Raw genomic sequence first — 57,671 nt, 5'->3', positions numbered from 1 at the left:
CATTGTTTCGCGTTTTTTTTGGAAAAATCTGCCGATACTTAATTAAGCTCTGATCCGGTTAGAGTGAGGAGTAATCAACTTAGTATAATATGAGTTATCTACCAAACAGATTTTTTTGCTGAAAATACTGTGTTTGATGCTGTAGTTATCATAGACAACCCTGATAGGATAAATCTATTAAAATTTTTACCTAATAACGTAAGTTGCTAGTTAGTGTGTATAAACGGTATTAAAGAATACAATAAATGACTTTTTTAGTATTGCTAAGTACTATAATTTGAGACTTTGTACTTAAAATTAGGCACTTTTTGATAACTAGCAACTTGGGTTTATAGACTTTGTTTTGAAAAATACCAAATTACTTATAAAGAAAAGAGCTTACAGAGCTAGGAGTGTCACCTTATGTCTCAGTCTTACATAATAAAAGCAGAAATTCCCTCTGGGACGATGATTGATAATCGTTATATTATTCAAAAACTTTTGGGACAGGGGGGCTTAGGAAGAACATACTTGGCGTATGATACTCGTCGGTTTAACGAAGCATGCGTCCTGAAAGAATTTGCACCCACGGGTTCAGGGGAGAATGCTTTAGAAAAATGTCGCAATTTATTTAAAAGAGAAGCAAGAATTCTTCACCAGTTGGCACACCCTCAAATTCCTCGTTTCTTGGCTTGTTTTGAAGGAGATGGTCGGCTGTTTTTAGTACAAGAGTTTGTGGATGGTAAAACCTATTCATTTGTGTTGCGAGAACGGCAAGATTTGGAAGAAACTTTTTCGGAAATTGAAGTTATACAGTGGCTAAAAAGTTTGTTACCTGTATTGGGATATATTCATCAGCACAACATCATCCATCGAGATATTTCTCCTGACAACATCATGTTACCTGATGGCGAAAATTTACCAGTGCTGATTGATTTTGGTGTGGGAAAACAGATAGCTAACCTGAATGAAAACACCACTCCTGACCACATGAGTTTTGTTGGTAAAATGTCCCTTGTGGGGAAAGTGGGATATGCTCCTCGTGAGCAAATTAGCTTGGGGTTGTGTTCTCCCTCCAGTGATCTTTATGCCTTGGGCGTGACTGCAGTTGTCTTACTAACAGGTAGAGATCCATCTTTTCTTATGGATCAGTACTCTTTGGAGTGGAGATGGCGTTCTTACACCAAGGTCACCAATGATTTTGCCAGAGTACTTGAAAAATTGCTAGCAGATACACCAAAGCAGCGATACCAATCCTCAAAGGAAGTTCTCACAGATTTAGAACGTCTTGGACAGTTTCAAGTAATGGGATCATCAACTGTTCTTGATTTCCCTAGCACAGTTATAGAACAGAAATCTCAACCTACATTCACCACACGACAGCCACACTACCAATATCCACAGACTACAGCAAGTTCGGCTAGAAGTTCATATAGTCAGCAGCAATACCCTGTTATTGAGCCACAACCACAACCACAACCGGAACAATCTTCACTCAATCCAGCTTTCATACAACGCTGTCAGCAAGAACTAGCTTACTACATTGGACCAATAGCAAGTCTAGTTGTGGAAGAGATTCTAGAGCAAACTCCTCAAATTTCGCCTTACCAATTTATTGAATTTTTAGCCAGGGAAATTCCTGATGCATCAGCAGGTGTTGAATTTAGAAAACACCTATTTTCATGAGTGTTTCGGGGGAACCAACTCATCCAAGTGCCTTCTTTGAAAAGAGAAACTTTAAGAAGAACGCAGAACACAGAACGCAGTAATCAGAATATCTCCACGGATAGAATCCGGGGAATTTAAGTGCGAAAAACTTTCTTTTTCTCCACGGAGAAATCCGCTTTCTTGGAACCAGTTCTCACCGAACCAGAACTCTTAACTCATAACGAGAAAACGCGTTTAATATTCTGAGTTCTGAGTTCTGAGTTCTGAATTCTTTCTTGGTCAAAAATATAGTTGTGACTTATTTGAGTTGCAGCTTAATTTCCTGCTGTTCCTCCAGTATTTCCTCCATGAGTACGTCTAATTCTTTTCATTGCCATTTCTAAACTTAATTTCATCCGTTTAAAAGCTTTGGCAAGATTACCAATTTCATCATTAGAAATCTGATCAAAATCAACTTCTAAATGCCCTGTGCTAACTTCTTCCGCGACACGAGTTATCCGCTTGAGGGGAATAATAACCTGTCGATGCAAAAAGACATTCACTAAAAGAATAACCACTATAAAAACAGTAGATACAAGTCCTATTATCTTCAAAGAAGATTGATTAGCTTTTTCAATCACTTTACTCGCCGGTAGTGAAATAAATTGAGCCGCCACAATTTGATTCAACTGCCAATTAAATCCATTAACTGCACCGAAACGCTCAATCATAGTTTTTGGTGCGACTTCAGGCGTGCTATGACATGTCAGACAACTTTCTTTGCTAATGGTTAGCGGACGAGCAATATAAAATATATCGCCTCCCGGAACCGAGCGAAATCCCCTCACCTCTTTTAAATTTTTATCTTTTTGGAAACCCTCTAAAATTCCCGTCTCAAAACTGTCAGCCTTATCCCGAAGATTAGTGGGATTAGTTGCTGCTTCTTTATAAAATAAATCTCGATATTCTGGTTTTTTTCTGAAAATTTCAAAGATTTCTCGTGCTGAATATGCAGATACCACTTGTGGCAAAAACTTTTCTTCCAGTTTATCAGCAAGTTCTGGATAGATTTGGGTAAGTGTGTACTCACGAACAGAAGTCATTGTATCGATGAGTGTTAAAGCTCGTGAGGCAATTTCATTTTCAGCATTCTGTCTTAGCAAAGCAGAAAGAGCCAATCCACTAAAGCTTAGACCGACTACAAGAATGACCACTAGCAAAATTGTAAATTTTTGTCTCAATTTTAAGTTTTTTAACATCATTTTATATCATGTGAAGATAATACTACAATGAGCAAATAATTAAAGGCATGTCTTAACCATTATATGGACAGACTAAGCATAAATAACTGACAATGTAGATGAGTACAAAATAACTTTGTCGTATTCCGGATTACGTACACGAATTTGTCAAAAAATAGATGAATATCAATTTTTACTTCATGATTAAGTTCATGAATAAATCTTAGAAGTCATTTTTTGAAAAAATACTACATTGATCAAATTCCGGTTTTTCAAAAAAATATCTCCTAATTTAGAAAATAGAGCATAACAGCCTGAAACTAAAAATTTTAAAAAAATATTAAGATACTACTCATTTGCTAATAGCCTGTTTGTTAAGTTGAGTCCTAGACTGTTGACAGTGCCAGAATAAGACTAAGAGATAACTTAGTTCCAAATATACCTTACACGTTAAGCTTAGCGTGCAACTCCCGTGTAGGAGACACAAATTTAGAATTTCAAAATTTTCCCTTGAATCCTTACCCAGCTTTAATACCGTGCCAAAATAAATAGCATGGGGAGAGTTACTAATATAATGGTCTGGAATCCAGGACAGGCGTTGCTTGGGGGACGCTACATCATTGAAAGAAAATTAGGCGAAGGTGGAATTGGTATCACCTATCTCGTCGGAAATGAACGAAATGAACTGCGGGTCATTAAAACTCTAAGAGTTGACATCCTTAATGAGGATACCTGGAAACCGCATCAAAGCAAATTAAAGCAAGACTTCCGCGATGAAGCTGTTCGGCTTGCCTTGTGTCGCCATCCTCATATAGTGCAAATAGAAAATATTTTTGATGAAGGCGATTTGCCTTGCATGGTGATAGAGTACATCGATGGTGAAGACTTAGGCAACCGCCTTCGGCGAATGAAAGTCTTACCAGAAGCTGAAGCGCTTTTGTACATCCGGCAAATTGGCGATGCTTTAAAGGTGATTCACAGTAGAGGTTTGCTGCATAGGGATATCAAACCACGTAACATCATGCTTCGCGCGGGCAAATCAGAAGCTGTGCTGATTGATTTTGGTATTGCCAGAGAATTTATTCCCAATGTTATCCAAAGGCATACAGTGTATCGTACACCAGGTTTTGCCCCCCCAGAACAGTATGAATTGGAAGCACCACGGGGAGAATATATTGATGTCTATGCACTAGCTGCCACCTTGTATAGTTTAATCACTGGAGTGACACCAAGGAACGCTGATGACAGACGACATAACATTCCTCTAGAACCACCAAAACACTTCAATCGTAATATTAGTGACAAGGTCAATCAAGCTATCATCAGGGGGATGGATTTGCAACCCAGTCTCCGCCCGCAGTCCGTACAGGAGTGGGTGGATTTATTGGATGTTGAGATTCGCGAGGAACCGCCCACACAGGTAATCGTACACCGCCCAGTACTTCCGAATAATCAGTCTCCACCCCAAAATCAACAGCGAATCATACCATCTGTTGCCACTTCTGGAAACTGGCAATGCGTACATACCCTCGGAGGTCATTCCAGCATGGTTCTTGCTGTTGCTATCAGCTCAGATGGACAGGCGATCGCTAGTGCTAGCAATGATCATACAATTAAACTCTGGCAACTAGAAACTGGTAAACTTTTGCGTAGCCTTGGTGGTTGGTTTTCTGGTCATTCCAGCATTGTTCATACTGTCGCTTTTAGTCCCGATGGACAGTTAGTTGCTAGTGGAAGCTGGGATGAAACTATTAAGTTGTGGCAAGTCAGTAGAGGAAAAGAAATTCGTACATTAACCACTCATGGCAGCTGGATCAATTCTGTAGCCTTTAATCCAATACCTCTGAAATTTTCTTATCAACAAGAAGAAACTTACATGGGAAGGTGGATTTTAGCGAGTGGTGGCGCTGATAGCACTGTTAAGTTATGGATAGTAAGTACAGGCATAGAAATTAGCACTTTCACAGGTCATTCGGACTCAGTATGGTCAGTTGCTTTCAGTCCGGATGGAGAACTTCTAGCTAGTGGTAGCGCTGATAGTACAATCAAGCTTTGGCAAGTAAGTACAGGTAGAGAAATTCACACTTTTAGAGGTCATTCCTTCTTTGTTAATTTCGTTACCTTCAGCCCAGATGGGCGACTTTTGGTAAGTGCCAGTGCTGATGGCACTATTAAACTTTGGCAAGTCAGTACAGGGAAAAAAATTCACACTTTTACAGGTCATTCCGATGCGGTGTGTTCAGTCACTTTTAGCCCGAATGCACAGCTTCTTGTTAGCGGTAGTTGGGACAAAACTATTAAAATCTGGCAGATCAGGACAGGTAGTGAAATTTACACTCTTCATGGTCATTCTAATTACGTCAGATCTGTTACCTTTAGTCCAGATGGACAGACTATTGTAAGTGGTAGTGATGACGATACGATCAAAATTTGGCGATGCTATTCCTAATTTGGGTAATGCACTTACTATTAATGTATTGATTGTTGCTTAGAAAAATATCTGCTACTCAAGAAACTCATGAAACACATCAAACTTATAGTAGAAAAACATTCCGATGGTTATGTTGCTTATCCCCTTGGTATTAAAGGGGTTGTTGTTGGTCAGGGAGACAGTTATGAAGAAGCTTTAGCTGATGTGAAATCTGCTATTCGCTGCCATATTGAGATATTTGGTCAAGACGTTTTAGAAGAGGAATCACCTGTTTTAGAAGCCTTTGTCGCTGAAGCTGAGGTTTCCGTCTAATGGCTAAGTTTCCTGTAGATGCGTCCAAAGCCAGAGTTATTAAAACATTGGAATTACTTGGATTTAGCATTATCCGGGAAAGGGAGCATATTGTCATGGTACGACAAAATAATGATGGAACGCGAACTCCATTAACTATGCCTAACCACTCTTATATTAAGGGTTCAACGTTGAGATCCATATGTACTCAAGCAAGTATCTCGCGAGAGGAATTTTTAGCTGCCTATGAGCAAATGTAAAATTACCTTGACAGTAAACCATAACTTAATGCGGTTAAATTCTTCTAACTCTCTAGATAGACTCGATATTTTCCAAAAATTGAAACAATAATCAGGGTAACCTTAATTTTGGCAATCTATCTTAGCTGAGACGCTTTTACACAAAGCACACAGATCAGATGCTTGCCTGAGTTAGGAAATTAATTGTTATTGTGTTTTAATTTGGAATTGCATATGGGCTTTGGTATTGGAGATTTATTCTGGATTTTCCTCCTGCTTTCTTCCCTGCAACCCCTATGGCAGAAACGTCAGGTAGAATATCGGCGTATCCGCGCCCTACAGGAATTTCAGCAACAACGCAAAAGCCGAGTGATTTTGCTCATTCACCGCCAAGAGTCTATCAGCTTTTTGGGAATTCCTGTCTCGCGATATATCACCATCGAAGACTCAGAACAGATACTGCGGGCAATTCGGCTTACCCCGCCAGAGGTTCCCATTGACTTGATTTTACATACTCCTGGTGGTTTGGTTTTAGCAACAGAACAAATAGCGAGAGCATTAATTCGCCATCCTTCCAAAGTAACTGTCTTTGTCCCTCACTACGCCATGAGTGGTGGTACAATGCTTGCCTTAGCTTCTGATGAAATTGTCATGGATGCTAACGCTGTTCTTGGACCTGTTGATCCACAACTGGGTAATTTCCCTGCAGCTAGCATCTTGAAAGTTGTTGAACACAAACCTATTGGTGAAGTTGACGACCAGACTTTGATTATGGCTGATCTATCACGCAAAGCGATCGCGCAAGTGCAGCGCTTTGTACGAACCCTGCTGAAAGATACAGTACCTACACAGAAAGTGAAGCCAGAAAACATTGAGAGTATAATCGATGCCCTAACGACTGGGCGCGTGACTCACGACTACCCAATCACTGTTGAAGAAGCAACAGAAATGGGGCTACCCGTAACAGTCGGACTACCCAATGTTATTTACGATCTTATGGATTTGTATCCACAACCACAAGGCGGACGGCCCAGTGTACAGTATATTCCCATGCCCTACGATGACCGCCGCCCCATTTTACCAACTCCTAAAGGTAGACCATTAGAAGAACCTGGTCCAACTTAGATGAGTTAAGCCAAGTTATTATCTTGTCGGTGTTGGTGTAGGCGTTGCTGTCGGTGAGACTCCTGGTGTGGACGTAGGACTCCCTGTCGGCAACGCTTCTGGTGTAGAAGTAGGTGTAGCTGTGGGTAACGCCTCTGGTGTAGAAGTAGGCGTTGTGGTTGGTTTTGCTGTTGGCGTAGTTCTAGGTGTAGAAGTAGGGGTTTTAGTTGGTTTTGCTGTTGGTGTTGGCTGGGTAGTCGGTGAGGTTGTTGGTTTTCGTGGCTTTGTTGTTGGCGTGGATGTTGGTTCTTTCTTGATGTTCTTTGCTTGTTGGGTGAGTTTTTGCCTCAATGCTAAGTCAGCAATTCCTGTTTGTTGTAAACCCAGTTTTTTCTGATATAGCTTAACTGCTGCTTCTGTTTGAGAACCATAATATTGATTACTGGGCAACAGAGGATTGGGCTTAGCTACCAAGTTTAAATTAGCTTGCAAAGTTTCAACTATTTTTGCAGCAACATCTTGAGTTTTTGGTCCTACTATTCCATCAGCAGGTTTTAGTTTGTGCCCTTTTTGAAATTCTTGAATTGCGTTTTTAGTATCCGCTGTGGTCAAAGGTGCATCTGATACCTTGACGCTGTAACCTAGTCCCCGTAACACAGCGCGAAATTGCCGTGGGGTATAAGTTCGTGCAGCAAAAGCGACATCTGAAATTACTACACTAGCTGTGATCAAACAGGCAGTCGCAACGGTAATGTTTGATTTTCCAAACCCACACCACATAAGTAAAACTCCTCTTGGTCAAATCAACCGGATATTGACGTTGACAGATAGATGCATTTTAAGTTTCTGTAAAGTCTTTTGGTCGCTTTATTAATGATTATTGATAACTTAAAGTTATCGTACATGGATGTTAAGATTCATAAACTAATGTCATCTATCTTAGATATAGCAATCCGGAATCATCTGTGAGAGAATCTTGAAGTAAATTAAAGTGCTTTTTTGGCTAAGTATAAATTGCTCTAATGGCTAAAATACTTAAAATTTAGTAAAAAATACTGTAAAATTTTAACTTAGTTATCGATTTCTTACAGTATTTTATTAGAAATAATCTAAGCTCGCTATATAGGATTCCTCCACAGATTTTTGCGAAGCTTCGTTAGCGTGTATGTTAAGCGTTAAGCATTAAGCATTCCCTACTTCAACGAGTTCGTATGGCTCCGCCACGCAAGCTAACATAAACCAAACCGGATTCCTATAGATATATTGCTTGAAAGCAGCAGGTATAGGTAGACAAGACTTAAAACCACGTAATTTAGAGATGTTGTATCCAAAATCTGTACTTTACTTATTAAAAAGCCAATGACTAACGTGAAAACCTTAACAAAGCGAAACATATGGTTTGAGCGGTTGATGGCAATTATTGCCTCTGTTAATCTAGGGCTGGTTTTATTTGATTTAAGCTATATTCCTTGGCGAGATTTTTACAAAAGAAATCTCCCCATAATCACTCAGATATACGATCCACTTAAAGGGATTGAATCCCATCGAGATACAGAAAACTATTTGGACACAGTAGACGAACTTATAGAACAGGTCAGTCAAACAGGGTTGCAATCACCTCAGGTGGAAAAAAAACTTGAGGAACTTAGCCGTCTTAGTAGCGAGATGATTGATAGCAATCCGTTTGAAGCGGTGAATAAAAGTGGTACCTTGGAAAAAATCAAAAATCGGATGCGCGATCGCGTAGCCGTTAAATCTTCCAAGGAAGCCTTTTCTACATTCTGGAGTCAGGCTTATTTATCAAAAGGTGGTTGGAAGCAAGAAATTGATTTTTTCAACAACCAAATTCGCCGTTTAATTATTGTCAACTATTACCGAAATATTGGAGAAAATGGCGAATTCATTGATGATTTTTGGAGAATTGACTTACCATTTGTCATTTTATTTGGTGTGGAGTTATTAGCACGCAGCTTCTATATCAAACGTCAGTATCCTAGTTTGAGTTTTTTCAATGCGATTTTTACGCACTGGTATGATTTGTTTTTCTTACTACCATTTTGGCGCTGGTTGCGAATTATACCTGTTTCTATTCGCCTAGACCATGCACGAATGCTGAGTCTAAATCCAATACGTCAACAAATTCATCGAGGAGTCGTGGCGAATTTTGCCGAAGAACTGACAGAAATTGTTGTTATTCGGGTTATTAACCAAATTCAGGGATCAATTCAACGGGGTGAACTAAGGCGTTGGCTACCACAAAAAGAACAAACTCACTCCTACATAGATATCAATAATATTAATGAAGTAGAAGCAATTGGAGCCATTTTGGTAAAAACAATTCTTTACCAAGTACTGCCAAAAATTCAGCCTGAAATTATAGCGATTTTGCGGCACAACATTGAAAGCACTATTAAAGAAGTTCCGATTTATCACAACCTACAAATATTACCTGGACTGGATGCGATGCAAACTCAATTGAGTGAGCAACTCGCAACCCAAATCACAACGAACCTTTATAATGCAGTTGTCAGCGCAGCAGAAGATCCAGTTGGAGCAAAACTTTCTAGTCAACTTGTGCAAAGCTTTAGCGAAGCTTTGGGGACAGAAATCCAGAAAAAACAGGTTTTTTCAGAAATTCAGAACTTAGTTATTGACTTTTTAGAAGAAGTCAAGCTTAATTATGTCCAACGCTTGTCAAAAGAAGATATGTGGAAAATTATCGAGCAAACCAAGCAGCTACGAACACAGCCATCAGTTCAACCACTGGAAGATAAAAGCTCTACTATGCTGGTGCGTAGAGAAGGAAATTGATGTGAATTTGTAACAGCAGTGGAAAATAGACAAGGAGACAACAAGACAAGGGGAGGAATTTTCCTCTGTGGTACGACGTCTCATAATGCCTGATTTCAAATCAGCCAATCACGGGAAAATCCCACAAACCTTGCCATGAAAATCTGGCTTTCCCCTACACCCCTATTATTTTCAAGGCAGAAAGATTTTTCCTTACACCCTTACACCCTTATACCCATATTCAAGCGAGTTTTTGCTTCTCGCTCCCAAAAAAATACGCTAAACTTAGATAATCAGGCGAACCTGTTAGGTTCGCCCGAAGACTTCTTGGAAGATATCCCTATCGCAGGAAGTGGGTAATGACCCACTTTTTTTGTTGGAATAGCCGCATGACTCACCCTCTCGTTCCACAGATTATTGAATTGGCGACACCAGTGGCAGAAAAGCTGGGATTGGAAGTTGTTGGCGTGGTTTTTCACACCAATCAAAATCCACCGGTTTTACGCTTAGACATTCGCAATCCTCAACAGGACACTGGGTTAGATGACTGTGAGCGAATGAGTCGTGCCTTTGAAGCTACTTTAGATGTAGTGGAAATAATTCCAGATGCTTATGTATTGGAAGTATCCAGTCCTGGTATTTCGCGACAGCTGACAACCGACCGAGAATTTATTTCCTTCAAAGGATTTCCTGTTATTGTCCAGACTGCTCCATCCTATGAAGGACAGCAACAGTGGATTGGTCAGTTGATTCGCCGGGATGAGACAACAGTTTATTTAAATCAAAAAGGTCGTGTTGTTCAAATTCCTCGCTCCTCAATTACTAAGGTAGATCTCGATGAGGGCAGATAGAAAAACTATCAGCATTCAACAGTTGTGAGTACCGAAGTTTAGAGGAGCGACAGCGTCCCTTGTGAGGTTTATTGCTCAAAGCAAGCGGCGCTGCTGAGTCAGGTTTTAAACAATTCCACAAATCACTAACTCAGCAATTAGCACTGTTTTTCTGCTGACCATTTTTTGCATAGCTATATAAGGAGATTGTTTATGTCAATGGTAACTTTACCTGGATTAAAAGATTTAATCGAAAATATAAGTCGTGAGCGTAATTTACCTCGTGTTGCAGTTCAAGCAGCGATCAGAGAAGCATTACTCAAAGGTTACGAACGTTATCGTCGTGCTCAAAACTTAGAGCGAAGACAGTTCGATGAAGATTACTTTGAGAATTTTGATGTGCAACTAGACGTTGAAGATGAAGGCTTCCGCGTTGTTGCAACCAAAACTATCGTTGAAGCTGTGACCAACTCTGATCATGAAATTGCGCTTCAACAAGTTCAAGACATGGGAGGGGACGAAGCGCAATTAGGACAAGAAGTTGTGCTGGATGTTACCCCCGACCAAGGAGAATTTGGTCGCATGGCAGCAATGCAAACTAAGCAAGTCTTGGCGCAAAAACTGCGGGATCAACAACGCCAGATGGTGCAAGAGGAGTTCCAAGACTTAGAAGGAACGGTTCTACAAGCAAGAGTTCTGCGGTTTGAAAGACAATCGGTGATTATGGCTGTCAGCAGTGGTTTTGGTCAGCCAGAGGTGGATGCCGAATTGCCCAAGCGTGAACAATTACCTAATGATAATTATCGAGCAAATGCCACCTTTAAGGTCTATCTGAAAAAAGTTTCTCAAGGTCAGCAACGAGGACCTCAGTTACTAGTTTCACGTTCTGATGCAGGTTTGGTGGTTTATTTGTTCGCCAACGAAGTGCCAGAAATCGAAGATGAAGTCGTGCGGATTGTCGCTGTAGCGCGAGAGGCAAATCCACCTTCTCGTCATGTAGGACCTCGGACGAAAATTGCTGTTGATACTCTTGATCGTGATGTAGATCCAGTAGGTGCTTGTATTGGAGCGCGGGGATCACGAATTCAAGTTGTCGTCAACGAACTGCGCGGCGAAAAAATAGATGTGATTCGCTGGTCTCCAGATCCTGCTACCTATATTGCCAACGCTTTGAGTCCCGCACGGGTAGATGAGGTTCGTCTGATGGATCCAGAAACAAGACAAACTCATGTACTGGTGGCGGAAGACCAATTGAGTCTGGCGATCGGCAAGGAAGGACAAAATGTTCGTTTGGCGGCTCGTCTGACTGGTTGGAAAATTGATATTAAAGATAAAGCAAAGTATGACCACGCAGGAGAAGATGCCAAGTTTGCAGATGTGAGAGCAAAATACATACCAGAAGTAGATGACTCTGACGAGGAGGACTTAGAAGATAAAAATCAGGAAGAGTTTTTTGAGGATGAAATTTTTGACGAAAATGATGACGACTAAGAGTAAAGTTATCAGTAAACATCGTCCTGAGTAACGAACGAGCGCGCCTATGAAACCAAATTATCGGCGTTGTATTAGTTGTCGAAAAACAAGATTAAAACAAGAGTTCTGGCGAATTGTCCGCGTGTTTCCTTCAGGACAGGTACAATTAGATGAGGGCATGGGGCGTTCTGCCTATATTTGTCCGCAGCAGAACTGTCTTTTGGCAGCTCAGAAAAAAAATAGATTAGGGCGAGCCCTACGTGCATCAGTGCCAGAAGCACTGTACCACACATTATGGCAGCGTCTACAATAAAGGAATAACCAAAAACAAACTTAATCAAAACTACGTTGTGGCGGTAATTCCCAAAGAAATTGTGGTGACAGCCGAATTATTTGTGCTATCAACACAGTCTGTTTTATCGCTCATGTAGTGCCAAAATAGTAAAAGGGTGTCATTAGCGTAGCTCTTGGTTATCCAAAGGGGCGAAGCAAGACTCCTAATAAGTTTTACTCGATGTGTCGTGGAAGACTCAGAATCAACAAAACAAAACAGTACAGAATGGCAACCTGGTAGCGCCCAAGCGCAGTTCGGCGTCAACCATCAATCCTAGTGGGGATGCCAGCAATAAACCGAAACATCTCTCTTTCCTGAATGGAGGCACCGGCATTCATTAGCAGTGGCAACCTAACACAGTAATCGAAGGGTGGAGATGTCGCCAACCAGGCAACCATCCGCTAAAACTGTAAATTAAAGGGGAAGAGTGGATGAACAACGGCAAAGTTAGAATTTACGAATTATCAAAGGAATTGAATTTGGATAACAAAGAGCTATTAGCAATTTGCGACCAGCTCAATATTGCGGTCAAAAGCCATAGCAGCACAATTACAGAATCCGAAGCCCAACGCATTCGGGTTCAAGCAGAAAAAGTAGCTCAGACAAGTGTGACGCCGAGAATAGGAAATGGCATTAACAGCCATAGACCAAATTCACCACAAGATGGTGGACGTAACCGACCTGCTGCACCTAATAAACAACAAATTTTGGAGATTCGCAAACCTACAGTTTTGAAAAACCCCATCTCTAACGCCCCAGAGGCGTCGGTTGCTACCAATATAGTTGCTTCTGAAGTCAATCCTCCTTCACCCCCTAAGTCCATCGCTCCCCCTGTCTCACCCATGAAGCCGACGGCACCAATTCGATCTGTACCCCGGAATCAGTCTGAGACCACACCTGAACAACCAGCAGTGACAGACGCGGATAAAAGCATAGTACCCAATACAAACCAGCCGGTTGAAAAAGTAGCAGCCCAAAAACCGGAAAAAGCATCTGCACCAAGATCAAAACCGGAAAGACAGCCAAAACCACAACTGGCAGCCCCGCCCACCAGACCAGCTGGGGAGCAACCAAGCTCTCCAACAGACGCTGCCGAACCGAGTGTGAGCGAGAAACCGATTATAATTCTCAAACGCGATCGCGACCAAAAACGCGATGCATCCGTTGGTAGCCGACCTCTTGCAGGCGATGGCACACAGCGCCCACCTCAAAAACGCGATGCTCCCGAAGGCAGCCCAACCTTTGCGGGCGAACGCGACCAACTCAAGCAGCAAAGAGTCAATAAAACGGCAACAGGGGAAACAGCACAGGCTGCTTTGCCGCAAAAAACTGAAAAACCTGTGCGTTCTACTACCCCCTCACCAGTAAAACCTGAGCAAAGAGGAAATAGGCCTTCTGCACCTGTACAAGTCGGAGAGTCGCAACGACCCAGCAGACCAATAGTACGTCCTGCTGAACAACCAGGAGGTGCGCTACCAGTCGCTACGCCTCCAAAACCAATGCGAGTCTCACTGACAAAACCGCAGGTTGGGCAAGAAGATGAGGATGATGCACCAACAACGACTGAAGAGGTCATCGAACTAAAGCGCCCAACCCCGCCACGTCAAGTCAAAGGCGGTAAAAAGTGGCAGGAAGAAGAGATAGAGGAAATCAAAGAGTCTGCTAAGCCCGGAAAGGGAGCTGTTAAAGGCAAACGTGTCAAGCCAATAGTTGATGAGTTTGAAGACGAAGATCTCTTAGATGAAGAGGGACTGGAAATACCTGCCACTATCCAAGTCAGTCTCTCTATTGCCCGTCCACCGAAACCTAAGGCTTCCAAGCCGACACAAACAGCAGTACCCACGGCTGTTGCGCCAGTTGCGAAAGGGAAAAAACCTGCTTCCTCTCGTGACCAAAACCGTCGCCAAGAAACCGAACAAAAGCCGGATCGTCCAGAAATACTGGAAGTCACAGGTCCGATGACAGTGCAAGAACTGTCTGAGGCTTTGGTAGTGGCTGATACAGAAATTGTGAAAATTCTGTTCATGAAAGGCATGGCGGTGAGTATCACCCAAAATTTGGATATTCCCACAATTACACTGGTAGCCAACGAGTTGGAAATACCAGTTGAAACCGTCGAACCAGAAGCAGAAGCCCGCAAAGTCACGGAAATGATAGACGCGGCAGATCTGGAAAACCTGCATCGGCGTCCGCCAGTTGTGACAATTATGGGTCACGTAGACCACGGTAAAACTACCCTGCTTGACTCGATCCGCAAAACAAAAGTGGCATCTGGCGAAGCAGGAGGCATTACGCAGCATATCGGTGCTTACCACGTAGATGTAGAACATGATGGTAAAGAGCAGCAAGTGGTATTCCTTGATACCCCCGGTCACGAAGCCTTTACAGCTATGCGCGCGCGGGGAGCGCGAGTGACCGACATCGCTATTTTGGTGGTCGCTGCAGATGATGGCGTTCGTCCTCAGACCGTTGAAGCGATTAGCCATGCTAAAGCCGCTGAAGTTCCGATGATAGTAGCCATCAACAAAGTCGATAAACCAGAAGCACAACCTGATCGTGTTAAGCAAGAATTAACAGAATATGCTTTGGTGCCAGAAGAGTGGGGCGGTGACACGATTATGGTTCCTGTCAGCGCGATAAAGGGCGAAAATCTGGATACACTCCTAGAGATGATTCTCTTGGTAGCAGAAATAGAAGAACTTTCTGCTAACCCAGATCGACTTGCGAAAGGAACCGTTATTGAAGCTCACTTGGACAAAGCAAAGGGACCAGTTGCAACCTTGCTGATTCAAAACGGTAGTCTGCACATAGGCGATTTGTTAGTAGCTGGCTCAGCCTTCGGTAAAGTCCGAGCAATGGTGGATGACAGAGGTAGAAGAGTCGAAGCAGCGACTCCTTCCTTCGCCGTTGAAGTCCTGGGTTTAAGTGATGTACCAGCAGCAGGCGACGAGTTTGATGTCTTTAGCAACGAAAAACAAGCACGCTCAATTGCAGCCGGACGCGCTGAAAAACTCCGTCAATCGCGTCTGATGCAGGGACGTGTTACCCTGACCAGTATCTCGGCTCAGGCTCAGGAAGGCGAGTTGAAAGAACTCAACCTGATATTGAAAGGAGATGTCCAAGGTTCAGTGGAAGCTATTGTGGGATCGCTCAGGCAAATTCCGCAAAACGAGGTACAAATCCGCTTGTTGTTGTCAGCTGCTGGTGAAATTACCCAGACAGATATCGACTTAGCCGCAGCCAGTGGAGCAGTTATCGTTGGGTTCAACACTACTTACGCCAGTGGCGCAAGACAAGCTGCTGATGAAGCTGGTGTAGATGTACGGGAATACAACATCATCTACAAACTCATAGAAGACATCCAAGGAGCCTTGGAAGGTCTACTGGAGCCAGAGTTGGTGGAAGAACACTTGGGTCAAGCCGAAGTGCGTGCTGTCTTCCCCGTTGGTCGTGGTTCCGTTGCAGGTTGTTACGTCCAGTCTGGCAAACTCATGCGTAACTGCAAAGTGCGCGTGCGTCGTAACGGTAAGGTGATCAATAATGAAGCTCCTCTTGACTCGCTCAAGCGAATGAAAGAAGACGCCCGCGAAGTTAACGCAGGTTACGAATGCGGTGTCGGCATTGACAAATACAATGACTGGGCAGAAGGTGACATCATCGAAGCATTCCAGATGGTGACCAAGCGCCGCACTCTCTCATCTACTAGATAAGGAGTAGTTGACAGGTGACAGGTGACAGGTGACAGGTGACAGGTGAAGCGAAAAGTTTTATTTCCCTGCACTCTGTCTCCCTTCTATAGATCTGTACCCTCCGGGTTCGCCAGAGCCGGCACGAGGGATACCCTCCCGCAGCGCAGGACTCACCGCTCAATAAAATCTAGAGAAATTTAGAAATGTTCTCGTTCAGCAAGTAAGGGTCAAACCTTACAAACAGAAAATCTAGGCATGAAATATTTGTCTGTATTTTTTGGAACTATTAACTCGCGCTCGCCACTTACAGGCTTGATATAACAGTCTGGATAAGTTTATCAAAAGCAAAATTTTTCCAACAAACAAAACCTCCGCCACAGCTATCTTGTGACGGAGGTTTATCAGCTTAATCCAAAATCAAAAATTCAAAATTTTAGATTAAGAGAACCATTCTAAAACAGCTTCTTCCTTGGTATTGGTATTCCGAGATGGTGTCTCACGATTAAACTTCATCTGAATTGACCGTGTTTGTTCACCATCAGCAGCAACAGCCATAATTGGATAGTCAATCAAACCATCCTGGAAGGACATTTGGAAACGGAAGGTACCGTCTGGATTGAGTTTAATTGGACGACCGCCAATTGTGACAGTCGCATCAGGTTCTGTTGCACCATAAACAATCAACTCAGCATCAGCAATTAACCAGAACTTACGCGGACGCATTGGCACGTTACCAGAGAAGCCAGCGCCAGACATACCTACGCCAGACATGTTCAAACCAGAGGTAGTTGGAACTGCCCACATACCTACACCAGAGGGGAAGACGTAAGAGCTGATGGCTTGTTCTGGAGTGACGAAACCAGGAACCTGGTGCATGGAACCGAACACAGAACCTGCAACGCGCATGACTTCGGCAGATTCTGCCAAACCAAAGATTTGGTCGTAGATGGCATTACCGTTGGCAGCAGCACCAGGAATAGGAGTAGCAGTAGCAGTAGGAGCCACTTTCTTGGCGGGAGGAACCAGTTCATAAACAGTTTTCTCACGCAAATCTTCATCAAAATTCACGGTGATGAAGACATCTTCAATCCAGTCGGAAGGATAGACAGGAGGAACGTGGACGGGTGCAGAACGAGCTAATACTAACCAGCGACCATCAGCACAACGGTAACCAATGTCGATGACATAATCGCGATCGCTCACTGGAACTGGCAAATACCATTCCCGTGCAAGTTCATCACAGGGGTATTCTTGAATGCTGTGGGGGCTTTGGTACTCTAAATTGATGTCGGTGACATCATAAATACGCAGTGCCAGCTGTTGTCCCCCAAGACGGCGTAGTTCTTCTTTATGCTCCTTAGAAACATCCCAGTAGGTATAAGCCCACTGAGGGTCGCGAGGCATAAGAACAATACGGCTTTCTCCATAGCCTTGAGGCAGATCCGCTAGTCCTTCATCAACATCAGCGAGAGTACCGCCAGTACGATCAATTTGACCCAACTCAAATTTTGCTGCTTCCACGGTTTCCTGTGCCTCCATTGAACGAGATTGGGTGAGAGAAACTTTGCTGCGTTGAGCTTGTTGAACAGATTCCAATAGTTGCGATTTACGCATTCTACTGTAACGAGAGATGCTATATTCACTAGCTACTTTACGTAGTTGCCGCAATGTCATCTCTTCTAAAGGTGGGCGTTCTTTTGCCATAAGTTTGGCCTCCAGTAGTTTGAAAGGTTCATGATGTCCCCTGGTTATTAAATGGCTGATAAATAGCCGTAGACCTCCAGAAAAACTTCTTATTCCTGACTCCTGGTTCTGCCGAGTTTTGTGTTTTTTAATGTGTTTTTTAATTGCAAATCACTCCCTCTCGATTCCCTGTGATGCCAATGTGGCAGCATTTTCTTTTGGGGAGCAGAGGAGTCTTTGTTAATAAATATTAACTAATAATCCTGCGTTGGGATCAAGGGGGTTACAGACACATTTTTCAGCTTTTCACGTATTTATCAGCCTTTGGGGATCATAAAGTTATCATTCTATGACATTTTAGCTTGTTAAAAGCAGGTTATACATCTGATTAATCGTGATTATGTCAAAATTTGATGACATAATCTTTGACTCTGTACTAAGTTAGATTTGCTTCATCACTCGTACTGAAAAACTGCGGTGCCTAACGGGAGAGACCTCTGGGTATGTCCTATGTCTTATGTCCTCTGGACACGCTGCTTTCTATGCCGAAGGGTTGGGATCAACCTTTCAGCAAAGACTAAAATCCACAAAGGAATTATCGGGAGGAGTTGTTGAGTGAAATGTATGAAGACTTTCGTAAAAGGATAACAAAAGCTTATTCCTGACAACCAAAAATCTCTAGTGCTATCCAGAACCGGTAAAAATTACGATCTAAAAAATCATACCTATTTTGTTGAGAACTGACATATCCTGGATGCGCCATGAACCCTCTACGCGAACCAGTTGATATCTAACTCGTAATTTTTCTTTCCCAGATTTTTTCATCTGACCATTCGTATAATACTGTGTAGCTTCACTCACTGAAGCTTCTATCGCAGCGTGATACTGATCAGATGTATTTGCCTCTAAAGATTCAACCTTCACGCTATGTTCGTATTTTCGATACTGGTTATCAGTTTTTTCCTGTTGCGCCCATCGCTGCCATTTTGTCAAGGTTGAACCCATTAAAATATACTTCAAACCATCAATCTCGTGGTTAGGTCCAAAAGCTGCGGCTTTAGTGTCTAGCCAAGCCTGAATCATTTCCTCTGCTGTCGCTTCAGTGAGTTTTCCTAGTGGTAATTGTGGTTTACTGTTTTGGTCAGGAATTGAGACTAGGGGCTGATTTAGCTCAACTGATACCTGTTCTCCTTTCAACGAAGGTCCAGGGAAAAACAAATTTTTCAACAATCCGAAAGTTCCTGTGATCAAAAACCACAGCACCAATAGACTCACGGACGAAACAAACACAATCCGCACCAACCGCATTTGTGCTGGAGAAATACGGGCAAAAATTCGCTGAGGATAAGTAGAAGCAGCAGATACAGTGCGTTTGCGCTTTCTTTGGGTTTGTCCTTGAGGGGGTGCGGTGGGATGTTTGGATCGCCGATTCGAGTTGTGGTAAGTTCCTCTGGGAGTGGCGTCTATGCTGTTAACAGGTGCTACAGGTGCTACAGGTGCTACAGGTATTTCGGATTGTGAACTCCAAGTACTTGATGAAGAAGACGATGTTGTATAACTGGGTGAGGAAGAGGAAAAGGTTGATGTAGCTGGTGTTTCTGAATTGAGAGTATTTTGAGTTGCAAATTTCCCCTCAACCACTTTGGAATTATTTGGGGAATTATTGCGGCGACTCTCACGAGTGATTTGGTGTGTTTGGAAAGACTGTCTGTTGATTCCAGTTGCTGAATCTGTGGGTTCTACTTCTGTGGACAAAGCTTCTAAATAAGCTTGCACTTGTTGATTAGCAAAATAATCTTTCAAGGAAGCGGGCTTGTCTACCAAATCTCGAAAGTTTGGAAACACTTCATTTTCCAACCAGCGTTCCTCGTATAAACACAGTCCTGGTAAGAGGTCTGGAGAGTCTTGAGAACTTTCGCGAATAAAAGCTAGAGCCTCGTACTCCTGTGAGAGTTCTAATGCACGACTTGCTTCTTCTGTTTGCCCCAGCAGAAGCGCACACAGCGACTGTTCTAGATGGACATCTTGACGTCTACCCAGACGGAGCAACATTTGCTTGGCTTGACGAATTAATGCGGGTTGACGTTGAGCGAACCCGCGTGCGATCAAAGCATAGACTGCTAAATAGGTGGCGACTGCTGAGGGGCGCTTGCTTTCTACTTCAAACAGTTGGTGCTGCTCAGTAACTGTCAGGTAGTTACGCAGTTGCTGAATAAATCTCAGAAAATCATCTGTACTCAGACCAGATTTGTCGTTTCCTGTACCATCTATGCCACCACGCTCATCTAAAATCTCATGCAATAATTGCAACCCTTGTTTTCGTTCGGTAGTCTGTTCTTCAGGTAGGGCCAGTAATTCCAAAATACGATAGGGTCGCAATCTATACAAGTCAAACTGAATTTCAGAGCGAACGCTGGGGAATAACCCTTCATGTGCAAGAAATTCCTCTCCAGTTTCTAAGGAAATCGCGGCATTTTCGTAGTGAGCTTGCTGCCATGCCTCTCGACCAAGTTCTAAACAAGCCAGAGAAACCGTAAGTACAACATCTGGACGTTCACTAGAAAAAGGAACTTCCTCTATATTGTCTCTATCGCTTTGAATACTGCTTATACCATTTCTATTTACTAGGTGTGGACGACCCAGTTTTAGAACAAGTTCATATTCCCCAAGTTCCTGCAAAATCAATAAAGCACCAACGAATTCATCTTGGGAAATATCGATACTAAGGGCTTGAGAATCAAGCTCACCAATATGACCTTGGTTACGACTTTCAACAGCGACTCCCCCACCTTCAGTGCTATCAGAACCATAAGCATGAGCAAGATAAAGCTGGTCGTATGTTTTACGCTGTTTTGGATTAGACAGAACAATGTAAGCTTTTTCTATTAAGTTTTTTCGAGATGTAATTGCTGCTTGGGAATACTCACGGCGTGGCAATTGCACAACGCGATCGCCATATGCCTGCCGCAACTGTTCCTCACTTGCCGCCATTGGTGTCCCTAAAATTCTGTAGTAATCTAGCGGAATTCGCACGGCTCATTTCCCCTGCAGCACGATCAACATAATTTTCCTAAAGCATTCCAGGCTTGTAAAAAACTGCCATAACAATAACTTATTAATTTCAGACTACAAGTATGTTTTGTTACAACTTGGAGCGTGTTTTCACATTATTATGGTATAATCTTGTTATGGTATTAGTCTTTTGTCGATTTTGATAAGTATCCAATTTTTTAAGAATATTTCTATTCTTCTTAAGCTTTTCTAAATTCCAACCTTTTTGACAAACAAACAATTGACTATAGTATTTTGGATAACAGCATACATGATCGTCTCTTTGCAGGAATATTTTTTCCTTCTGTTTATGGGATATATGGCATGATGTTCCCTGCAATTGATTTTAGAGGATCCATTCCCACCACATGATGAGAAAAGCGCCACTTTTAAGGTTTGCTAGTATACAGCGACCTACAGCTTATCACAAATTCTTCTTTGAGTACAATAATCTACATAAAAATACTTAATTTCGGGAATAAGAGCCGAAATTGTTAATAAATATGCAGAAAGCTTGTTATTTTGGTAGCTAATCTATAAACCAAGGTTGGCATACTACCAATTGCTGTCGAACAAAATCAACGACAGCAGTTGAGGTGAATTTGATTATTGACTCCTTTAAACGCTATCTTTTTATTTAAGCTGCATGAGCGCAACTGATCTCAAATCGTAACTTTAAGTTTTACAACAGGAATACTTAGAAACAGATGGTTCAAGAACGCACATTACCCAAATTTGATGCGGCTACCGTACAAATAACCAAAGAAGAAGGATTGCTGTTGTACGAGGACATGGTACTAGGGCGCACCTTTGAAGACAAGTGTGCCGAAATGTACTACAGGGGCAAAATGTTTGGTTTTGTCCATTTATACAACGGTCAGGAAGCCGTATCTAGCGGTGTGATTAAGGGAGCGATGCGACCAGGTGAAGATTTCGTGTCCAGCACTTACCGCGACCACGTTCATGCTCTGAGCGCAGGAGTTCCTGCAAAAGAGGTGATGGCAGAGTTATTTGGTAAAGCCACAGGGTGCAGCAAAGGGCGTGGTGGCTCAATGCATATGTTCTCTAGCGAACATCGGATGCTAGGTGGTTATGCTTTTGTGGCTGAGGGTATCCCCGTTGCTGCTGGTGCAGCATTTCAAACGAAATACCGCCGCGAAGCGTTAGGCGATCAAAACGCTGACCAAGTGAGCGCTTGTTTTTTTGGTGATGGTGCTGCAAATAACGGTCAGTTTTTCGAGACGTTGAATATGGCAGCGCTGTGGAAACTACCGATTATCTTTGTTGTAGAAAATAACAAGTGGGCGATCGGCATGGCTCACGAACGGGCGACTTCCCAACCAGAGATTTATCGAAAAGCCAGTGTTTTTAACATGGCAGGTGTGGAAGTAGACGGTATGGATATCTTGGCGGTGCGAGCAGTCGCCCAGGAAGCCGTAGCCCGTGCGCGTGCTGGGGAAGGTCCTACCTTAATTGAAGCACTAACTTACCGTTTCCGAGGTCACTCTCTGGCTGATCCAGATGAACTACGAACCAAGCCTGAGAAAGAGTTTTGGTTTGCTCGTGATCCAATTAAGAAATTTGCTGCTTATCTGATTGAGCAAAACTTGGCTTCTAGTGAAGAACTTAAGTCAATAGATCGAGAAATCCAGCAAGAAATCGACGAAGCAGTGAAATTCGCTGAAAGTAGCCCCGAACCCAACGCCAGCGAGTTGTATCGCTTTGTGTTTGCGGAAGACGAATAAAAACTGCACCAGTCCGGAATATTGAAGTGGAAAGAAAAGACTCACCACTTGAATACTCCGGACTAAAAACCTGTTTGCAAACGGACTCCAATCATACCAATACAATGAGTAAACTCCACATTCAAACAAATCAGTCCCAGCTTGAGGTTGTACCAGAAAGAGGTGGCATTATCACAAGCTGGCGCGTACAAGGTCAAGAAATTCTTTATCTGGATCAGGAACGTTTTGCTAATCCTGAGTTGAGTGTTAGAGGTGGAATTCCAATTTTGTTTCCTATCTGCGGCAACTTACCTAATAACACTTACACTCTTAACAACAAGCAGTACACTCTCAAACAACACGGCTTTGCCCGTGATTTGCCTTGGAAATTTACAGATGATTACGTAACTTCAGAAACAGCCAGCTTGACTTTGGTCTTAAACAGTAACGAGCAAACACGCGCAGTTTATCCTTTTGACTTTCAAGTCGCTTTTACTTATCAAATACAGGGCAATACATTAGAAATCAGACAAAAGTACACTAATCTTTCCACTGAACCAATGCCTTTTTCTACAGGCTTTCATCCTTACTTTTTAACAGTGGATAAAAATCAACTCAAGGTTGAAATACCCTCGCAAGAGTACCAAGACCAAATCACCAAGGAAACTCACTCATTTAACGGTGATTTTGACTATAACCGCGATGAAATTGATGTCGCTTTTAAGCAACTAAGCGCTAAATCAGCTACAGTTACAGATTATGCCCGCAAGTTGAAATTAACGCTGGAATATGACGATACATATTCTACCCTCGTCTTTTGGACGGTTAAAGGCAAAGACTATTACTGCTTGGAACCCTGGAGCGCTGCTCGTAATGCTATCAACACAGGTGAACACCTGAGTGTGTTAGAACCAGAAGCTACCCATGCAGCAACTATACGCTTGATGGCAAATTTTTTCTAAACCCCTTTACAAATCTTTCTGAAGTTATGCTATGATTGATTAGGTTTTGCAAATTCAAAGAACGGGTCGCTAACTCAACGGTAGAGTACTCGGCTTTTAACCGATTAGTTCCGGGTTCGAATCCCGGGCGACCCATTTTACAATTCAAAGTTCAAAATATGGCTCAAGGGCACGCCAAAGGCGAACAAAATTCCAAATGAAAGGTAGCTAGAGTTGGGGATTTCAACCCCAACTGTAACTGAGACTCGCGGCTATATTTTGCTTCGTAACTCAACGTACAAAACTCACAGATTGGAATGATAGAGTAAGGTTGGTAGTGTCCACCTTACTTTGCTTAAAGTTTTTCGACATAAAGGACACAAGAGTAGTTATAATTTCCTATAAGCTTAAAATAATATTAAGAATAGCGTACCCATTACGCTTGTCTCACATCGACTAGCCGACAACCATATTAGGAGGACTACTTATGGCGCTCGTACCTTTGCGGCTGCTGTTGGATCACGCAGCAGAAAACGGTTACGGCATCCCTGCTTTCAACGTTAATAACTTGGAGCAGATTCAAGCTATTGTTCAGGCTGCCCAGGAAACAGATAGCCCCGTGATTTTACAAGCTTCTCGTGGCGCTCGTAAGTATGCTGGTGAAAACTTCCTGCGTCACCTAATTTTGGCAGCGGTAGAAACCTACCCCAATATTCCCATTACCATGCACCAAGATCATGGTAATGAACCTGCTACCTGCTATTCAGCAATTAAAAACGGCTTTACCAGCGTGATGATGGATGGTTCGCTGGAAGCTGATGCTAAGACTCCCGCTAGCTACGAGTACAACGTTGACACAACCCGCGAAGTTGTGAAAGTAGCTCATTCACTGGGTGTCAGCGTTGAAGGCGAACTAGGTTGCTTGGGTTCTCTGGAAACTGGTATGGGTGAAGCAGAAGATGGTCACGGTGCGGAAGGCGTTCTTTCCCACGACCAACTGCTGACTGACCCAGATCAAGCAGTGGACTTTGTGGAACAAACCCAAGTAGACGCTTTGGCAGTTGCGATCGGTACCAGCCACGGTGCTTACAAGTTTACCCGCAAGCCAACTGGGGAAATCTTGGCAATCAGCCGCATTGAAGAAATTCACCGCCGTTTGCCTAACACTCACTTGGTGATGCACGGTTCCTCCTCTGTACCCGAAGATTTACTCGCCCTGATTAACCAGTATGGCGGTGCTATTCCTGAAACCTACGGTGTACCTGTGGAAGAAATCCAAAAAGGTATCAAGTGCGGTGTGCGTAAGGTAAATATTGACACCGACAACCGTTTGGCTATTACCGCCGCTGTGCGTGAAGCTTTGGCTGCAAATCCCAAAGAATTTGACCCCCGTCACTTCCTCAAGCCTTCTATTAAATACATGCAGAAGGTTTGTGTTGATCGCTATCAGCAATTTGGTACTGCTGGTAATGGTAGCAAGATCAAGCAGATTTCACTCGAAGACTTTGCCGCTAGGTATGCTAAGGGCGAACTCAACGCTGTGATTAAGAAAGCTGCAGCTGTCTAAGTTTGAGAACAAATAAATAGGGATACAGCAATGCTGTGTCCCTATATTACAGAGGATTTATAAGCTGCTGAGACTTTGCCGGGTAATGTTTTGGTTCCCCGGTTTTTATTTTGAGGGAACAGGGAACAGGCAATAGGAAGACAAATATCAGTACATAAAATAAGCTGTTAGGCTTACAAATTGCACTATACAGAGTGAAGGGCGAAGGGAGTCAGAGAATGAGGCAAAGGATTTGACGGTTTTCTTCAAAGTAAAAAAATGCATTCTATAAGCGCAAGAGTACAAGGTTCAGAAACTGGGTGCGTCAAGAATTTAAGTTTTTCGCTGTTTTGTTTTATTTTGCACCAAAACACAGGGTGGGGTGTTCGTGGCTGGAGATCCTAAAAGTGCAACTGCATGAGGGACAGGACGAGGTTGGTAACGTACAAGAGATTCTCCTTGATAAACTAAAGAAGTACTTTGACCGGAATCAACCATCACAACATCTTGTAACCCAGCCTTAACCAGCGCCTTTCCCAAAGATATAGAGTCAACAGATTCTAGAGAAACGCCTACGGTGGCTTGTTTCTTCTTGTTAATGCCCCAAAAAGCCCGATAACGTGCTACATCGAAACCATACAACCCGTTAAAGCTGCTTGGTTCACGAGATTGACCATCTTTGACTAACCAAGCCGCCGCCACAAAAGCATCAGTCACTTCAGGCATTTCAGCTTGTATTCCTTCTAAAGTGTTGTGCTTGAGTGGATCGAAGGGAATGAAGCGCACTTCATGAGGACTAATCAATACCAGAGGACGTGCAGCAATTTTCTGGATGTCCCAAGTGCTACCAGGAATGAATTGTTTTGTCACCTGGCTGTATACTGGTCCAATCATCACATTAGAATTTAAGAGTTTCAGCGAGAAGAAACCTCCGTCTACAGCAGCAACAGCATTTGTATTACTTCTAGCTAAAATTTCCTTGACCGTATAACGACTATCAGCGTGGATAGTGATCGGTTTACCACCCGAAACTAGAATCAGAGGAATTTTATCAATCGTCATGTCAGTTTTTTGAACTGGGCTTGCAAAGTCAAAGCCTGTTTTCCAGCTTGGTAATTTGGCACCTCCCCAAGCTTGCTTGATCACGTCTTGTAGCCTAGATTGACCAAAGCGGGAAACTGCCAATAAACTGTCTGATGCACCAGCAAACCGTTCATCCACATCATTCATCGTCAGTGCTAGGTCATATCCTGCTGCTTGTACCAAACCTGCAACTTGCTCGTTATATTTTCCCGCAGGATAGGTGAAGTAGCGAATAGGAATTCCTAAGTTTGCCTCTAAAGTTGCCTTAGACTCAACAACTTCTTTTTGAATTTGTTCTGGTGGCAAAACTGTTAAATCAGCTGGGTGAGTGACGCTATGAGATGCAATTGTCACCAAGGGATTAGCCACCATCTCCTTGAGTTGTTCCCAACTGACATGAGTTCGACCAACATTGTTGCCAACACCTTTGGTGTAAATAGAAAATACAGCAGGATAACCGTATTTTTTCAGCAATGGATAAACATACTGATAATGTCCCCCGTAACCATCATCAAATGTCAAGACAACAGGTTTTTCTGGGAGTGGCATTCCTGTTTGCAAATGAGTCATCAGCTGGTCAAGACTAATGGGAGTGATGCCATTCTCTTTGAGGGTTTGGAAATGTTGTTCTAATTCTTCTGGGGTGACATCAAAAAAGACTTGTTTTTCTGGCAAAATGTCATGATACATGAGAATGGGCACTCTTGCCTGTTTTGCCACTTCGTTAATGTTGGGCCAGGAAGTCCGATTGAGGAAAGCATAAACATAAGGACCAACAGTTTCTACAATATTGTCTAATCCCCAATTAGGCTTGGTCATCCAACTAGATGCCAAAACAAAATTGCTCGCTACACGAGAAACTTGACTATTTAAACTAATATCATTGTTATTATTGTTACTACAAGCTTCTGTTGTGGGAGTATTATTAGGCTCAGCAGGTTTTGAAAAATGACGACGACGAGCAACAGCCAGTTGTGGTAAGAAGATTGAGACTGCAAGTAATCCACAAATAAGGGTATGAAATATACTTCGGGAACGGGAATTAAAAAATATGTAATTCAGAATAGGATTATTAGGAATGAGCTTCATACTTAATTTTTAGAATACCTGGGTTCTGTAAGGGCTGCGTTGGCGTCGGTTCGAGTAACGCTTACACTTTATTCCCTATTCGTTATAAAGATAAGAGATAAAAATATAAAGAAATATTAATAAAAATATAAGGACTGATTAAGCTTTAAGCTCAGTCAAGATCGAAACTTTTCTGTTGATTAGACTGATTTTGATGCCAGTGAAGTTCCTGGTTTATCCCTATGCGCCTATGCCCAGTGGGTACGGCCACGGCGATCGCCGAACGGCAAACGGCACCTTCCCCCATATAAAGGCACTTTCACACACAAATCATCGAATGACTCAAAACTCGATACCTCACCCTGCCCTGTGGGGCATCCCTCTCCTTATAAAGGAGAGGGAAAAATTTTAGTGAAGCCAAAAGTGAAATTACACAAAGACACGGTGTTGTAAGCTGGGCATTTGCCGACGAACTTGTTCTAGTCTGGCTGGGTTGATTTCGGCGATCGCAACTCCTGGCTGCTCACCTGCATCCGCTAAAATCACTCCCCAAGGATCTATAATCATGGCGTGTCCGTGTGTCTGACGACGAGCGTAGTTGATGCCAGTTTGTGCTGGAGCTATCACATAGGAAGTATTTTCAATAGCACGTGCTTGCAAAAGGACTTGCCAATGATCTTTGCCAGTAAAGGCAGTAAATGCAGCAGGCACAAAGATGACATCTGCACCTTTGTGAGCCATGTATCGGTAAAGTTCGGGAAAGCGAACATCATAGCAAACCGAGAGTGCTATATTACCAAGTTCTTGCGAGAAATGGACAGCAGGTAATTCCTTACCTGCCATAACTGTTGTGGATTCTCGATAAGTGTTGCCATCTGGGACGTTCACATCAAACAGGTGTACCTTTTGGTAACGTGCAACTTCTTGACCATTAGGCTCAAGAAGCAAGGCAGTGTTGTAGACTCTAGTGCTGGTGTCATCTACAGGAACTGGAAAGCCGCCGCCCAAGATAGTGATTTGAAAACGCTGCGCCATTGTTTTGAGAAACTTTTCTGTTTCTTGGGCGATCGCACCAGCTTGAGCCATTTTTTCATTTTCCTCACCCATAAAGGCAAAGTTTTCTGGCAAACCAATTAATTCAGCACCTTGACGCACGGCTAAATCAATCAATTCCTCTGCCTGTGTCAAGTTTTTTTGTAAATTGGACACACTTGTCATTTGAATCGCGGCGGCTAAATAAGACTTCATACATTCAACAACGAATAATAAAGTTGTGCGAGGTTGGAAACGGTTAAAACAGTTATCAGTTATCAGTGAGCCAGCGCTGTAGGAGGGTCTCCCGACCTAGGCGACTGCGTAAGCGCAAGCGCACGCTAAGAGCGTTCGCGCAGCGTCTCCGCAGGAGATACCCGAAGGGTCCTTGTTCACTTTTGGCTTGCTGAATGATTGTTTTTGATATATTGTGTTTTACCCACGCTTGAAATCGTCTCTCACGCCCCGATATACGAACAACATTAGTCGGGAAGCGTTAAGTTTTTAACTCGCAATTCCTGAGGCAGCGCGTTGGACGGGTTTCCCGGCTTGAAGCGCCTGCCGTCTCGACGCCAAATCAAAGATTATGGCGCGAGCCTCCTTGCGCAAAGAGGTGAAAAAAAAGCAATTGCGATTGCATGAGTTTGCAAGCGCAGATCATACCTATCAATCAATTGTTGCATCAAATCTAGATAAGTAGACCGACTGGAAGAAACTGAGTCGAGCCAAAATTAACTAGTTTTTTCCCAAGGTTTATCTTATACCAATTCACAAAAATCCTGATATAAATGGGGAGCAGGGGGCACCCGAGCACCCGAGCAGTGGCAAAGAATTAGAAACCAATCATTTGTATCAGGCCCAAGCGTGAAATGGTATAAGAGTGACTATCGCGAGCTAACGGCTAAACCGATGAAGTTACCTTTAGGTATGTCAGCGATTTTAGTTGCTGCACCGGTGGATAGGTCGATGGTGTAAAGAACTGAACCAGAAAGTGCATAGGCAGTATCGTTGCCTTGTCCATCTGTAAAGATGTCGAACCCGCCTATAGGTGCAAAGTTGACGCCGAGATTGCCTACCGTCCTGAGAGTACCATCATTGGGTGGGTTTTGCAGTACTAAGACGTCAAGGTTGTAGTCAATACCAAAAAGTTGAGTTGTCGTTGCTCCAGCAACCGATTTTGTGTAAGCTATCGCAGTAATGTTGGGGTCAATTCCGGTGTTGACATCGTCTACAGCATAAGCAAGGGGTTTATCGACATTAACTTGACCGTTATCATTGGTACGGAAATTTTGGTCATTGCTACCTACTGCTCTTAAACGGTCTGGTACGGGATTAAAGTCAAACCCTGACTGAAATCCTCCATTGAAGCTGCTAGATAGTTTACTGACAAACGTAGCCTGACCGTTTTCGGGGTTAATGGTGTATATGTTGTCAGTGTCTGTGACACCGTAGAGCAGACCGTTTGCTGGACGGAAGTCAATACCTTGTAAGTTGCCGTCAATTCCCTGAACTTCGATTCTTCTACCAGCTCCCCTCGAACCTATATTCACAAGAGTATTGTTGGAGGTTAAGCCAATGAATCTTAAGCCAGATCCTTTGCCTGTGATATTCATTGAGGGGTGATCAGTATTTTTAGTCCTGCCAACGTCAGCCGAAATTTTGTTAACACTCAAACCCAGACAAGCGGTTAGTACAGCAACGACAACAGTAATGTTGCGCAAATGAAAAAGTTTTCTTTTACACTTAAATGACAAGATTATGACTTTGATCCAGTAAATAACTTCCTTTTTCTATAAAGAATAATACTTGTAATTTACTGATAAATATACTTTAGAAGTATATGTATAAAAAAATAAGCCTTTACGAATACGTGATCGCTTCCCGATAGATTTGAACTTGGGAGAAAATCCCAAAGCGCGGTAGATAGTAGCAAGATCGGTCTGAAAAATTCCCAACTTCAAGCATTTTTGATTTATTTCCACAACCTTTCAATCGGATTGACTTCGGGTGTATGTGAATGGCTAATGACTAATGACTTCGATTTACCCCCAGCTTTTTGTAAAAAAGGAGCATCCCGAACGTGAGTGCGTCGTCTTCCGATTAGTTTTTACAGCCGGAGAATAAGTTAACTCTTGGCGGTTGATAACTTTCACGCTAACCTGTTGACAGCTTTGTTGATACACTTGAACTGCACAAGCCCGGTAAAACAGCGCGATGGTTCATATAAAGCGCGTACAACTCACGAACTTCAAATCCTTCGGTGGTACAACGTCTGTCCCCTTACTGCGGGAGTTTACTGTCATTTCTGGACCGAATGGTTCTGGGAAATCGAATATTCTAGACTCGCTGCTGTTTTGCCTGGGACTAGCCAGTTCCAAAGGAATGCGTGCTGATCGCCTTCCTGATTTAGTCAACACGACTCAAACCACGAAATCTCGTTCCGCTGTGGAAGCTTCCGTGACAGTGACGTTTGATTTATCAGACCATGAACTGGATGATGAATTTGAGGAAATCTCCCCTGTCGTCTCTATCGTTGAAGGTGAGGAAGTAGAGAAATCACAGGAAGCGCAGGAAGAAAAACAAGAAAGCGAGGATGATAGAAATCGCAAAGAAAAAATCCGTGCCAAACCAGGTAGCGAGTGGAGTGTCACCAGAAGGCTGCGAGTGACTCCGCAAGCAACTTATACATCGAACTACTACATTAACGGCATCCCCTGCACTCTCACAGAATTACACGAAGAACTAGAAGAATTACGTGTTTATCCGGAAGGGTATAACGTTGTTCTGCAAGGAGATGTCACCAGTATTATCTCGATGAACCCCCGCGAAAGACGCGAAATTATTGATGAATTGGCAGGGGTGGCGGCGTTTGATCGCAAAATCCATCAGGCAAAAGAAACTTTAGATGAAGTTAAGGAGAAGGAAGACAGCTGTCGTATTGTTGAGACAGAGTTAACTGGACAACGCGATCGCCTCTCCCAAGATCGCGCCAAAGCCGAAAAATACCAAAAACTCCGCGCTGAGTTTCAAGATAAACAACAATGGGAAGCGGTTTTATCTTGGCGTTCCCTGCAAGCACAGCAAGAAAAGTTAGCGACGCAAATTCAAATTGGCGATCGCACCTCCGGTGAACTCACAACTCAACTCACCACCCTCAATTCAGAAATTATCCAAAAAACCGCCGAACTTGAACAACTCAACGCCCATGTCAAAGCCTTGGGAGAAGAAGAACTTTTGGCGGTACAATCTACCCTCGCTACCCAAGAAGCAGAACGTAAACAGCTTCAGCGTCAACAAAAAGAATTAGAAACAGCCGCACAAGAAACCCTCAAGCGCCTACAACAAACTCAAGAGGAAATTCAACAGCATCAGCAAACCATAGAAAAATTGGCAGAACAACGGGATGTAGAGACGTTGCATGCAACGTCTCTACAACAGCAACGCGATGACATACGACAAGAATTAGAAAACTCCCGTGAAGCAGCAGCAGAAATTGCTTCCGCCTCAGAAGCGTGGGTACAACAACAAACAGCCCTGAACCGCCAAATTGAAACTTTGTTGCAAACTGTTGAACCTCAACGTACAGAACAAGCACAACTCACAGAACGTAATAACCAACTCCAGCAGCAAATTCAAGAACAAACTCAACTCGTTCAAACTTTAGAACCTCAGTTAGCAGAAAAACAAGCTGAGTGTACACAAGTTGAAACAGAATTTAACACTTCTGGCGAACCGATTCAAAATTTAGCCGAAACGCTATCAGCTACAGAACAAGAACTACAAATCCAGCAAGAAACCCAAAAGCGCTTGTTGCAGGAACAACGAGAAAAACAACGCCAATTGGATAAACTAGAGGCGCAACAAGCAGCACAGCAAGAAGTTCAAGGAACCCAAGCCAGCAAAATTATCCTCCAATCGGGTATGCCGGGAGTTTGTGGATTAGTTGTACAGCTAGGACGTGTGGAACCCCGCTATCAATTGGCTTTGGAAACTTCTGCAGGGGCGCGTTTGGGACATATTGTCGTCGAAGATGACAGCATAGCAGCCGCAGGAATTGAACTACTCAAACAGAAACGTGGTGGGCGAGCGACTTTCTTACCGCTGAATAAAATTCAGGCTTCCAAATTTACCCAAGATTTTACGCTGCGATATGCGAATGGGTTTGTGGATTATGCTGTGAACTTAGTGAATTGCGATCACCGCTATAAAGATGTGTTCAACTACGTTTTTGGTAACACAGTTGTTTTTGCAAATCTCGCTGACGCACGTCAGCATATGAAACTTTATCGCATTGTCACTTTAGATGGGGAATTGTTGGAAACCAGTGGTGCAATGACTGGTGGTAGTACGAACCAGCGTTCATCGTTACGGTTTGGTACGACAGAAGCTGCAGAATCTGAGGAAGTTTCTTCTTTAAAAAGTCGGTTAACTGATATTGAGCGAATTTTAGAACGTTGTAGTTCAGCAATTCATTCTCTTTCTTCTCAAACAAAGCAAGTCACACAACAGGTGACGGAAGCACGACAAGCGCGGCGAGAACAACAACTGCGCTTGGAACAGTTACGCAAAGAAGTAAAAAGTTTGACGACGCAATTGGAAACAACGCGATCGCAGCTTTCGCAAAATACAGAAAAATTAATTACCGTCCAATCCCGTTTAGAAATTTTTGTTCGGGAATTACCTTCCCAAGAGCAGCAATTGCAACAACTGCGACACGCTTTGACTGAGTTGGAACAGTCCCAAACTCCCCAGGAGTGGCAACATATCCGGGCAAGAATAAAAAATCAAGAGCAACAATTGCAACAACGCGAAGCAGCCTTAAGGGAAGCAGAACAAAAACTCAAAGATTTGGAAAATCACCAGCAGCGATTGCAAGAAAAAATTACTGTTGGGGAACAGCGTATTGAAGAATACCATCAAGAGCAGATAAATCAGCAAAATCAACGTACAGCACTTCAATCTCACCACTCAACACTCAGCACTGCGATTTCTGAGACTCGCGCAGCTTTGAGTCAAATGGAACAAAATTTGGGAGAGGAGAAGCAAAAACGGGACGCAACAGAACAAGAATTGCGATCGCACACAATGCGTCAGCAACAGTTGGAATGGGAACTGCAAAAATTGCAAGAAACCCAGCAGACGCGCCGAGAAGAACTTGCTGTATTGCAAACCCAATTGCGAACGATGTCAGCGGAATTACTCAGCCCTTTGCCGGAAGTACCAGATAAAGTAAATTTAGAAGAATTGCAAAAAGAATTGCGCTCTCTTGCCAAACGCCTACAAGCAATGGAACCTGTGAATATGCTGGCGTTAGAACAATATGAGCGCACGCAAAAACGCCTTGAAGAACTCACTCAAAAATTGCAAACCTTAGAAGGAGAGCGTACAGAATTACTGTTAAGAATTGAGAATTTTACCACTTTGCGTCAACGCGCATTTAAAGAAGCTTTCGATGCTGTCAATGAAAACTTTCAATCAATTTTTGCGACGCTTTCCGAAGGCGACGGATACCTGCAACTCGACAATCCAGAAGATCCATTCAATAGTGGATTAAACTTGGTTGCACACCCGAAAGGCAAACCTGTACAGCGACTTGCTTCTATGTCAGGAGGAGAAAAATCTCTGACTGCATTGAGTTTTATTTTTGCTCTGCAACGCTACCGTCCATCGCCATTTTATGCATTTGACGAAGTAGATATGTTTTTAGATGGAGCAAACGTAGAACGATTAGCTAAAATGATTAAGCAACAGGCGCAACAAGCGCAATTTATCGTTGTCAGTTTGCGTCGCCCGATGATAGAATCAGCCGAACGCACAATTGGCGTGACTCAAGCCAGAGGAGCTTACACCCAAGTTTTGAGAATTAAGCTACAATCTGACAAAACAAGTGCTTGAGTTTTTGTTAATAATAGTGTATAGATAAACCGGATTCGAGATCAGGACTCGGTACAGGATGACCTCTGAACAAAGTATTAGACGTTCCGATATTTTAAACACCCAGGTAATCACTCGTGACAACGGCAAGCGATTAGGAATCGTGAGTCAAGTTTGGGTTGATGTAGATCAGCGAGAGGTTGTGGCGCTTGGCATGCGAGACAACCTGATCTCTATTTCTGGGGTGCCACGTTATATGTATCTCAACAGCATCAACCAAATCGGTGATGTCATCCTTGTGGATAACGAGGATGTCATTGATGACGTTGAGGTTGAGGCTTACAGCAACCTGATAAACTGGGAAGTTATTACAGAAACTGGTGAAGTCCTAGGGAAAGTGCGGGGTTTCAAATTTAATACCGAAACAGGAAAGCTTTACTCCATTGCCATTGCTTCTTTCGGATTACCACAAATTCCCGATCAATTCTTGAGTACCTACGAGTTCTCAGTAGACGAAATCGTCAGCACAGGTCCGAACAGATTGATTGTTTTTGAAGGAGCTGAAGAGCGGCTGAATCAATTAACTGTTGGTTTACTAGAGCGCTTGGGTATTGGTAAAGCACCGTGGGAACGCGATGCTGACGAAGAATACTCCAGCTACACTCCTCGTACAGTCACACCAGACAAGCAACTGCCAAGCGGAGTGCCATTAGAGCAACCTAAGCCAAAAATCGTTCGTACACCCGAACCTGTAGCGCAAGAATGGGATGAGGACTACTACGAAGAAGAACGTCCTCAGCGTCAAGTGATGAAAGCACGGCAGTATGAGCCAGTGCAGTACGATCAAGAAGATGAAGAAGACAACTGGAGTGAAGCAACAGGTAAAGACAAGTATCAAGCACAACCAAAGTATGACTCTGGTTCTTACAACAAAAAGCCATACGATGAGGATTATGACGAATACGACGAGGATTTAGCTCGTGATGCTTGGGATGATGAGCCACCAAAGCCAGTGAATATTCCCAAAAAAGTCAAAGAGAGACAGCCAGAATACGAAGAAGAGGGATATTAATTTGTACTTCACTTCCTCTACGGTATTAAGCTAAAATGTTCCCTCTGCTTTATAAGGAGAGCCAGTGCGTTGGCTCTCCTTCGCAGCTTTTGGGGGGAAGCGGAGGAACATAACGTGCCGCCCCGTTGTAGCACCTGGCGTGAGGGATGCCCGATAGGACAGGGTGAGATTCCAAGGGACTAGTACAGCTGCCTTGGAAGTCAAAAGTATTATGCAATAAGGTTTTTAAACCCCGTAAAAATCCTCATCTAAAATCTGCTTAACCGAAAAAGGACAAATCATCGAATATTCACTCTCTTGCGGTACACGAACCCCAAATTTAGCCAACTTATCCTCCTTAATTGCCAGCTTTCGACCATCTGGATAAGCTTTTTCCAAAGCTTCTACCAGATAGCTTTTAAGCGAAGGGGTATCTGCTAAATTATTGAGAACGCGCTGACGATGTTCAAGCACCGAACTATACCAACTTCCTTTCATCATATCAGGCACATCATACTGAACCCTTAATTTGAGTAAATGCGCTAATAAAATAGTCAAATTACTTCTTAGCGTATTTTTTTCCGACTTACCCAAATCAACTAGTTCCTCAATCAAATGCTCAATATCCAGCGAGCCAAATTCACGATTCCGCAATTGTTCAACGGTTTGTTCAATCCATTGTTGCAAATCGCGATCATATAGCGTGTTAGACATTCTTGCGATCGACTCCCAATCATTCTACGTTCCAGCTAGCCATTTCTAACCCAAACAAACTATTGACCCCTCTAGTTTACCAATCTTAATTCCTTACCCAGGCATAATTTATGAAAGCGATCGCCTTTATATGCTGAGCAATATTTTATGATCTCTAGTAAATAAAGAGCAGCGCATAACAGCAATGAATTTGGCAACGTTTGGGGCTGGTTGTTTTTGGGGCGTAGAGGCGGCGTTTCGTAAGGTGAAAGGAGTTGTTTCTACCTCAGTTGGATACATGGGAGGGCATTTTCCTAACCCTTCCTATCTGGATGTGTTATCAAGAATAACGGGTCATGCTGAGGTAGTACAGGTGGAGTATGACCCACAACACGTAAGTTATGATGACTTATTGGAGGTATTCTGGGATATCCATGACCCCACCACGCTAAATCGCCAAGGACCAGATCGAGGGGAACAGTACAGATCTGTTATTTTTTTCCATAATAGTCAACAGGAAGAAGCCGCAAAGCGATCAAAGGCAAAGCAACAGAATTCTGGTAGATTTGATAAAAATATTGTGACCGAGATTGTACCTCCGGGTGAGTATTATTTAGCAACACAAGAGCATCAGCAGTATTTTGAGAAGAAGGCACAACGTTAGATAGTCTTCACTGACTGGTGACTTCCAAAGGAAGAAAAATCGTTAGGACTTCTCCATGACGTGGGCGATCGCGAACAATAAGTTTACCCCCAATCGCTTGAAATAAATGCTTGGTTGCGTTAAGATTCAAACTTATCGTACCTGTTTCTGGTTGAAACATTAGCAGTTGACCCAAGGCTTTACGAATAGGTGGTGTGCATGGAGAGCATGACACCTTTCCATTCTCTCCCGCCTGAGTTAAGGGTAATAATTGTAACTTAAGTTGATCCCCAGCCGGAATAGCCTGTACTTGAATATGGCTACCAGCCGGTAAACTACGGGTAAAATTCTCCATCAAACCCGTGAGAACCCGATCTAACATAGCAGGATTACTTACCACAGTTGGTAAGTGCTGAGGTAAAATAACATCTATAGTTAAGTTTCGTCGATTGGCTGCTTGTTCCCAACGGGGAATACTCTGCTGCAACACTTGCTCCAGAGACATTGCAGTGAGTTGAGTATTTGTAGATTTTACAGTAGCAGATGTTTGTAGTTCTGCAGCTCTAAAGAGCAACTCCATACGATCAATTTGCTCGGTGCATTCATGATCAATAAGCTGCAAACGTTTGATCACATTTGCAGGTAACTCACGCTGTTTGAGAAGTAAACGAGTGATAGTGCGAATCGTTGTCAAAGGAGTGCGAACTTCGTGAGCAAAAGCCTGCAGTAGTTCTACATCAGGACGAGTATGCGCTTGTGATGACGCACCCAAAGACAAATGTGGCGAGGCTGGGAGGCTTTGTGCAAACTCTGAACGTACCGACGTCCCGACATCAGCGCTTTTTGCTATTTCTGTGTTTTCTTCTTGTTCTGGAAATTGTGTTAACAATAAACGACTAAACTCCATCACTAGGCGGTAATCCGGAGCGACGGTCGAATATTTATGTACTAACTGTTGTAAATCGGCAAACAGATCCGGATTGCTGACTACAACTCTTGCTCCCAGCGATCGCCATGCTAACTCAACCACCTCTGGCTCAAAAGAAAATGAAAAAGTCTTATTACCATCGATGTCTTGTGCTAAAACCAACACTAATCTGAATTGCTCGGTGAAAACCAAACAAAACTGCTCCCTTGCCAATGGATCTGTTGATAATACAGGTAAAACCGACTCACCAGGAGCAAATGCATCTGCTACAACCACATCAGGAGGCATTTGAAATGGCATGAGTGCCAAGGGGTTAAATGGCTTTGCCGTAAAACTGACAGTTTGCAAGTTTCCAGCCAGTCTTGAATCGCTGAAAACAGGTGCTGGAGCGGCTAAAACTAATCCTTGTGCAGCTTCTTGAGGTGAAGCGGTTGCTAAAATTTTTAATAAGAGTTGTTCTATGGCTGCTACGCTGACGCGCCACTGCTGTTGTGCTTTGGCTGATGAACACACAGGCACTGTTGATTGACTATTTGCTAAGACTTCGCTTAGACTTGGCAAGATCCATTTGTACACAAGTTTTTACCCCCTGAATAAAGACCGACCGACAGTGTCTTAGGCAGGGATCTACTACTATTATTTATGAGGTTATAAGTATTTGTTTGTTAATGAAAGTAGTATAACCGAACAATACAAGCGCAATTTCCCCTTGTAAAAACCAAAGATGTGAAATCAGGTTATGATTTTTCCAAATTTCTATTTGGGAAATAACCAATCCATTGATAGATAGCTAGCTTAACTTGCGGATGATGCAAGTTGGAACAAAGCAAGGCAAAACTGTAATATAAGCACGAAGCAAAGCAAAAGCTATATATTTGTGTGCTTTTTTTAGCTATTTAATGGAGGAGTGAAATGGCTTTAGGTAAAGATAATAAGCGTGCAGTCGGCGTTTTTTCTAGCCGTCGTGAAGCTGAGTATGCACTTACCGAACTCAGAGACGCTGGTTTTCCAATGAATAAGGTTTCTATCATTGCCAAAGATGCTGATCGTACCGGTGATATTGCTGGTGTCGAAACGCAAGAACATGTTGGTAACAAAGCTGATGAAGGAGCTGCTGCTGGCGCAGTAACAGGTGCAACAGTCGGAGGCATTACCGGTTTACTTGTAGGCTTGGGAACCTTGGCAATTCCTGGTGTTGGTCCTATATTACTCGCAGGTGAAATCGCCACAGCTCTGGCGACAACAGCAGCAGGTGCGGGAATTGGTGCAGCGGCTGGTGGGCTATTGGGTGCACTCGTTGGTTTGGGAATTCCTGAAGAACGAGCCAGAGTATACAATGAACGAGTATCCCGTGGTGATTATTTGGTGATAGTAGACGGGACAGATGAGGAAATTCGTGGTGCCGAAACTGTTTTGACAAACCAAGGTATTCAAGAGTTTGGTATTTATAATCCACCTGGTGTTGTAGATACTTACACAGATTACTCTGGCGGCGTTGTGAATAATCAGCCTCCAGTAACAGGCGCTGTGAATAATCAGCCTTCGGTAACAATTGTTGACAATCGGGATACAACTGTTTAGTAATTCATAAGTTATCATCAAAAAACTGCTTTGGTGTGCGCTTGCAAAGATTCGCTCCTGAACCTCACACACAAATTAACAGCACTCAGTTATCAGTAAATTCCCTTAATTCAAGTCTGGAGATTTCAAGAAATATTTGTTTAAATGTATCCATTCAGGAGACACTTAACCAATACAAATGTTTTTTGCATAAGTCAGTGATTTTTTCTTGTCTCCGTGTTTTAGATCAAAGGGTAACTGTTTGCTGTTAATAGCTACTTGTGTTCATAAATTTTTTGAAAATTTCAGTAGGAGACAGAAAATGAACAAGTTTATTCCATTGATCATTAGCGGTGTCATAGCTGTTGGTGCGTTTGGTTGCGAAACCCCTTCAAAAACAAGTGCAGATGCTCCCTCAGGGACAAATGAAAATGTTAATGCTCCAACGCAAGACACTGCTCAGAAAACTCAAGAAGACGCTACGGGTCAAGTTCGTAAAGACCAAATAGAGTCTGATATTAGAGCACGCGAACAACGTAATAACGCGACTGGTGGTGATGCCAAAAGAAGTGATAATGATTTAAAAAGCGAAGTTCGCGGCAAGTTAGAGGCGAATTTACCAGCCAGTCAGTTAACAGTTGATGCTAAAGAGGGTGCTGTAACAGTGGCTGGAACAGTTCCTACACAAGAACAACTCAATAAAATTCCCACTTTGGCACAAGAAATTAAAGGTGTCAAAAGTGTGAAGGTGAATGCAAAAGTTGCTCCAGCAAAACCTTGATCAAATACAAATAACAAACCTCAGTAAGAACTTTTGTTGTTCATAACCTGACGTCAGTATCTACCTAGCAAAAATTTCAAAACGAACGCTCGCATTCTTTAAGCAAATACAAGAATGCGAGCGTTTTCTACACCCCGACTCATCTGAATACACAAACAAAGAATTTAACCTCTAGAACACCGATTCATTAGGTAAAAAACAAGACTAATTAACCCTGTTTTAATGTCTTTTACAACCAAACATTTATTGTTGTAACCGAACTAAACCTAGTTTTTTCGTCATCGTTCCGATTACTGAATCGGTGTTCTAGTTTGTATGCGCCACTGCTTGTGATTAAGTACGTAAAGTACAATGATCAACAACACAAGCGGCGTTATTGTTGTTGGTTCTGGTACCTTCTTCACTTCCAGTCCCGGGGGAGTTACACCATGATTGGGCGGTACTTCAATGATTTGGTTGTTACCACCAGAACCACCACCACCGCCAGAAGGAAGAGAACCACCTCCAGAAGAACCAACTGGAGGTGCACTTGAGACGAGATTTGATCCGTTATTCTGACCAGAAGAACTATCTCCACCACCACCAAAGGCAAGAAGAAGTAAGGCTAACAGAGGAAGCAGCGCAAGCCATTCAGTTGGAAAAGAACTTGCTCCTTCTTGGGGGAATAAAGCAACTTCTGCAAGGCTGGGAGGAACCTCAAGGTTCATGGCATCTGGATCTAGCGCTACTGGAGTGTCCCAGGAAACGACATCTCCAGCCAGAGTATCTTCACTCAACGAACTAATTGGAGGAATGCCAAGATTTGGACGTCCAAGTTCTGCCCCATCTGGTGAATACGGCATTGAGAGGTCTTTGAGAATTGTCTGTTTAAGAGACTCCTCATTTCCAGATTTCAACACACGCATCGAACTGGAAAGTTTTTCCGAGTAAAATTTGGTGAGTTCTGGCGCTAAACCCAAAGCTTGAATCTGCTGCTGTGCATCGGGAATTTTTGCCACCTCCTCAAGCAAGCGACGTCCATAAGAGTATTTAAAATCCAGTAAGCCATTACGGGGGTCAAGTGAGTTTCCACTTCCTTCAGGTGCCCAGTAAAAGTTTTTGGTAACTTCTCCCAAACCTTCTTGGGAACTTTGATTGACTGTTTGCCCAAGAAGATAGCGATACCCGTCCACGATACTGGGATTGTCGTTCTGCCAGAATGAGGCGTAAGGTATCTGAGTCAGATTAGGGTCATTTGCGTAAAATTTCGCAAAATTCTGGTAGTTTTGTTCCCCGCCAGCTGCTTGCATCAGCAACTGTTCATGGGTTGGTCCACCATTTGACTCAACTAACTTCTGAAACACTGCTCCTGCTTTATTACAAGCGGCACCAAATCCTACACTACATCCAGGAATACCTCGCATTTGGGTCAAATCTCTGCCCGATATCTGGTATTGGAGATAGTTTTGCTCAAGTCCTGGTTGAACACCATAGTTTCCAACTTTCAACTGAGCAGAAGCAGATTGAGATGTATTAACTACAGTTGCTATGGATGATAAAGTGACGGCGACTGTTTTAACTTTTGACTTCAAGGGATTTACCTCCAACAACTAATTTTTTATGCAGCTTATGAGACAGGAGAGGAAGATAAATTCTCAGGTGAGCGGATATTAATGGTGATTGCTGCTCCCTTGAGTTTTCCGCCTGTAACAGAGTGGTACATAACAACTCCACCGCTTGGTTGATCAAAGAGGTAACCACGATTAGAGAGTTGTACTTTTCCTTGTTTCACAAAAGAAAAGAAGGTATCTAGATATCTGCGTATACTTTCACGGTTCCCTTGACTTGCCTTTGTATGCTTTTCTATAAGCATCATGAAGAAGTCTAAGCTGCGGTTGTTTTGGCCTTCCGGGAGAATACCCCCATCTAGAAAAGAACTGGCTACAAGGTTTCCATTGACTTGTTGAACTTTAAAAAGGGTATAGTAACGTCCTTGCTTCCTAGAATCACTAACATAACAAGTCCAAGAACCATCTGAATTTTGTGTAAAACCTTGCTGCCCCAAGTAAGAAAGTGGAGAAGGACTTTCTTGACTGACTGCCGGAGGTAACAAATCTTCAACGGCATCGGAAGAGCAAATTCTCTGCGTCATTTGTTGTTCCGGAACTGTTGGAGTCTGTTGCGCTATTGCAAAGCAAGGTACAACAGCAAGCGCAGATATAGAAAGACTAAATGTAGTAAGTAAACGAGAAATTATATTCATGTTCTTTACATATAAGTTATTGTAAGAAAACTTTTGGTCAGAGGATATGTTTATTTCTTGAGCTGCACCTATATACAATTATTCAGACATTGTTTCCAGATTTAGATAAAGTCCCTATAAATCTTTAAAAAGAATCTATGAAAAAAATTATGAATCAAAATAATTAAATTGATAAATATTTTTTTGTAGAAATATGAGACGATAGCCAATTTTCCCCTTATTTACCTTTTTTTTTGAAAAAAAGACTTTTTGGAATTATTTTCATAAATGAAATTTCACAATTTTGAATGATACTTAAGTGTTTTCACTATTAGTATTGAGTGAAAAAGCCATATTATCAAAGATGATTTATGAAGTAAGTTTGAAGTTTATATAAACTTTCCGGACATTAGATTTTACAGACTTTGGGCTCTCTGGACAATGCCTTCCTTGTTCTAAATGTCTACAGAATATCCGTATATGAGTTATGTTAAAGTGCTCTACAGCTTGAAGATTGGCAGAAAACAGAAATTAGTTCTGTAATTTAAAGAGTCTATAGTTGATTCATGGCAGTTTTAAGTATAGTTACTATTGTTTTATTTGGTTTGCTTTGATAAACTTTTTGAAAAGTATACTAAGCAGATGCGTGTACATTTTGCACTATTCTGCTTTAAGTCAACAGTCTTGAGTTCTTTTAACCATTACCACTAACCTATGGCTTAGGCAGCGGTTGACCCCAAAGGTTTTTAAAGCAGCCTCTTGTGGAAAAGATACGAACAAGTACTCTTTGTTTAATTAACATCAGTGGACTAAGCTGCACGTCTTTGCCGGAAAACCCTAGTCAAACACTGGCTAACTTAAAAGCGGAAGTTGAGCATCTGTGCTTTTAAATGTTGACTCCCCGAATTACCCTTTTCGATCCCCGTTCACCGCTAGGCATTCCCGTAGGGTAGATTGCCGTAAGGCGTGCACCAGAGCAAGGGAGAAGAAATTATATTGGTAATCTTACACTCTTGATGGGAGTAAGAAATTTCCAAGTTGTAAGCGTAACAGCTTATTAACTTAGTTATTATAATTTTTTACATAAAAATGTATAAATTAGTGTTGAAAGTTGTTATGATTCTTTTAAATTTGCTGAGAATAAGTGTTAGTTAAATTATTTATATCAAGGATATCAAATATCATGCTGTGACCCTAATCACAATTTTACTGTGCACTTTGCATACTCACAAAAGGATGACAATCATTTTAATTTATTCAGTAGAACTATACGCTCAGCACTACTGGGTGAATACAGAAGTTATCAACTAACGAAGAATGAAGAGCGTTCTTCACTGGCTATCTGCTTTCGTTAATTGACTCATACCCTTGTTTTAACACTCCACAGGTATCACTCCAATTCTCCATAAACCTTATGATTGTTCGGTTTTATCTTATAGAACTTGATTTTTTAAAATGTAGAATTTTATGGGATAAACTCATCGTAGCTATGAAAAAAGTTTGGGATTTACCAAAATCTTAAGTCAGGAAAAAAGCTCTGACTATTGGAGCAATGGTAGTATTATTATTGTTATATCAAGCAAGAAAAGATTAATTATATTAAGCTTACATACTGCTCAAAGCTTCTACCAATTTCTCAATATGAGTCAAGTTATGAGTTGCCATAATAGAAATTCGTATCCGACTCGTAGGAACAGTAGGGGGACGAATAGCAGGAGCAAAAATACCAGATGATTTGAGGTGTTGTGCAGCTTTGAGCGCATCTGCTGCACTTGATAATTCAAAACAGAGAATGGGTGATGAAGACGGTAACAATTTTAGCTCCGGTAGTTGCTGTTGTATCATCTGTTTGAGTTGGACGACATTCTGCCATAATTGAATGCGGCGTTGTGGTTCTTGCTGTACTATTTTTATGGCAGTCAGTGCTGCTGCCACATCAGCTGGAGAAAGTGCAGTAGTGTAAATCCAAGTTGGTGCGCGATTGCGCAAAAAGTCTATTAAGTTTTTACTTCCAGCTAAATACCCCCCTAGACTACCTAAAGCTTTACTCAAAGTGCCAATTTGAATCAACTGGCTTCCTCTACATCCAAAATGTTCTACACATCCAGCACCAGTGTTTCCGAGTACGCCAGTGGCGTGCGCTTCATCAATCAGCAGCATACAGCTAAATTCGTCCGCTATCTCCAACAGTGCTGGCAAAGGACACAAATCACCGTCCATGCTGAAGACGCTATCAGTGATGATTAAGCAACGTCGATAATTTTGCCTTTGTTGACTTAGCTTGGTTCTTAATGCCTCAACATCACAATGAGGATATTCAATGATCGTCGCACCACTGAGGATTGCCCCATTTTTCAAACTACAATGATTATACTGGTCAGATAAAATCAAATCGCGCTTGCCTACAATAGCACTGATTGCCCCTAAATTCGCTAGATAACCAGAACTAAAAACGAGAGCGTCTTGTGTTTGTTTTAGTAATGCGATCGCCCTTTCTAAATCTCTGTGTAATTCTCTATGTCCGCTGAGTAATCTAGAACCTGTAGCACCTGCACCAAATTCTTCGGTAGCTATCGTTGCTGCTGCAATTAGGCGCTGATCTCCTGCCAATCCTAGATAGTCGTTACTGGCAAAATTTATTACCTCCCGTCCTTCCAAAAAGACTGTTGCTCCTGGAAGACCATTAATTGTTTGTACTGAGCGATACCAGTCAGCACGGTGAATTGTAGCGAGGGATTCTTCTATCCAAGCGTAGGGGTCTGTGGGCACGGTAGAGAAGTGGGGGAGGTTGTTTTTCTTACTTTATACAATTAAGTTATACTTATTAAGTATAAAACAAATTTATAACTAAAAGTCGTACTATTGTGTAAGTTTATCTTTAAACTACTTGTATAGTAGTTCAAACAAAGTTATAAAAAAATGCAAGCCAGTGACTATGACAAAATAATCCACACTGCATTCATGGGAAGCAAAGCCCGACAGTTCACAGATATTCCTTATGCCAAAGAGTTGGCGCAATTGGTCGAAACGCAAGGATTGGTAGAGCAATCTGAGTCACAAAATCAAGACAAAAGTGCTTTGCTGACTGCACGTGTGGAAGCTCGCTATAAAGCTATCAACCAAGTCATGGCTCAATATCAAATAGGGCAAGTTCTAGAACTAGCATCCGGTTTGCTACCGCGTGGTCTTTTCATGTCTTGTGATCCGAGCATCACATTTATTGAAAGTGACTTGCCTAAAATGATTCGTTGCAAACAGCAACTGATTGAACAACTTGTTAGGGAACGTCCCAATTTGCACTTTCTTTCAATTGATGCGACTAGCCGTCCAAGTCAGTTTTTAAAAAGTGCTGAACTACTAAAAGCGGGACAGCCAATCGTAATTTTGTGTGAGGGGTTGCTGACACATCTGAATATGGCAGAAAAACAACTTGTGTGTGCCAATGTTCGCGAGATGCTTCAACACTACGGTGGCGTCTGGATTACCCCTGACTTTATTCACACAGCTAGTCTAACCCAGTCACAAGAATTTGACCCTTCTTTACAGAAGCTCTTACAAACAGGTACTAACCTTACAGGCAGGTCTTTGGTAGATAATAATTTTGCAACACTTGAGCAGGCGCGTCAGTTCGCTTATGAGCAAGGTTTCTGTGTGGCAGAGTATAGTATGTTGAACGTGATGGATCAGTTAAGCTGCTTGAAAATCTTGGGCATTGACACAGAAGTGGTAAGGAAAATGCTTGCGCTTTGTTCTATCTTTGCGCTAACTCTGGATGTCGGTTGATTTTCAACGAGGTATCTCAGTCATAGACATGGTTTGAAGCAGAGCCACGATTGCATTCGTACCCAACACGTAGCGATTACCACTCATCCCGTAGAGTCCTCTGCATACAGAGTGCATCCCCTCTCCAAGTTAACCGTCCTACCAAGTCGGAGAAATCATAGTTAAGTTTTTGCTTTCCAGATGACGAAACCGGATTCAAAACAACAACAATGTTCACTTCTTGTGCCGCTAACTGCCTTGGAATATTAAGACTCAAATATCCTGATTCGTCAATCATAGCCGTAAATTTTAGAACTTCCATTGCCAATTGCTGACTCAACTGAGCACCTGATCCGCACTTATTTATTGTATTGCATTGTCTTTCTGTGCGGGCATCCGGCTTTTCTAGGACTGGGTAAAACATTGGACGAATGCGCCAAAAAGTACCACGGCTTTTGTCAACGATACAAACCCAAACCAAAACCAGCAAGCAAATCTCACTGGGGTAGTAAGCTGCTGGCTGGTCATAAAATAACCAGGAATAAGGGTAAGCACTTTTCCTCACCTGGTCAGTGTAGTTGACACTTTGGGGACGGTGCCAGGTATCGGAAAGTCCCGAAGTGGCTCAAGTGGTAAAGAAGTTTGTCCAAGCTAATAGAGCGTTTGACCATCGTTGCATTTTGGAGGTAATATAGGGGTTGACTCTACCAACTATCATGGTCGCACCCGCCTTCAATGCTATCGCACGGCGGCCATGCCTCCCCGGAGTGGGTAGGTACCCATCCCTCAGTAGGATCAAATAAACTATCCCTACTACTATATGAGGTACTACTATCGCCCCCCCGGGTAACTATACATTTACCATCTTTGAGCTCTTTAAAAAACAAATACAAAACATAAGCCCCACCAAAAACTAAAATCAAGGGCATAAAAACACCTCTTACTAAATACTATTAACTCTTTATATTATTTCAATGAGAAAGTCGACTCCACTTCACAACGATATAGTCCAAAAGGTATAAGGAAAGACCACGCGCTCCTTCAAATTCCTCACACCACACACTCATTCGCGCAACCGTGTTAGCGTAGCGGGGCGCAACCCCACTGTGCGGAAGTCAAAAAAAGGTCAAGAAGTCTTTTTACTTAATCGCCTGCGCACACCTCTGCCATGATTTTTACGATATCATCCATTAAGTGCAAACTTAGCCAAAATCTAATTGGTTAAAAAGACGTAAAAGACCTTCAAAGTTTAATCGCTGTGCAAGATCCCGGTTGAGGCGAATCGCTCGGTCATAATGTCTTTGTCACTGAGCGTGCCCTACATATGGCTACTACTGACTATATTCAGTGCTCAGATGAGTGATCGCCTGTTTTATCCACTCTTCCACAAAAGCATCTTTAGGAAGTCCAATATCTTCACTGACGACATGCAAGGCATGACTCACCTCATTGGCAGTGTAACCCAATGCTAGGAGAGTCATTTGTACTTCTTCGATAATACCTGGTGCTGGACCGCCTGTGGCGACGAAGAAGCCTGCTGTCTTACGCCACTCTACTAACTTGCTTTTGAGTTCCAAACAAATGCGTTCTGCGGTTTTTTTGCCAACACCAGGGGCTTGAACAAGCAATTGAATATTACCTGTGATAATCGTCTGCACTAATTCTGCTAATTCCAAAGTGTCCAACAAGGCGATCGCTATAGCTGCACCAACACCACTAACACCTAACAAGTGGCGAAACACATCTCGTTCTCCTGGTGAACCAAAGCCATAAAGCAATGGTACCTCTTCTCGAATTTGATAATGGGTAAAAATCTGCACTTCACCTCCAGTATTTGGCAACTGCTGTGCCAGTCGTGCAGGGATTTGCAAATCATACCCAATACCATTGACTTCCAAAGTCAGAGTATGGCGGTGAACGCTATTGTCTTGGATAGCAGCAACAATGCCTTTGAGATAGCTAATCATTCTAAGAAACCAAAGTGTTTTAAACCTTCGAGTATTCCACCTGCACAAAAATTTGTTGCCAGGTAACGATAGTCGGCAGGATTTTGGTTATACCATTGAAGTAGCTCTGGGCGAGCATTTCCGACAATAATTCCTCTTTCACTGCCAACAGAGAATAAAGCAATATCATTACCAGAATCGCCACAAACAACCGTTACCTCTGCTACAAATTTCCACTTTTGGCGGAGAAACTGTACTGCCTGTCCTTTATCGCTTCCAGAAGGTACAATGTCAAGGTCTATACCGCTACTATAAATTAACTTTACGTCTAAACCAGATTTTTGCAACTCTGACTCCAGTTGGGGTAAAACCCTTTGTGCAACATCTTCTTGAAGGAGAAAACTCACTTTGAAGGGACGCTGTTCTGAGTCAGGTTGCGGAACTAACTCAGGAAAACCAGTCGTTGTTGATACTAGAAGTTCGCGATTCCAACCAGATGAAAGTTTTTCTGACCATTCTGAATCAGGAGTATCACTGCCGTCAAGATAAATTTCTGTTCCTACAGATAGAATCAGGGCATCGGGTTCTAAAAGATTTTTTTCATCTTTGATCTGTTGGTAAAGAAGAGGCGATCGCCCTGTGGCATAAACAATCTTACTACCGTACTCTTGGCGTGACTGTTCTAAGCGATCCTTGAGATCAAGCAGCGCCTTGTCGTCACCTACAAAAGTATTGTCTAAATCAGTTACGAATAGGAATTTAGCCACAGCAACCTCTTTTATTAGCTTTACCACCAAAAAAAAGTTTATGCTGATTTGGTACCAATCTCATCTGTCTTCAGATTTTAATAGGCAGCAAAGAACTATTGCTCCTTCAAAGTTTCAATTAACAAATCTACTTTTTGCTGTCGATCCTGCAAAAAACCTTCACATTGACGCAAAGACTCAACAGCAGCTGCAAATTGCTCAAACACTTCTTCTAATTCCAAATCACCCGCCTCAATGCGAGCAATAATTCTTTGTATTTCTGCAACCTTAGCTTCGTAATTCCAACCTTGATTCATAAAAAGTCTCCGTATCCTTTTATATTATGGCGATGGGGATAGCTTTGCTGCAGCATAGCGGCAGATCATCGCACAGAGTGCCCGCCCCTTTGGGGCGATCGCACTGTTCAGGGAATTAGAGTCTTCTCAATACGACGGTCGGGAATGAGCCACATGACTGCGACTATTATGTATAACAAACAGGCAAACCATGAGTTGACAAAAGCAAGTGGAATTGCCAGCACATAAAACACCAGTGATATTTTGCCCTTGAAGTCTCGACCGAGTGCGATCGCCAAAGTGGAATCTCTGCCATGATGACCAATCAGAGTACGGGTCAAGATTATGTAAGCTAACGCAGCAAACAACAATACCGTACCATAAAGGGCAACTGGTATAGCGGCGAAATGGTTCTCGCCCATCCAGCCAGTGACAAAGGGGATTAGCGACAACCAAAACAGCAGATGCAGATTAGCCCAAAGGATACGACCATTTACATGTCTGACTGCCTGTAACAGGTGATGATGGTTGTTCCAATAGATGCCGAGATAAATAAAACTAAGCACATAGCTCATAAATACCGCGATCAGCGGACGCAACGCCTTTAAATCATACCCATGCGGCACTTTCATTTCCAACACCATAATGGTGATGAGGATGGCAATCACGCCATCGCTAAATGCTTCTAACCTCCCTTTCCCCATCTGTGTACGCCCTCCTTTTTTGCTTACATTTCCAAACCGACAGAACTTCCAGAGTGAACTACGACGACGTATTTTGCTGGTTGAATCAATACGCTACTAGGCTCAAAATTTAACTGTTAATTGTTCACTGGTTTTTCCGTAACTTTAACTTTAATATCACCTTGACCCAACTGAATTAACAACTCTTCTCCCACAGCCAACTCAGCAGCAGAACGAGCGATCGCACCATTTTGCTGACGCACCACCGCATAACCGCGTTGTAAAACAGCTTTAGGATCAAGAGTCGTTAACTTTTGGCGCAACATTTCTATATGCTGCGTTGCTTGGTGTAATTGCATTGTTGTCGCACGCACCAATTGCTGACGCTTCCAACTGAGTTCCTGTATTTCCTGCTGTACTTGTCGATCTAACCGTAAGCGCCGCAGACGGTTTCGCTTTTCTTGCAGTTTGTTTTGTGCTGTTTCTAAACAAAAAGATACGCTTCGGTGTAAAGCAACAACTCGTTGCTGATGCTGATTATATAATTCTGCCAGTGCTGGAACAACCAACTCCGCTGCAGCTGTCGGTGTATGCACTGCAGCATCTGCCACCAAATCTACCAAAGACTCATCCCTTTGATGACCAATCCCAGTAATTACCGGAATGGAACAACAAGCAACTGCTCGCACGACTCGTTCATCATTAAAGCAAGCCAATTCCTCAACTGCACCACCACCCCTTGCTAAAAGTAGCACCTCAGCACGTCCATCCATCTCCACTCGTCGAATAGCATTCACTATAGATTCTGGGGCTTGCTCACCTTGGACTGTAGCAGGAGAAAAAAGAACGTATAAACCAGGATACCTTTGTTTGAGAGTTTTTTGAATATCGCCCCAAGCAGCAGCCGTGGGTGAGGTGACAACGGCGATTGTTTGGGGATTATGAGGAAGCGATCGCTTTGTTTGCGAATCAAATAACCCCTCAGCCTGCAACCGTTTTCGCAGTTGCTGATAACGTAGCGCTTGCAAACCAACCCCAGCGGGCAAAGCTTGCCAAACAGAAAGCTGATACTCTCCCCTTTGAGGATAAAGCCTTATACTACCTAAGATAATTAACTGCTCACCTCGAACAGGCATTTGTGCCAGTTTTGTCAATTGACTATTCCACACCACACACTTAATTGCAGCACCACCATCAGGATCTTGTAGCGTAAAAAATAACCCACTGCGATGCTGGCTGGCGCTGGAAACTTCTCCAGTCACCCAAACTCGTTGCAATTGTTCGTCTTGTTCTAGTAAAAAGCGGATATAGTCAGTTAAACCAGCGACTGAGAGGGCTGTTTCAGCAATCTGGTTGGAAGAGTTGTCGGATTTTATCATTGAAGTTTAGATAAAGAATCAAGGATATTCTCATTGTGGGAGAAAGTTGTGTTATATTGAATAAAGGTGAATAACCCGGAGCTAAAAACTCCGCCTTTTTGATACTAAGACCGCTTAGGCAACAAGGAGGTGATGCCCATGATAGAAAGTAGTACAATTATGGGTCATCAAGTTGCAGTTAGCCGGCTGTGTGCCGGGGCTGTTCTCTAGCAGTTAGCTCTAGTCTTTAATTAAGATTTAGATTAACTAATTGGCTAGGCTAGCTTGGAGTCCCTTCCGGCAGTCTGGTTGCAACTTGAAGACCCGCTACACCGCTCTAGTTCTAGGTCAACTGATCTAAAACTAGAGCGGATAGTTTTATGTAGAGTAATTGGAACTCTTCTATAATACTTACCGGGTACGTAATGCAAATTCCCTGAAGTGTAAACTCCGGTTATTCATCATCTTGACGCAAAGTGCCAAACTTTAATCGTCTTATCAAAACTACCACTAACAAGAGTCTTACCATCTGGACTAAACGCCACAGACCAAATTCTATTGGTATGCCCCGTTAGGCTGGCTATTTGCTTTCCCATTGCTACATTCCAAAGTTTAATAGTTTTGTCCCAACTACTGCTGGCAATAATTTTCCCATCTGGACTGACAGCGACAGACAAAACCCTATTAGCATGTCCTACAAGGGTGGTGATTTCTTTTTGTGTAGCAATTTCCCACAATTTGAGCGTCTTGTCCCAACTACCACTTATAAGGGTTTTTCCATCTGGGCTGAAGGTGAGGGAGGAAACAGCTTGAGAGTGACCTCTGAGGGTCTTAGTTGGCTTTCCTGTAGCTACATCCCATAAGTTAATGCTGCTGTCAAAATAGTTACCACTAGCAAGAGTCTTTCCATTTGGGCTAAACGCAACGGTGTTAATTACGTCACAACCACCTTTGAGGGTACGAATGATTTTACCGGTAGCCAATTTCCACAATTTAATACTTTGATCCCAACTGCCACTAGCAAGAGTTGAACCATCAGGGCTAATAGCAACAGTTTGAACTGAAGCTAAATGTCCTGTCAGAGTCCTGATTTGTTTTCCCGTATCCAGATTCCACACCTTGATAGTTCTATCAGCACTTCCACTTACAAGAGTCTTTCCATCAGGACTAAATGCAACTGAATTCACCCAATCAGAATGCCCTACTAGAGTCCGGATTTCCTTACCTGTATGCAGATTCCACAGTTTGATAGTTTTGTCTCCACTGACACTGACAAGTGTGTGTCCATCAGGGCTAACAGCAACAGCTAAAACTGAATCTGAGTGTCCGGGAAGGGTAAAGGCTTCAGAAAATTTTTCCAAGGGTGTTGTTTGAGGTTCACCATAGTGAGAGGATGCACTAATAGCAGTGTGGGAAGATTCAAAATACCAAATACACCCAAATCCTAAAAGTGCGATCGCCACACTCGTCAACACTTTAACTTTTGAATCAGTCATGTTCACAGAACCCTTGCAAGATCTAAAGTTGTGCTGCTCTCATATTGCTACCTTTGTGAAGTAGAGAGCATAATTTTGGTGTGGGAATATGTTTACTTAATGATTGAAGCGATTATATTCCAGATTTACGATCACGCTTTAACTTATTTCCTGTAGTGTTGACACCAGAAAAGCCTTAAAATCAAAAAACTTAAAGAGAGGTTTGCCAAATCCTAATAGTTTTATCGTTACCTCCACTGACAAGAGTTTTTCCATCTGAACTAAACGCCAGAGATTGAATCCCGTCGGAATGACCTTCAAGTGTGCGGATTAGGTGTCCTGTTGCCAAATTCCACAGTTTGATCGTCTGATCAAAACTGCCACTAGCAATTATTCTACCATCAGGACTAAATGCAACAGAGGTCACTTTGCCAGAATGACCTTCAAGTGTGCGTATTTGCTGTCCTGTTGCCAAGTCCCACAGTTTGATGGTTTTGTCAAAACTACCACTGGCGAGGGTATTATCGTCGGGACTAAAGGCTACAGACCGAACTGAACTAGAATGTCCTTTTAGTGTACGTATTTCATCTGCTGTTGCCAAATTCCAAAGTTTAATGGTTTTGTCATCACTGCCATCGGCAAGTATCTTACTATCATGACTAAAAGCAAGGGTATTGACTGAGTGAGTATGCCCGTACATAGTGCGGATTTGTTGTCCAGTTGCCAGATTCCAAATTTTTATGGTTTTATCTTCACTAGCACTCGCGCTAAAGTATCCGTCTGGACTGAAGCTTATGAAATTAACTCTGTTGGTATGACCGCTAAAAGTGGAAATTTCTTGTCCGGTGACCAAACTCAACAGTTTAATTGTATCATCGCTATTACTAGCAATTGCCTTGTTATCTGGGCTAATAGCGACGGACAAAATTGAGTTGGTATATCCTTTGACCGTTGAAACTAATAAAAAATTTTCTGAAGCAGCCGACTGTGTACTATGAGAAAAAATCATTTCTCGATTTGTTGCGCTAGTGTTTTGCTGATTCCAACTAACGGATCTTGTCATTTCCAAACGATGGAATTGTCGATACCAAAATTCTCCAGAAGCAAATACTATAATCGCACTGCCACCCAACAGCAAATTTCTCAATGATAGATATGGTTTTGATATAGATTGCAGTTGAGTAATTGAGAATTTCCTAATGCGCTTTATTTGAGTTACGGGTGTTGATAGTGATTGTCTTTGGTGCTTGATGAGCAAATCACCAAGAACTTGATGAGCTGATTGATAGCGATGCTCTATGTCTTTTTGCAATAGCTTGTGGAGAACTTCTGTTAATTCTTCAGTGATTGGATATCTCAGGTACTGTTGCCAATCTTTTACCCAGCTATATCCAAGTTCTGTCCATAACTTAAAGGGGGAAACTCCAGTTAGTAAATGAAAGCAAGTAGCCCCAAGAGCGAACAAATCACTAGCTGGATAAGCAGCACCGTCCCTGATTTGTTCAATCGGGGAATAGCCTTGTGAACCAATCGAAGTCCCGATTTTCATCTGTGCTTGTGCTGTTAACTGCTTTGCAGAACCAAAATCAATCAGGACTAGATTTTTGCCTATTCCTGAAACCGCTGTTGTTGAGGATAAAGATGCTTGACGGCGGATAATATTTTGTGGTTTTATATCTCGATGAATCACTCCTTGCTCATGGATAAACTTGAGAACCGGTAGTAAATCTAGCAATATTTTTTTTATTTCACTACAGTTATACTTTTTTTTGTGTTGGAGTTCCGTTAACAAATTTTGACCATCAATAAACTGTTGTACCAAATACAGATATTTATCTTGTTCAAAGTAAGCTAAAAGCGTTGGAATTTGAGAATGTGTTCCAAGTTCTTGTAGCCGCTGAGCTTCTTTTTCAAACAATTCTATTGCTTTTTTTAGTGCCCAAGTTCCCTGGATTCTTGGTGCTAACTGCTTGACAACACATCGTTCATTTAATTTATCTACATCTTCTGCTAAATAAGTTCTACCAAATCCGCCCTCGTCAGAAAGAACTTTAATAATATGGAAGCGATTTCGTAGCAATGCTATCAGTGGAGTGCTGCACGTTCTGCAAAACTTTTTTCCACTGGCATTCACGGGATTTGAACAATCAGGATTAAGGCAGCAGATCATCATTGGTAGGCACGACTGCGTGATAAATTACGCTTCAGTTATTCCTTAAAAATTTCATGATGATTTATCCTTACTCTTATTATACAAAATGTCAATAAAATTCTAATATTTTTTATTATGATAATTTTACGTATTAGTATCAGTACTACGGTGATTTGTGTAAACAAAACTCATCTTTTTTTTAAAAACATAGTTATACGCATATCTACATAGAAAAGTTTATTAATTACTCAATATCACAAGCTGCAAAGCATCGCAGCTAAGGAATCCGGTTTGATTTTGTGAATTGACTCGTCGAGCTAGGAAACGCTTAACAGTGAACAGTAACAACTGATAACTGCTCGCTGGTAACTGATACAACTTCATATTAAATTAGTATTACTTCAAGTGTACTTATTTTCATCCTTAGTCCTGAACTCAAAGTTCATGATCCACTAAAAACTCCAGTCAAATAATCTTCATCAATCTTTTTTCCTTTTACCCTTTTCTTTGGAATTATGACGCAGGATGAGTTATTGGTACTGGTAGATTGCGCGATGGCTGAGGGTAGGCGAGAGTTAGACTTGTCGGGACAGAAGTTGAGTGAGTTACCTGTAGAAATTGGTAAGTTGAAGCAGCTTGAGTCTTTGATTTTGGGAAAGAAGGTTGAAGGTTATGAATTCGTAGGAAACCGCCATCTCGAAAAAGTTTTGGGCAACAATTTAAAATTGAGCGATTGATTCCCCTTGCACGTAGTTGTGGTTTTGACATTAATTTTTCCAGGTGCAAGATCTGAGTAAGCATTTCCTCTTAAGCGTTAAGCGTTCCCTACGTCCTAATAGAGTTGGCGATAGCTATAGCAGAAAAAGTTTTACAGATACGCTACACGAACACAAGTGAAAAAAAGGGGTGTAGAGAAACCCCTAAACCCCTTTTTTTTACTTAAGGTAGTTCAATTGGAATCAAAGCATTTTCTGGAAGATAATCGCAGAAATGTCCTTCCTCCGAAAGCACCAAAATCAAGTGTAAGGGAGAATCTGGGGGAATTTGCAAATCTGCCCAAGGAACTGCCAATTCCAAACATTTGTTTAAAGCGACTTGAGCACGACTAGCACGCGGATACCATTGATTCTGCTCGCCAGCTTCTTGAAACTGAATCGATTGCGTTAACAAATTAATCTCCAAATGGTGGTGGAACAGATAATTCATTGGAGATGTATCCGGCACTTGTGCTAAGGGAGCAGGACTGTTGTGCATCGTTTTGTCAGGATAATACCACAGTAAATTCAATTCTGGTGGCACATCCTCCCCTAGTTTAATGGCTGTTTTGAAGTCTAAGCGCAAATAAAAATTCACATGATCCACTCCGTACCAAAGCCGTTGAATAGGACTGCTATTGTGCATTGTTCCGCGTGCGCCGCCAACTTCTATGCGTCCGGCTTTGTCCCAGTCTTGCTCATCGCCTTTGCCATCTATGATTGGATGAATAAAGCTTTTTGGACGAGAATTAGCGCTCGCCTCATGAACTTCTACAGGTTGGCGCAGATAAGGTGGTATCGGTTCATTTAACGCCTTATATATTCCGTACAAGTGCTCTCGAAATAACTGGTCAAACATCGCATCCTGATTAGAGGAATGCCCCGCACCGAACCACCAAAACCAATCAGAACCCTCTGCTGCATATAAAGCTTCCCATGCTTCAGGGTTGTTTTCTTCTGTTGCTTCTGGATGATTGGCTAAAGTTGCTCTGGCTTGTGTGAGGTAATCCCACGCGCGATTTTTAGCAGGATCGCCGATCCAAGTGGTAAAGCTACCATCTACCCAAGAACCACTGTGCAGTTGCTCTCCTGGGATAGTGGCTGTTGGCGGAAACTGTTCAAGAAATTCTGAGACGGTAACGAGTTTTATACGTTGTTCGTTGCTGAGGCTTTGATACAAAGCATCTAAGAAAGGTTTGCCATCTTGAGAATAAAATTCCCAGCAGTTTTCACCATCCAAGGCAATCGTTACTAACCAAGGTTGTTCGCTTTGTCTATCGCGTTGCATTCGGGCGATCGCCTGCAGATGCCCCACAAGATCCGCCGCTGCTTGTTTTGCTGGCATGGAACCGTACGTAAAGCCAATCAAATCTGATAATCTGTGGTCCCGAAAGACAATAGACACATCACCAGCTGGTGTTTGCAATCGGTATGGTTTGTACAGTAATTCCGGGTTTTGGACATTTCCCGCACCATCGCGGTGAAAAAACTGTTTGAGCGTGCTGCCCAACACTGTTTCATCTGAGCAAATCCACTTAAATCCTTGATTAATAATATCCGGCAATATCTCGGGGCTGACGGATTGTTCCGAGGGCCACAAACCACGTGGCGTGGTTCCAAATCTATCAATGTACAAATCCCAAGCTTTTTGCAGATGCCGAGGAATATCTTCTGCCCACTGAAACCGAGATTTTGGTAATGTCATATCAGGCACCGCGACACGACCAGAGTTAGTATCGGCTAGTAAGGGCAAGATGGGGTGAGTGTAGGGCGAAGTTGTAACTTCTAACTGCCCTGTATTCTGCATTGCCTTATGCTGTGGTATGATGCGGCCAAGAATTTCTCGCTGTTTTGAGTAAATTCGCTGGCGATCGCCCAAAGTAAAATTTCGACCCTGCTTTAACCAAGCTGCAATTTCTGGGTCATCCCAAAACATAGGGTCTATCCACGCGAGATTGTGCCAAGCTAACAAATCACTATAATCTTGCTCCTGCCAATTTGTGAAACACCAAGCTTCGCCTTCGTCAAGTCTTGTGTTATACAACTCGGCGTAACGGGGATGGGGGTCAATCAGATTGTGGTGATTACCGTCAAAAAAATGCTCTATGATAAATCGTTTGTGTTGGTCACAAAGCTGCTCAGTTGGTCTGAGGGTAAGTTCCAAATAAGGGTCAAAGGCAGTGCCAGCGATGTAATCTTCAAGCTGCAATATTAGCGATGGTACCAAATTGACTGTTTGGTGCAACCGAGGATAGCGCTCTAAAATCAGTATCAGATCGAGATAGTCCTTTGTACCATGCAAACGCACCCAAGGTAAATGATAATACTGAGAACCTGACTGCGCTTTGGTGGGAGATTTGTACAGCGGTTGATGTTGATGCCAAATGAAAGCGACGTAGAGAGGATGAGACATACTTGTGATCAGTAGATAGAGTGATGGGGAGATAGAGGGAGTGCGGGAATGAGGGAGTCAGACAGCGCGAATGACCGCTTTCCAACGCCAGATACCTGCACCAGGGAAACCCTCCCGCAGTACTGGCTCCTCCGTAGGCGACTGCGTAAGCGCAAGCG

Annotated in this window: 41 protein-coding genes and 1 tRNA gene; 21 read left to right on the top strand and 21 right to left on the bottom strand. The window is 42.6% G+C overall.

What is annotated here, in order from left to right; all coding sequences use genetic code 11:
- Window positions 1-402: 402 nt before the first annotated feature.
- Window positions 403-1,665: a serine/threonine-protein kinase gene (locus tag AC5590_RS15195; protein WP_169264441.1), complete on the top strand. Its 1,263-nt coding sequence runs from the start codon at window positions 403-405 to the stop codon at window positions 1,663-1,665.
- A 296-nt stretch (window positions 1,666-1,961) separates the two neighbouring features.
- On the opposite strand, the gene AC5590_RS15190 is transcribed toward AC5590_RS15195, so the two are convergent.
- Window positions 1,962-2,885 carry a c-type heme family protein gene (locus AC5590_RS15190; RefSeq protein ID WP_169264454.1) on the bottom strand — a complete coding sequence of 308 codons (924 nt, stop codon included), beginning with the start codon at window positions 2,883-2,885 and terminating at the stop codon, window positions 1,962-1,964.
- Window positions 2,886-3,441: 556 nt separating this feature from the next.
- On the opposite strand from AC5590_RS15190, the gene AC5590_RS15185 reads away from it, so the two are divergent.
- The 4 genes from AC5590_RS15185 (at window position 3,442) to AC5590_RS15170 (ending at window position 6,953) form a co-directional block, all read left to right on the top strand.
- Entirely contained in the window at window positions 3,442-5,316 is a 1,875-nt protein-coding gene (locus tag AC5590_RS15185) for a serine/threonine-protein kinase (protein WP_169264440.1), read from the top strand.
- Window positions 5,317-5,385: 69 nt separating this feature from the next.
- The gene (locus AC5590_RS15180; RefSeq protein WP_169155193.1) at window positions 5,386-5,610 is read left to right on the top strand and encodes a type II toxin-antitoxin system HicB family antitoxin; all 225 of its coding nucleotides are present in this window, start codon (window positions 5,386-5,388) and stop codon (window positions 5,608-5,610) included.
- Window positions 5,610-5,849: a type II toxin-antitoxin system HicA family toxin gene (locus AC5590_RS15175; protein WP_169264439.1), complete on the top strand. Its 240-nt coding sequence runs from the start codon at window positions 5,610-5,612 to the stop codon at window positions 5,847-5,849. Before AC5590_RS15180 ends, AC5590_RS15175 begins: the two co-directional genes overlap by 1 nt.
- 213 nt (window positions 5,850-6,062) lie before the next feature.
- Window positions 6,063-6,953, top strand: coding sequence for an SDH family Clp fold serine proteinase (locus tag AC5590_RS15170; RefSeq protein ID WP_169264438.1), 891 nt, complete (start codon window positions 6,063-6,065; stop codon window positions 6,951-6,953).
- A gap of 18 nt (window positions 6,954-6,971) precedes the next feature.
- Here AC5590_RS15170 and AC5590_RS15165 read toward each other — a convergent pair whose 3' ends face one another.
- A complete protein-coding gene (locus AC5590_RS15165) occupies window positions 6,972-7,712 on the bottom strand; it encodes a peptidoglycan-binding domain-containing protein (protein WP_169264437.1) in 741 nt (246 codons plus the stop codon).
- Window positions 7,713-8,291: 579 nt separating this feature from the next.
- Between AC5590_RS15165 and AC5590_RS15160 the strand changes: the two genes are divergently transcribed.
- From AC5590_RS15160 to infB, 5 genes are all read left to right on the top strand, one after another.
- A complete protein-coding gene (locus AC5590_RS15160) occupies window positions 8,292-9,743 on the top strand; it encodes a hypothetical protein (protein ID WP_211178377.1) in 1,452 nt (483 codons plus the stop codon).
- A 368-nt stretch (window positions 9,744-10,111) separates the two neighbouring features.
- Window positions 10,112-10,573, top strand: a complete 462-nt coding sequence (gene rimP, locus AC5590_RS15155) for a ribosome maturation factor RimP (protein WP_169264436.1) — start codon at window positions 10,112-10,114, stop codon at window positions 10,571-10,573.
- A 198-nt stretch (window positions 10,574-10,771) separates the two neighbouring features.
- Complete coding sequence (nusA, locus tag AC5590_RS15150; protein WP_169264452.1) at window positions 10,772-12,043, top strand: transcription termination factor NusA; 1,272 nt, start codon at window positions 10,772-10,774, stop codon at window positions 12,041-12,043.
- A 49-nt stretch (window positions 12,044-12,092) separates the two neighbouring features.
- Window positions 12,093-12,338 carry a YlxR family protein gene (locus AC5590_RS15145; protein WP_169264435.1) on the top strand — a complete coding sequence of 82 codons (246 nt, stop codon included), beginning with the start codon at window positions 12,093-12,095 and terminating at the stop codon, window positions 12,336-12,338.
- A 452-nt stretch (window positions 12,339-12,790) separates the two neighbouring features.
- Window positions 12,791-16,069, top strand: coding sequence for a translation initiation factor IF-2 (infB, locus tag AC5590_RS15140; protein ID WP_169264434.1), 3,279 nt, complete (start codon window positions 12,791-12,793; stop codon window positions 16,067-16,069).
- Between the two features lie 417 nt (window positions 16,070-16,486).
- Here the strand turns inward: infB and AC5590_RS15135 are convergent, their stop codons facing one another.
- Together AC5590_RS15135 and AC5590_RS15130 are read right to left on the bottom strand one after the other, a co-directional pair.
- Window positions 16,487-17,752 carry a DUF4912 domain-containing protein gene (locus AC5590_RS15135; RefSeq protein ID WP_169264433.1) on the bottom strand — a complete coding sequence of 422 codons (1,266 nt, stop codon included), beginning with the start codon at window positions 17,750-17,752 and terminating at the stop codon, window positions 16,487-16,489.
- A 690-nt stretch (window positions 17,753-18,442) separates the two neighbouring features.
- The gene (locus AC5590_RS15130) at window positions 18,443-20,764 is read right to left on the bottom strand and encodes an IMS domain-containing protein (protein WP_169264432.1); all 2,322 of its coding nucleotides are present in this window, start codon (window positions 20,762-20,764) and stop codon (window positions 18,443-18,445) included.
- Window positions 20,765-21,489: 725 nt separating this feature from the next.
- On the opposite strand from AC5590_RS15130, the gene pdhA reads away from it, so the two are divergent.
- The 4 genes from pdhA (at window position 21,490) to fba (ending at window position 25,014) form a co-directional block, all read left to right on the top strand.
- A complete protein-coding gene (gene pdhA / locus AC5590_RS15125; RefSeq protein ID WP_169264431.1) occupies window positions 21,490-22,527 on the top strand; it encodes a pyruvate dehydrogenase (acetyl-transferring) E1 component subunit alpha in 1,038 nt (345 codons plus the stop codon).
- A 104-nt stretch (window positions 22,528-22,631) separates the two neighbouring features.
- Complete coding sequence (locus tag AC5590_RS15120) at window positions 22,632-23,468, top strand: aldose epimerase family protein (protein ID WP_169264430.1); 837 nt, start codon at window positions 22,632-22,634, stop codon at window positions 23,466-23,468.
- Between the two features lie 63 nt (window positions 23,469-23,531).
- Window positions 23,532-23,603, top strand: a tRNA-Lys gene (locus AC5590_RS15115).
- Between the two features lie 331 nt (window positions 23,604-23,934).
- A complete protein-coding gene (fba, locus tag AC5590_RS15110) occupies window positions 23,935-25,014 on the top strand; it encodes a class II fructose-bisphosphate aldolase (RefSeq protein ID WP_169264429.1) in 1,080 nt (359 codons plus the stop codon).
- A 312-nt stretch (window positions 25,015-25,326) separates the two neighbouring features.
- On the opposite strand, the gene AC5590_RS15105 is transcribed toward fba, so the two are convergent.
- The 3 genes from AC5590_RS15105 to AC5590_RS15095 all read right to left on the bottom strand — a co-directional run bounded on the left by AC5590_RS15105 (window position 25,327) and on the right by AC5590_RS15095 (window position 29,897).
- A complete protein-coding gene (locus AC5590_RS15105) occupies window positions 25,327-27,165 on the bottom strand; it encodes a polysaccharide deacetylase family protein (RefSeq protein WP_169264428.1) in 1,839 nt (612 codons plus the stop codon).
- Between the two features lie 408 nt (window positions 27,166-27,573).
- Window positions 27,574-28,392 carry a carbon-nitrogen hydrolase family protein gene (locus AC5590_RS15100; protein ID WP_169264427.1) on the bottom strand — a complete coding sequence of 273 codons (819 nt, stop codon included), beginning with the start codon at window positions 28,390-28,392 and terminating at the stop codon, window positions 27,574-27,576.
- Between the two features lie 668 nt (window positions 28,393-29,060).
- On the bottom strand, window positions 29,061-29,897 hold the full coding sequence (locus tag AC5590_RS15095; protein ID WP_248277198.1) for a DUF4394 domain-containing protein: 837 nt from the start codon (window positions 29,895-29,897) through the stop codon (window positions 29,061-29,063).
- 493 nt (window positions 29,898-30,390) lie between these two features.
- Here AC5590_RS15095 and smc point away from each other — a divergent pair, with 493 nt between their 5' ends.
- Together smc and AC5590_RS15085 are read left to right on the top strand one after the other, a co-directional pair.
- The gene (gene smc / locus AC5590_RS15090) at window positions 30,391-34,071 is read left to right on the top strand and encodes a chromosome segregation protein SMC (protein ID WP_169264426.1); all 3,681 of its coding nucleotides are present in this window, start codon (window positions 30,391-30,393) and stop codon (window positions 34,069-34,071) included.
- A gap of 58 nt (window positions 34,072-34,129) precedes the next feature.
- Window positions 34,130-35,122, top strand: coding sequence for a PRC-barrel domain-containing protein (locus AC5590_RS15085; RefSeq protein WP_169264425.1), 993 nt, complete (start codon window positions 34,130-34,132; stop codon window positions 35,120-35,122).
- Between the two features lie 225 nt (window positions 35,123-35,347).
- On the opposite strand, the gene AC5590_RS15080 is transcribed toward AC5590_RS15085, so the two are convergent.
- Entirely contained in the window at window positions 35,348-35,815 is a 468-nt protein-coding gene (locus tag AC5590_RS15080; protein ID WP_169264424.1) for a DUF29 domain-containing protein, read from the bottom strand.
- A gap of 184 nt (window positions 35,816-35,999) precedes the next feature.
- Between AC5590_RS15080 and msrA the strand changes: the two genes are divergently transcribed.
- Window positions 36,000-36,458, top strand: a complete 459-nt coding sequence (gene msrA / locus AC5590_RS15075; RefSeq protein WP_169264423.1) for a peptide-methionine (S)-S-oxide reductase MsrA — start codon at window positions 36,000-36,002, stop codon at window positions 36,456-36,458.
- A 7-nt stretch (window positions 36,459-36,465) separates the two neighbouring features.
- On the opposite strand, the gene AC5590_RS15070 is transcribed toward msrA, so the two are convergent.
- Complete coding sequence (locus AC5590_RS15070) at window positions 36,466-37,941, bottom strand: DUF8628 domain-containing protein (protein ID WP_169264422.1); 1,476 nt, start codon at window positions 37,939-37,941, stop codon at window positions 36,466-36,468.
- Between the two features lie 336 nt (window positions 37,942-38,277).
- Between AC5590_RS15070 and AC5590_RS15065 the strand changes: the two genes are divergently transcribed.
- Entirely contained in the window at window positions 38,278-38,946 is a 669-nt protein-coding gene (locus tag AC5590_RS15065; RefSeq protein ID WP_169264421.1) for a general stress protein, read from the top strand.
- Window positions 38,947-39,247: 301 nt separating this feature from the next.
- Window positions 39,248-39,706 carry a BON domain-containing protein gene (locus AC5590_RS15060; RefSeq protein ID WP_169264420.1) on the top strand — a complete coding sequence of 153 codons (459 nt, stop codon included), beginning with the start codon at window positions 39,248-39,250 and terminating at the stop codon, window positions 39,704-39,706.
- A gap of 290 nt (window positions 39,707-39,996) precedes the next feature.
- On the opposite strand, the gene AC5590_RS15055 is transcribed toward AC5590_RS15060, so the two are convergent.
- The 3 genes from AC5590_RS15055 to bioF form a co-directional block, all read right to left on the bottom strand.
- Window positions 39,997-41,277, bottom strand: a complete 1,281-nt coding sequence (locus AC5590_RS15055; protein WP_169264419.1) for a hypothetical protein — start codon at window positions 41,275-41,277, stop codon at window positions 39,997-39,999.
- A gap of 35 nt (window positions 41,278-41,312) precedes the next feature.
- Window positions 41,313-41,948, bottom strand: coding sequence for a hypothetical protein (locus AC5590_RS15050; protein WP_169264418.1), 636 nt, complete (start codon window positions 41,946-41,948; stop codon window positions 41,313-41,315).
- Between the two features lie 1,584 nt (window positions 41,949-43,532).
- Window positions 43,533-44,696: an 8-amino-7-oxononanoate synthase gene (gene bioF / locus AC5590_RS15045; RefSeq protein ID WP_169264417.1), complete on the bottom strand. Its 1,164-nt coding sequence runs from the start codon at window positions 44,694-44,696 to the stop codon at window positions 43,533-43,535.
- A 150-nt stretch (window positions 44,697-44,846) separates the two neighbouring features.
- Between bioF and AC5590_RS15040 the strand changes: the two genes are divergently transcribed.
- On the top strand, window positions 44,847-45,710 hold the full coding sequence (locus AC5590_RS15040; protein ID WP_169264416.1) for a class I SAM-dependent methyltransferase: 864 nt from the start codon (window positions 44,847-44,849) through the stop codon (window positions 45,708-45,710).
- Between the two features lie 76 nt (window positions 45,711-45,786).
- Here the strand turns inward: AC5590_RS15040 and AC5590_RS15035 are convergent, their stop codons facing one another.
- From AC5590_RS15035 to AC5590_RS15000, 8 genes are all read right to left on the bottom strand, one after another.
- The gene (locus tag AC5590_RS15035; protein WP_246163214.1) at window positions 45,787-46,254 is read right to left on the bottom strand and encodes a hypothetical protein; all 468 of its coding nucleotides are present in this window, start codon (window positions 46,252-46,254) and stop codon (window positions 45,787-45,789) included.
- Window positions 46,255-47,020: 766 nt separating this feature from the next.
- The gene (gene ruvA / locus AC5590_RS15030) at window positions 47,021-47,656 is read right to left on the bottom strand and encodes a Holliday junction branch migration protein RuvA (RefSeq protein WP_169264415.1); all 636 of its coding nucleotides are present in this window, start codon (window positions 47,654-47,656) and stop codon (window positions 47,021-47,023) included.
- Window positions 47,653-48,402: a sucrose-phosphate phosphatase gene (locus AC5590_RS15025; protein ID WP_169264414.1), complete on the bottom strand. Its 750-nt coding sequence runs from the start codon at window positions 48,400-48,402 to the stop codon at window positions 47,653-47,655. Before AC5590_RS15025 ends, ruvA begins: the two co-directional genes overlap by 4 nt.
- A gap of 95 nt (window positions 48,403-48,497) precedes the next feature.
- A complete protein-coding gene (gene xseB, locus AC5590_RS15020) occupies window positions 48,498-48,698 on the bottom strand; it encodes an exodeoxyribonuclease VII small subunit (RefSeq protein WP_169264413.1) in 201 nt (66 codons plus the stop codon).
- Between the two features lie 107 nt (window positions 48,699-48,805).
- Window positions 48,806-49,381: a TMEM175 family protein gene (locus AC5590_RS15015; RefSeq protein WP_169264412.1), complete on the bottom strand. Its 576-nt coding sequence runs from the start codon at window positions 49,379-49,381 to the stop codon at window positions 48,806-48,808.
- A gap of 116 nt (window positions 49,382-49,497) precedes the next feature.
- Window positions 49,498-50,739, bottom strand: a complete 1,242-nt coding sequence (gene xseA, locus AC5590_RS15010) for an exodeoxyribonuclease VII large subunit (protein WP_169264411.1) — start codon at window positions 50,737-50,739, stop codon at window positions 49,498-49,500.
- A gap of 440 nt (window positions 50,740-51,179) precedes the next feature.
- Window positions 51,180-52,214, bottom strand: coding sequence for a WD40 repeat domain-containing protein (locus tag AC5590_RS15005; protein ID WP_169264410.1), 1,035 nt, complete (start codon window positions 52,212-52,214; stop codon window positions 51,180-51,182).
- 190 nt (window positions 52,215-52,404) lie between these two features.
- On the bottom strand, window positions 52,405-54,363 hold the full coding sequence (locus tag AC5590_RS15000) for a serine/threonine-protein kinase (protein WP_169264449.1): 1,959 nt from the start codon (window positions 54,361-54,363) through the stop codon (window positions 52,405-52,407).
- 497 nt (window positions 54,364-54,860) lie between these two features.
- Here AC5590_RS15000 and AC5590_RS14995 point away from each other — a divergent pair, with 497 nt between their 5' ends.
- Entirely contained in the window at window positions 54,861-55,082 is a 222-nt protein-coding gene (locus AC5590_RS14995) for a hypothetical protein (protein ID WP_248277196.1), read from the top strand.
- Between the two features lie 202 nt (window positions 55,083-55,284).
- Here AC5590_RS14995 and AC5590_RS14990 read toward each other — a convergent pair whose 3' ends face one another.
- Entirely contained in the window at window positions 55,285-57,513 is a 2,229-nt protein-coding gene (locus AC5590_RS14990; RefSeq protein WP_169264409.1) for a glycoside hydrolase family 57 protein, read from the bottom strand.
- Between the last annotated feature and the right edge of the window lie 158 nt (window positions 57,514-57,671).

Source organism: Brasilonema octagenarum UFV-OR1 (genome assembly GCF_963888615.1).
Taxonomy (GTDB): Bacteria; Cyanobacteriota; Cyanobacteriia; order Cyanobacteriales; family Nostocaceae; genus Brasilonema; species Brasilonema sennae.
The sequence above is the reverse complement of the archived record's forward strand: the minus strand, read 5'-3'. Positions and strand labels throughout refer to the sequence as shown.

Bases quoted from the DNA above. Each gene is read 5' to 3' on its own strand.
- AC5590_RS15065 (WP_169264421.1), top strand. From the start codon at position 38,278: ATGGCTTTAGGTAAAGATAATAAGCGTGCAGTCGGCGTTTTTTCTAGC.
- AC5590_RS15195 (WP_169264441.1), top strand. From the start codon at position 403: ATGTCTCAGTCTTACATAATAAAAGCAGAAATTCCCTCTGGGACGATG.
- AC5590_RS15190 (WP_169264454.1), bottom strand. From the start codon at position 2,885: ATGTTAAAAAACTTAAAATTGAGACAAAAATTTACAATTTTGCTAGTG.
- AC5590_RS14995 (WP_248277196.1), top strand. From the start codon at position 54,861: ATGACGCAGGATGAGTTATTGGTACTGGTAGATTGCGCGATGGCTGAG.
- fba (WP_169264429.1), top strand. From the start codon at position 23,935: ATGGCGCTCGTACCTTTGCGGCTGCTGTTGGATCACGCAGCAGAAAAC.
- AC5590_RS15040 (WP_169264416.1), top strand. From the start codon at position 44,847: ATGCAAGCCAGTGACTATGACAAAATAATCCACACTGCATTCATGGGA.
- AC5590_RS15160 (WP_211178377.1), top strand. From the start codon at position 8,292: ATGACTAACGTGAAAACCTTAACAAAGCGAAACATATGGTTTGAGCGG.
- xseB (WP_169264413.1), bottom strand. From the start codon at position 48,698: ATGAATCAAGGTTGGAATTACGAAGCTAAGGTTGCAGAAATACAAAGA.
- ruvA (WP_169264415.1), bottom strand. From the start codon at position 47,656: ATGATTAGCTATCTCAAAGGCATTGTTGCTGCTATCCAAGACAATAGC.
- rimP (WP_169264436.1), top strand. From the start codon at position 10,112: ATGACTCACCCTCTCGTTCCACAGATTATTGAATTGGCGACACCAGTG.
- AC5590_RS15135 (WP_169264433.1), bottom strand. From the start codon at position 17,752: ATGGCAAAAGAACGCCCACCTTTAGAAGAGATGACATTGCGGCAACTA.
- AC5590_RS15145 (WP_169264435.1), top strand. From the start codon at position 12,093: ATGAAACCAAATTATCGGCGTTGTATTAGTTGTCGAAAAACAAGATTA.
- AC5590_RS15050 (WP_169264418.1), bottom strand. From the start codon at position 41,948: ATGAATATAATTTCTCGTTTACTTACTACATTTAGTCTTTCTATATCT.
- pdhA (WP_169264431.1), top strand. From the start codon at position 21,490: ATGGTTCAAGAACGCACATTACCCAAATTTGATGCGGCTACCGTACAA.
- AC5590_RS15175 (WP_169264439.1), top strand. From the start codon at position 5,610: ATGGCTAAGTTTCCTGTAGATGCGTCCAAAGCCAGAGTTATTAAAACA.
- msrA (WP_169264423.1), top strand. From the start codon at position 36,000: ATGAATTTGGCAACGTTTGGGGCTGGTTGTTTTTGGGGCGTAGAGGCG.
- xseA (WP_169264411.1), bottom strand. From the start codon at position 50,739: ATGATAAAATCCGACAACTCTTCCAACCAGATTGCTGAAACAGCCCTC.
- AC5590_RS15185 (WP_169264440.1), top strand. From the start codon at position 3,442: ATGGTCTGGAATCCAGGACAGGCGTTGCTTGGGGGACGCTACATCATT.
- AC5590_RS15000 (WP_169264449.1), bottom strand. From the start codon at position 54,363: ATGATCTGCTGCCTTAATCCTGATTGTTCAAATCCCGTGAATGCCAGT.
- AC5590_RS15120 (WP_169264430.1), top strand. From the start codon at position 22,632: ATGAGTAAACTCCACATTCAAACAAATCAGTCCCAGCTTGAGGTTGTA.
- infB (WP_169264434.1), top strand. From the start codon at position 12,791: ATGAACAACGGCAAAGTTAGAATTTACGAATTATCAAAGGAATTGAAT.
- AC5590_RS15005 (WP_169264410.1), bottom strand. From the start codon at position 52,214: ATGACTGATTCAAAAGTTAAAGTGTTGACGAGTGTGGCGATCGCACTT.
- AC5590_RS14990 (WP_169264409.1), bottom strand. From the start codon at position 57,513: ATGTCTCATCCTCTCTACGTCGCTTTCATTTGGCATCAACATCAACCG.
- AC5590_RS15180 (WP_169155193.1), top strand. From the start codon at position 5,386: ATGAAACACATCAAACTTATAGTAGAAAAACATTCCGATGGTTATGTT.
- nusA (WP_169264452.1), top strand. From the start codon at position 10,772: ATGGTAACTTTACCTGGATTAAAAGATTTAATCGAAAATATAAGTCGT.
- AC5590_RS15100 (WP_169264427.1), bottom strand. From the start codon at position 28,392: ATGAAGTCTTATTTAGCCGCCGCGATTCAAATGACAAGTGTGTCCAAT.
- smc (WP_169264426.1), top strand. From the start codon at position 30,391: ATGGTTCATATAAAGCGCGTACAACTCACGAACTTCAAATCCTTCGGT.
- AC5590_RS15105 (WP_169264428.1), bottom strand. From the start codon at position 27,165: ATGAAGCTCATTCCTAATAATCCTATTCTGAATTACATATTTTTTAAT.
- AC5590_RS15085 (WP_169264425.1), top strand. From the start codon at position 34,130: ATGACCTCTGAACAAAGTATTAGACGTTCCGATATTTTAAACACCCAG.
- AC5590_RS15015 (WP_169264412.1), bottom strand. From the start codon at position 49,381: ATGGGGAAAGGGAGGTTAGAAGCATTTAGCGATGGCGTGATTGCCATC.
- AC5590_RS15060 (WP_169264420.1), top strand. From the start codon at position 39,248: ATGAACAAGTTTATTCCATTGATCATTAGCGGTGTCATAGCTGTTGGT.
- AC5590_RS15170 (WP_169264438.1), top strand. From the start codon at position 6,063: ATGGGCTTTGGTATTGGAGATTTATTCTGGATTTTCCTCCTGCTTTCT.
- AC5590_RS15080 (WP_169264424.1), bottom strand. From the start codon at position 35,815: ATGTCTAACACGCTATATGATCGCGATTTGCAACAATGGATTGAACAA.
- AC5590_RS15165 (WP_169264437.1), bottom strand. From the start codon at position 7,712: ATGTGGTGTGGGTTTGGAAAATCAAACATTACCGTTGCGACTGCCTGT.